Source organism: Nonomuraea sp. NPDC004186, assembly GCF_053603495.1.
In genome coordinates this window covers 56,964-114,634 of the sequence record NZ_JBSGFQ010000016.1, presented here as the reverse complement: position 1 = coordinate 114,634, position 57,671 = coordinate 56,964, and the positions used below count along the sequence as shown (strand labels likewise).

46 protein-coding genes (2 of these 46 cut by a window edge) are annotated in these 57,671 nt (G+C 72.6%); 21 read left to right on the top strand and 25 right to left on the bottom strand.

The annotated features are described in order from the left end of the window. Both ACWEPL_RS16005 and ACWEPL_RS16000 read left to right on the top strand, forming a co-directional pair. Positions 1-1,326, top strand: partial view of a hypothetical protein gene (locus ACWEPL_RS16005; protein WP_452436569.1) — the 3' portion only. The gene continues 726 nt to the left of window position 1, outside the view; the window shows 1,326 of its 2,052 coding nt (coding positions 727-2,052); its start codon lies off the left edge, out of view; its stop codon occupies positions 1,324-1,326. Further along, a complete protein-coding gene (locus tag ACWEPL_RS16000; RefSeq protein WP_363966757.1) occupies positions 1,323-2,636 on the top strand; it encodes a glycoside hydrolase family 28 protein in 1,314 nt (437 codons plus the stop codon). Before ACWEPL_RS16005 ends, ACWEPL_RS16000 begins: the two co-directional genes overlap by 4 nt. Before the next feature lie 72 nt (positions 2,637-2,708). Here the strand turns inward: ACWEPL_RS16000 and ACWEPL_RS15995 are convergent, their stop codons facing one another. Next, positions 2,709-4,580, bottom strand: a complete 1,872-nt coding sequence (locus ACWEPL_RS15995; protein ID WP_452436568.1) for a glycoside hydrolase family 127 protein — start codon at positions 4,578-4,580, stop codon at positions 2,709-2,711. A 358-nt stretch (positions 4,581-4,938) separates the two neighbouring features. Between ACWEPL_RS15995 and ACWEPL_RS15990 the strand changes: the two genes are divergently transcribed. The 3 genes from ACWEPL_RS15990 to ACWEPL_RS15980 are packed head-to-tail and all read left to right on the top strand — an operon-like array spanning position 4,939 to position 10,551. Continuing rightward, positions 4,939-6,645, top strand: a complete 1,707-nt coding sequence (locus tag ACWEPL_RS15990; RefSeq protein ID WP_452436567.1) for a hypothetical protein — start codon at positions 4,939-4,941, stop codon at positions 6,643-6,645. Then, positions 6,639-9,317, top strand: coding sequence for a family 78 glycoside hydrolase catalytic domain (locus tag ACWEPL_RS15985; protein ID WP_452436566.1), 2,679 nt, complete (start codon positions 6,639-6,641; stop codon positions 9,315-9,317). Before ACWEPL_RS15990 ends, ACWEPL_RS15985 begins: the two co-directional genes overlap by 7 nt. Positions 9,318-9,339: 22 nt before the next feature. Next, positions 9,340-10,551 (top strand): GDSL-type esterase/lipase family protein, encoded by a 1,212-nt coding sequence (locus tag ACWEPL_RS15980; protein ID WP_452436565.1) that lies wholly within the window; start codon positions 9,340-9,342, stop codon positions 10,549-10,551. Here ACWEPL_RS15980 and ACWEPL_RS15975 read toward each other — a convergent pair. After that, positions 10,488-12,110 carry an acyltransferase gene (locus tag ACWEPL_RS15975; RefSeq protein ID WP_452436564.1) on the bottom strand — a complete coding sequence of 541 codons (1,623 nt, stop codon included), beginning with the start codon at positions 12,108-12,110 and terminating at the stop codon, positions 10,488-10,490. The genes ACWEPL_RS15980 and ACWEPL_RS15975 overlap by 64 nt on opposite strands. A 15-nt stretch (positions 12,111-12,125) precedes the next feature. Next, entirely contained in the window at positions 12,126-15,083 is a 2,958-nt protein-coding gene (locus ACWEPL_RS15970) for a glycoside hydrolase family 2 TIM barrel-domain containing protein (RefSeq protein ID WP_452436563.1), read from the bottom strand. 132 nt (positions 15,084-15,215) lie between these two features. On the opposite strand from ACWEPL_RS15970, the gene ACWEPL_RS15965 reads away from it, so the two are divergent. From ACWEPL_RS15965 to ACWEPL_RS15950, 4 genes are read left to right on the top strand one after another with little or no spacing between them, the layout of a single operon-like run. Beyond that, positions 15,216-16,712, top strand: coding sequence for an alpha-L-fucosidase (locus ACWEPL_RS15965; protein WP_452436562.1), 1,497 nt, complete (start codon positions 15,216-15,218; stop codon positions 16,710-16,712). A 15-nt stretch (positions 16,713-16,727) separates the two neighbouring features. Next, a complete protein-coding gene (locus ACWEPL_RS15960) occupies positions 16,728-19,220 on the top strand; it encodes a family 78 glycoside hydrolase catalytic domain (RefSeq protein WP_452436561.1) in 2,493 nt (830 codons plus the stop codon). Then, positions 19,217-20,212 (top strand): hypothetical protein, encoded by a 996-nt coding sequence (locus ACWEPL_RS15955; RefSeq protein ID WP_452436560.1) that lies wholly within the window; start codon positions 19,217-19,219, stop codon positions 20,210-20,212. Before ACWEPL_RS15960 ends, ACWEPL_RS15955 begins: the two co-directional genes overlap by 4 nt. Positions 20,213-20,221: 9 nt before the next feature. Continuing rightward, positions 20,222-21,613: a glycoside hydrolase family 28 protein gene (locus ACWEPL_RS15950; RefSeq protein ID WP_452436559.1), complete on the top strand. Its 1,392-nt coding sequence runs from the start codon at positions 20,222-20,224 to the stop codon at positions 21,611-21,613. Positions 21,614-21,630: 17 nt separating this feature from the next. Here ACWEPL_RS15950 and ACWEPL_RS15945 read toward each other — a convergent pair whose 3' ends face one another. Then, on the bottom strand, positions 21,631-22,287 hold the full coding sequence (locus ACWEPL_RS15945) for a response regulator (RefSeq protein WP_185072310.1): 657 nt from the start codon (positions 22,285-22,287) through the stop codon (positions 21,631-21,633). Continuing rightward, a complete protein-coding gene (locus tag ACWEPL_RS15940) occupies positions 22,284-23,276 on the bottom strand; it encodes a HAMP domain-containing sensor histidine kinase (RefSeq protein ID WP_452436558.1) in 993 nt (330 codons plus the stop codon). Before ACWEPL_RS15940 ends, ACWEPL_RS15945 begins: the two co-directional genes overlap by 4 nt. Positions 23,277-23,598: 322 nt before the next feature. Here ACWEPL_RS15940 and ACWEPL_RS15935 point away from each other — a divergent pair, with 322 nt between their 5' ends. The 3 genes from ACWEPL_RS15935 to ACWEPL_RS15925 all read left to right on the top strand — a co-directional run bounded on the left by ACWEPL_RS15935 (position 23,599) and on the right by ACWEPL_RS15925 (position 26,133). Further along, entirely contained in the window at positions 23,599-24,885 is a 1,287-nt protein-coding gene (locus tag ACWEPL_RS15935) for an SLC13 family permease (RefSeq protein WP_452436557.1), read from the top strand. A gap of 73 nt (positions 24,886-24,958) precedes the next feature. Continuing rightward, on the top strand, positions 24,959-25,519 hold the full coding sequence (locus ACWEPL_RS15930) for a hypothetical protein (protein WP_363966779.1): 561 nt from the start codon (positions 24,959-24,961) through the stop codon (positions 25,517-25,519). A 74-nt stretch (positions 25,520-25,593) separates the two neighbouring features. Continuing rightward, positions 25,594-26,133 (top strand): hypothetical protein, encoded by a 540-nt coding sequence (locus ACWEPL_RS15925; RefSeq protein WP_452436556.1) that lies wholly within the window; start codon positions 25,594-25,596, stop codon positions 26,131-26,133. Between the two features lie 18 nt (positions 26,134-26,151). Here the strand turns inward: ACWEPL_RS15925 and ACWEPL_RS15920 are convergent, their stop codons facing one another. From ACWEPL_RS15920 to ACWEPL_RS15905, 4 genes are all read right to left on the bottom strand, one after another. Beyond that, entirely contained in the window at positions 26,152-26,832 is a 681-nt protein-coding gene (locus ACWEPL_RS15920; protein WP_452436555.1) for a TetR/AcrR family transcriptional regulator, read from the bottom strand. Between the two features lie 47 nt (positions 26,833-26,879). Beyond that, positions 26,880-28,598 carry an ABC transporter ATP-binding protein gene (locus ACWEPL_RS15915; RefSeq protein WP_452436554.1) on the bottom strand — a complete coding sequence of 573 codons (1,719 nt, stop codon included), beginning with the start codon at positions 28,596-28,598 and terminating at the stop codon, positions 26,880-26,882. Continuing rightward, positions 28,595-30,397: an ABC transporter ATP-binding protein gene (locus ACWEPL_RS15910; RefSeq protein WP_452436552.1), complete on the bottom strand. Its 1,803-nt coding sequence runs from the start codon at positions 30,395-30,397 to the stop codon at positions 28,595-28,597. The genes ACWEPL_RS15915 and ACWEPL_RS15910 overlap by 4 nt, the downstream gene beginning before the upstream one ends. Before the next feature lie 81 nt (positions 30,398-30,478). Then, positions 30,479-31,378 (bottom strand): MurR/RpiR family transcriptional regulator, encoded by a 900-nt coding sequence (locus tag ACWEPL_RS15905; protein WP_363966789.1) that lies wholly within the window; start codon positions 31,376-31,378, stop codon positions 30,479-30,481. Between the two features lie 113 nt (positions 31,379-31,491). Here ACWEPL_RS15905 and ACWEPL_RS15900 point away from each other — a divergent pair, with 113 nt between their 5' ends. The 6 genes from ACWEPL_RS15900 to ACWEPL_RS15875 all read left to right on the top strand — a co-directional run bounded on the left by ACWEPL_RS15900 (position 31,492) and on the right by ACWEPL_RS15875 (position 38,334). Beyond that, entirely contained in the window at positions 31,492-32,877 is a 1,386-nt protein-coding gene (locus ACWEPL_RS15900; protein WP_452436551.1) for an MFS transporter, read from the top strand. After that, on the top strand, positions 32,874-33,302 hold the full coding sequence (locus tag ACWEPL_RS15895; protein ID WP_192791433.1) for a GAF domain-containing protein: 429 nt from the start codon (positions 32,874-32,876) through the stop codon (positions 33,300-33,302). The genes ACWEPL_RS15900 and ACWEPL_RS15895 overlap by 4 nt, the downstream gene beginning before the upstream one ends. Then, a complete protein-coding gene (locus ACWEPL_RS15890; RefSeq protein ID WP_363966795.1) occupies positions 33,299-34,510 on the top strand; it encodes a metal-dependent hydrolase family protein in 1,212 nt (403 codons plus the stop codon). The genes ACWEPL_RS15895 and ACWEPL_RS15890 overlap by 4 nt, the downstream gene beginning before the upstream one ends. 42 nt (positions 34,511-34,552) lie before the next feature. Then, positions 34,553-35,350 (top strand): alpha/beta hydrolase, encoded by a 798-nt coding sequence (locus ACWEPL_RS15885; RefSeq protein ID WP_452436550.1) that lies wholly within the window; start codon positions 34,553-34,555, stop codon positions 35,348-35,350. A gap of 67 nt (positions 35,351-35,417) precedes the next feature. After that, on the top strand, positions 35,418-36,950 hold the full coding sequence (locus ACWEPL_RS15880; RefSeq protein ID WP_363966799.1) for a carboxylesterase/lipase family protein: 1,533 nt from the start codon (positions 35,418-35,420) through the stop codon (positions 36,948-36,950). 52 nt (positions 36,951-37,002) lie between these two features. Next, on the top strand, positions 37,003-38,334 hold the full coding sequence (locus tag ACWEPL_RS15875) for a hypothetical protein (RefSeq protein ID WP_452436549.1): 1,332 nt from the start codon (positions 37,003-37,005) through the stop codon (positions 38,332-38,334). A gap of 18 nt (positions 38,335-38,352) precedes the next feature. On the opposite strand, the gene ACWEPL_RS15870 is transcribed toward ACWEPL_RS15875, so the two are convergent. The 3 genes from ACWEPL_RS15870 to ACWEPL_RS15860 all read right to left on the bottom strand — a co-directional run bounded on the left by ACWEPL_RS15870 (position 38,353) and on the right by ACWEPL_RS15860 (position 41,643). Further along, positions 38,353-39,021: a GntR family transcriptional regulator gene (locus tag ACWEPL_RS15870; RefSeq protein WP_452436548.1), complete on the bottom strand. Its 669-nt coding sequence runs from the start codon at positions 39,019-39,021 to the stop codon at positions 38,353-38,355. Continuing rightward, entirely contained in the window at positions 39,018-40,142 is a 1,125-nt protein-coding gene (locus ACWEPL_RS15865; RefSeq protein ID WP_452436547.1) for a CaiB/BaiF CoA transferase family protein, read from the bottom strand. Before ACWEPL_RS15865 ends, ACWEPL_RS15870 begins: the two co-directional genes overlap by 4 nt. 67 nt (positions 40,143-40,209) lie before the next feature. Then, complete coding sequence (locus ACWEPL_RS15860; RefSeq protein WP_452436546.1) at positions 40,210-41,643, bottom strand: aldehyde dehydrogenase family protein; 1,434 nt, start codon at positions 41,641-41,643, stop codon at positions 40,210-40,212. A gap of 67 nt (positions 41,644-41,710) precedes the next feature. Here ACWEPL_RS15860 and ACWEPL_RS15855 point away from each other — a divergent pair, with 67 nt between their 5' ends. Then, complete coding sequence (locus tag ACWEPL_RS15855) at positions 41,711-42,874, top strand: acyl-CoA dehydrogenase family protein (RefSeq protein WP_355201148.1); 1,164 nt, start codon at positions 41,711-41,713, stop codon at positions 42,872-42,874. On the opposite strand, the gene ACWEPL_RS15850 is transcribed toward ACWEPL_RS15855, so the two are convergent. The 9 genes from ACWEPL_RS15850 to ACWEPL_RS15810 are packed head-to-tail and all read right to left on the bottom strand — an operon-like array spanning position 42,875 to position 52,513. Next, positions 42,875-43,942, bottom strand: a complete 1,068-nt coding sequence (locus tag ACWEPL_RS15850) for a C45 family autoproteolytic acyltransferase/hydolase (protein WP_452436545.1) — start codon at positions 43,940-43,942, stop codon at positions 42,875-42,877. Next, a complete protein-coding gene (locus tag ACWEPL_RS15845; RefSeq protein WP_355201152.1) occupies positions 43,939-44,535 on the bottom strand; it encodes an FMN-binding negative transcriptional regulator in 597 nt (198 codons plus the stop codon). Before ACWEPL_RS15845 ends, ACWEPL_RS15850 begins: the two co-directional genes overlap by 4 nt. Before the next feature lie 4 nt (positions 44,536-44,539). Continuing rightward, positions 44,540-45,526, bottom strand: coding sequence for a P1 family peptidase (locus tag ACWEPL_RS15840; protein ID WP_452436544.1), 987 nt, complete (start codon positions 45,524-45,526; stop codon positions 44,540-44,542). Beyond that, on the bottom strand, positions 45,523-46,260 hold the full coding sequence (locus ACWEPL_RS15835; protein ID WP_452436543.1) for an ABC transporter ATP-binding protein: 738 nt from the start codon (positions 46,258-46,260) through the stop codon (positions 45,523-45,525). Before ACWEPL_RS15835 ends, ACWEPL_RS15840 begins: the two co-directional genes overlap by 4 nt. Further along, positions 46,257-47,183, bottom strand: a complete 927-nt coding sequence (locus ACWEPL_RS15830; protein ID WP_452436542.1) for an ABC transporter ATP-binding protein — start codon at positions 47,181-47,183, stop codon at positions 46,257-46,259. Before ACWEPL_RS15830 ends, ACWEPL_RS15835 begins: the two co-directional genes overlap by 4 nt. Next, positions 47,180-47,998, bottom strand: a complete 819-nt coding sequence (locus tag ACWEPL_RS15825; RefSeq protein WP_185072287.1) for an ABC transporter permease — start codon at positions 47,996-47,998, stop codon at positions 47,180-47,182. The genes ACWEPL_RS15830 and ACWEPL_RS15825 overlap by 4 nt, the downstream gene beginning before the upstream one ends. Then, positions 47,995-48,975 carry an ABC transporter permease gene (locus ACWEPL_RS15820; protein ID WP_452436541.1) on the bottom strand — a complete coding sequence of 327 codons (981 nt, stop codon included), beginning with the start codon at positions 48,973-48,975 and terminating at the stop codon, positions 47,995-47,997. The genes ACWEPL_RS15825 and ACWEPL_RS15820 overlap by 4 nt, the downstream gene beginning before the upstream one ends. A 2-nt stretch (positions 48,976-48,977) precedes the next feature. Next, a complete protein-coding gene (locus tag ACWEPL_RS15815; protein WP_452436540.1) occupies positions 48,978-50,600 on the bottom strand; it encodes an ABC transporter substrate-binding protein in 1,623 nt (540 codons plus the stop codon). 14 nt (positions 50,601-50,614) lie between these two features. Next, positions 50,615-52,513, bottom strand: coding sequence for a primary-amine oxidase (locus ACWEPL_RS15810; protein ID WP_452436539.1), 1,899 nt, complete (start codon positions 52,511-52,513; stop codon positions 50,615-50,617). A 498-nt stretch (positions 52,514-53,011) separates the two neighbouring features. On the opposite strand from ACWEPL_RS15810, the gene ACWEPL_RS15805 reads away from it, so the two are divergent. Next, entirely contained in the window at positions 53,012-54,283 is a 1,272-nt protein-coding gene (locus ACWEPL_RS15805) for a substrate-binding domain-containing protein (protein ID WP_452436538.1), read from the top strand. 7 nt (positions 54,284-54,290) lie between these two features. Here the strand turns inward: ACWEPL_RS15805 and ACWEPL_RS15800 are convergent, their stop codons facing one another. Beyond that, entirely contained in the window at positions 54,291-54,959 is a 669-nt protein-coding gene (locus tag ACWEPL_RS15800; RefSeq protein ID WP_363966827.1) for a lytic polysaccharide monooxygenase auxiliary activity family 9 protein, read from the bottom strand. A 320-nt stretch (positions 54,960-55,279) separates the two neighbouring features. Here ACWEPL_RS15800 and ACWEPL_RS15795 point away from each other — a divergent pair, with 320 nt between their 5' ends. Next, positions 55,280-55,870 carry a Uma2 family endonuclease gene (locus tag ACWEPL_RS15795; RefSeq protein WP_363966829.1) on the top strand — a complete coding sequence of 197 codons (591 nt, stop codon included), beginning with the start codon at positions 55,280-55,282 and terminating at the stop codon, positions 55,868-55,870. 9 nt (positions 55,871-55,879) lie between these two features. Here the strand turns inward: ACWEPL_RS15795 and ACWEPL_RS15790 are convergent, their stop codons facing one another. The 3 genes from ACWEPL_RS15790 to ACWEPL_RS15780 all read right to left on the bottom strand — a co-directional run. Next, on the bottom strand, positions 55,880-56,878 hold the full coding sequence (locus ACWEPL_RS15790; protein WP_452436537.1) for a TauD/TfdA family dioxygenase: 999 nt from the start codon (positions 56,876-56,878) through the stop codon (positions 55,880-55,882). 97 nt (positions 56,879-56,975) lie between these two features. Continuing rightward, a complete protein-coding gene (locus tag ACWEPL_RS15785) occupies positions 56,976-57,662 on the bottom strand; it encodes a response regulator (RefSeq protein WP_452436536.1) in 687 nt (228 codons plus the stop codon). Further along, a protein-coding gene (locus ACWEPL_RS15780) for a hypothetical protein (protein ID WP_452436535.1) crosses the window boundary here: on the bottom strand, positions 57,659-57,671 show its final stretch. The gene runs 1,127 nt beyond the window's last position; only the last 13 of its 1,140 coding nucleotides appear in the window; the start codon falls outside the window, past its right edge; the stop codon is at positions 57,659-57,661. Before ACWEPL_RS15780 ends, ACWEPL_RS15785 begins: the two co-directional genes overlap by 4 nt.

Sequence of the window (57,671 nt, the reverse complement as noted above, 5' to 3'; positions counted from 1 at the left end):
AGCAAGGCGGAGGTCGCGGACGACCCGATCGGCTACCGGACCCTGGCCCCGGGCGAGACGATCACCACCAGGCACACGCTCGACTGGGGCGCGGTCGAGCCGCGCGGCCACGGCTTCAGGAAGCTCGTCCATACGCGGATCCACCCAGAGGAAGACGGCGCCCGCCCGCTCGGCCGGGAGGACATCGTCCGGCTCAAGGCCAACGCCATGGACGCGCGCTGGACCGGCCACGGCTACCTCGCCTACGAGGGCACCCGCCACGGGCGGCCCCGGTCGTACCTGTACGGCTGGACCGGCCAGTGCCTCAAGCTCGCGCTGTGCGACGCCCTGCTCGGCCGCCCGGAGCGGACCCGCCGGGCGGCGGACTTCTACGTCGAGGGCAGCCGGACGCCGGCCCCAGGGCTGCGGCACGGCCGGTACCTGCTCGACGACGGCCGATGGGAGACGTTCCGCAAGGACGGCGCGGACTTCGTCTCCAGCCGCGCCCACGGCGAGACGGTAGCCGACCTGGCCGGGATCGCGCTGCACTTCAGGGAGGCGGGGCTGCCGGTCCCGCCCGCGTGGGAGGAGGCCGTGGAGAAGGCCGCCGCCTTCTTCTGGCGGACCAGGCTCCAGGAGGGCATCGTCCCGATCGGCTGGACGCCGGACGGGCGGCCGTTCTCGGCGATGGTCAGCGCGGCCGGCATCGCCTGCGTCCAGGCCATGCTGGGCGCGTACCGGCTGAGCGGCGAACGGGTGTGGCTGCGGCGGGCCGAGGAGGTGCTGGGGCACTATCACCGGCTGCACGCGGCCACGTTCGAGCGGCCGTTCGCGCACGCCACGCTGGACGCCTCCGGCGAGGACAAGGAGGCCGGGATGTACTACTTCCTGGCCGCCTTCGAGCTCTACCGGCTCACCGGCCGCGACCTGTACGCGCGGTGGGCGGAGGCGGCGGCGGACTGGCTGCTGACGTTCGTCTACGTGTGGTCGCCGGAGTTCGACGCGGGCAGCACGTTCGAGCGGCGCGGGTTCAAGGCGTGCGGCTGGCCGTCGGTCAGCGTGCAGAACCACCACCTCGACGTGTTCTTCCCGACCTCCGAGCTGATGGAGTTCGGCCTGCTGACCGGCCGGCCCCGGTACGCGGCCAGGGCCGAGACGATCCTGCACGCCATGGGCCAGAGCATCTGCCGCGAGCCCGGCGACTGGGGCTTCGAGACGCCCGGCGAGCAGGGTGAGGGGTTCTTCCAGACCAACTGGCAGCGCAAGGGCGAGGCGAACACGTGGAACCCGTCCTGGGTGATCGCGCTGCCCCTCTACCACGCGCTGCGCATGAGGAAGGTTCCATGAACGAGGAAGAGGCGTGGCGGTACGCCGACGAGTTGCGCGAGCGCGTGCGACCGCCGGAGTTCCCCGACCGGTGGTTCGACCTCACGGAGTTCGGCGGCTCGGGGGGCACGTGGACGGGGGCGTTCCACGCCGCGATCGAGGCGTGCCACCAGGCGGGCGGCGGCCACGTGCGGGTGCCTCCGGGCACGTACCCCACCGGCGCCGTCCACCTGCTCAGCAACGTGGACCTGCACGTGGAGGCGGGCGCGACGATCCTGTTCAGCACCGACCCCGCCGACTACCTCCCCGCCGTCTACACCCGCTTCTCGGCCATCGAGTGCTACAACTACTCCCCCTTCGTCTACGCCTACGGCCAGGAGAACATCGCGATCACCGGCGCCGGGACGCTCGACGGCGGGGCGGGGCCCGAGCACTGGTGGCCGTGGGTGGGCACGCCGGAGTTCGGCTGGCGGCCGGGCACGCCGCACGAGGCCGACGACTGGGCCGCGCTGCAGCGGATGGCCGCGCGGAACGTGCCCGTCGAGGAGCGCGTGTTCGGCGCGGGCCACTACCTGCGGCCCAACCTGATCCAGCCGTACCTGTGCCGCAACGTGCTGGTCGAGGGCGTGCGGATCGTCCGCTCCCCCATGTGGGAGATCCATCCCGTACGCTGCGAGAACGTCCTGGTCAGGAACGTGACGATCCACTCGCGCGGCCCCAACAACGACGGCTGCGACCCCGAGTCGTGCCGCTCGGTGGTGATCTCGGGATGCGTGTTCGACGTGGGCGACGACTGCATCGCGATCAAGGCGGGGCGCGGCCCCGACGGGCGGCGGGTCGGGGTGCCGTGCGAGGACGTGCTGATCGAGGACTGCGACATGCGTTACCGGTACGGCTCGGTCGCGATCGGCACGGACACGACCGGCGGGATCCGCAACGTCTTCGTCCGCCGCTGCCGCTGGGGCGGGCCCGGCCTGTACTTCGGGCTCTACATCAAGACGAACTCGGTGCGTGGCGGCTTCGTGGAGAACGTCTTCGTCAAGGACATCGAGATCAGCGGGCTGACCAAGGAGGCGGTCTCGATCGACCTCTACCACGGCGACGGTCACAACGGCGACGAGGCGCCGCTCATCCGCAACATCAACGTCGCGGGGCTGCGCAGCGACCGGACGCGCAGCGCGTACCTGCTGCGGGGGTATCCCGAGCAGCCGCTGAGGGAGATCACGATCAGGGACAGCTCGTTCACCGGGGTGCTCCGGGCCGACGTGGCACAGCACGTCGAAGACCTGTCGGTCACCGGCGTCACGGTGACCGCCGCGTCTCAGGAGTAGGTCCCTGGGAGGTATGGCCGGGCGCGCGCGGCGACGGCCGTGGTCAGGCCACGCGCGCCCGGAGATCATGTGTCAGCCGTGCATCGGCGCCCAGACCGTCATCGGGCCCGTCCCCCGGTTCGCCCACGCGTAGTACGGCACGAACGTGAGGTCGGCCGGGCCCGCGTGCTCCGGTTCGCGGGGGGCGGCGGCGGTGCGGTAGGGGAAGCCGCCGTCCTCCTCCCGGTGCACGTGGGCCCGGCCGCGCGCGATGACCGGCACCACCTCGTCGGGCAGGCCGGTGACGGCGGTCCCGTCGCGGAGGTCCGCGCCCGCCACGCACAGGTCGTCCACGATGACGCCGGCGTGGTCGGCCTGCTCCAGGCAGTAGACCAGCGGGCCGCGCTCGACGGCCACCTGCCCGCGGGCCACGTCCAGGCGGGGTACGGCCACCGTCAGCCGGGGCCGGATCCCGAGGTCGAGCACGATCCGGTCGCCGGGCCGCCAGGTCCTGCGGACACGGTGGTAGGTGCCGGGCTCGGCCGGCCGGTCGTCCACGCCGGCGGCGTCGGCCCAGGCGGGGATGCGGGCCGAGAGCGTCCACGGCCGGTCGGGGGTCTCCCTGACCGTGATCTCGATCCGGCCGCTCCACGGGTAGCCGGTCGCCACCTCCAGCACCACGGAACCCGCCCGCACGGTGCCGGGCGCGTACAGGTGGAGCTGGACGCCGTCGCCGTCCCTGGTGGCGAGGTAGTGGTCGAGGGAGGAGAGCAGGCGCATCACGTTGGGCGGGCAGCAGGCGGTGCCGTACCAGTCCTGGCGGCCGCGCGCCGGCGAGCGCAGGTCGTCGGGGTCCGCGCCGGCGCGCACGCGCAGCGCGTTGACGTAGAAGAAGCGGTCGCCGCCGAGCGAGACGCCGGGCAGGACGGCGTTGTAGAGCGTGCGCTCGATCAGGTCCGCGAACCCGGGCGCGCCGGTGGCCAGCAGCATCCGCCACGACCACTGGATGCTGCCGATGGCCGCGCAGGTCTCGCAGTAGGCGGTGTCCGGGGCCAGCTCGTGGTGGCCGCCGAACGCCTCGCCGTACCAGTTCGAGCCGAGGCCGCCGGTCAGGTACGTCTTGGTCGCCACCATGTCGTGCCACTGCCGCTCCAGGGCGGCGAGCAGCTCGAGATCGGAGGTCTCCACGGCGACGTCGGCCGCTCCCGCGGCCAGGTACATGGCGCGTACGGCGTGCCCCTCGACCGTGGCGGCCTCGCGCACCGGCACCCGGTCCTGCCGGTAGCCGGGCCCGTGATGGCCCTTGAGCGGGATGAGCGCGTGGCCGCGGGTGGTGACCTGGCGTGCGGCGAGGTCGAGGTACGCGCGCGTGCCGGTCTCCCGGTGCAGCTCGGCCAGGCCCATCTCGACCTCGGGGTGGCCGTCGAGCGCGTCCGGGGGCAGCGCCGCCGCCAGGTGGTCGGCGAACCGGGTGGCGACCCCCAGCAGCGTACGGTCGCCGACCGCCCGGCTGCCCGCCACCGCCGCCTGCATGAGGTGGCCCGCGCAGTAGAGCTCGTGGCTGGAGGCCAGGTCGGAGTAGCGCTCGGCGCCGGTGAGCCGGGTGTGGGTGTGCAGGTAGCCGTCGTCGCACTGGGCGGCCGCGACCAGCTCGGACGCCTCCTTGTACGGCCGCGCGAGGTCGTCGTCGTCCGCCCGGCCGCGCTCCCAGGCGAGCGCCTCCAGCCACTTGTAGACGTCGGAGTCGGCGAACACCTTGCCGCGATGCGGGCCCGCCTGCCTGAGGTTGTCGAACGCGCCGGACTCGCGTACCCGCTCGCCGCCCAGCGGGATCGTGACCTCGCGGTTGACCCGCTGCCGTGCCCCCCAGAACCCGCCCTCGACCCGCCCGCCCGCCACGGGACGCAGGGCCACCGCCGCGTCGGGGCCGGGCCGTACGACCGAAGACATCCGATCATCGCTCATACTGCTCATCCTGCCTCAGGGCCAAATATCCAACAAGGGTCGAATATTTATGCTCCACGATGCCGCATCCGGGACCCGCCGACCGGAGTTGCCGTCCCTTGGGGAGGGCATCCACCGGTCACCCGCCGGTCGGGGTGGCGGCGCGCACCACCGACCGCCCGTCGCGCGTCGCCGCTTGGACCGGGGCGTGGCGCCACCGAGCGCGCCGTGGGGCCGGAACGGCGCGCACCCTCGGCCACCCCTTCCCCCCAGAAGGACCTCGGCCGAAGTACGGGGTGCGCCTTGACGAGGCGGGAGGGACGACGCACGCTTGATGGGACGTCTATGCATGTATGAATATTTATGCGAAGGGACGCCCATGCCCGAAATCCCCGACACGGTGCTGCTGGAAGAACGGGCCGAGCTGGCCATGAACGCGGTGGCCGGACTGCCCGACCAGGACATGGACGGCATCCCGTACTTCAGCGCCGACCTCCTGGCCCGCCCCGCGGCGCTGCGGCACGGCGACTGGGACTACGGCTCCAGCCACGGACGGCTCCTGGACGCCTGCGTGCTCGCCCGGCAGATGACCGGCAAGGACACCTGGCGAGAGGTGGAGGAGGGATTCAGGCGGCGGCTGATCGGCTTCTTCGGCGACGACGGGCTGAGCTACCGCCTGGCGCGCCCCGAGGTGGGCTGGCCTCCGAACGCCAACCTCATCGACCAGCGGGCGGTCCTCCTCTCGCTCACCACCTGGTACGTCTCCGACCGCGACCCCGAGGCCAGAAGGCTGGCCGACCGGCACGTGGCCGCGCTCAAGCGGATCGCGATCAAGGAGCGGGACGTGTGGTTCTACCCCGCCTCCGAGTACACCCCCGGCGGCTGGCCCTCGCCGAACGCGATCGCGCTCCACCTCGCCCCCGACCCGGCCTCGTTCAGCGGCCGGCTCATCATGCCGCTGCTGCGCTACCACCAGGCGACGGGCAACGAGGACGCGCTGGAGCTGTGCGGCTGGTTCGCCCGGCTGATCGTGCACAAGAGCGGGGTCTTCAACGAGGACGGCTCCTTCAACCCCGCCCGCGCGTACCGCAGCGCCCACTTCCACACCCGCCTCGGCACGCTCGAAGGGCTCGCCCGCTACGCCCGCCACGTCGGCGACCACGAGCTGACCGCGTACGTCCGCCGCGCCTACGACTGGGCGCTCGGGCAGGCCACCGCGTTCGGCTGGACGCCCGGCGACCTGGCCGACCAGCGCTACGAGCACGAGAGCTGCTCCCTGGTGGACCTGATCGGCACCGGGACCACGCTGGCCGGGTCGGGCCACACCGCGTACTGGGGCGTGGTGGAGCGGTTCCTGCGCAACCATCTCGTGGAGTCGCAGCTCCTGGACCTGAGCTGGGTGGAGTCCGCGCCCGACACCTCGGGGGACGAACCGGGCTGGGTCACCCACGTGCGGGTGGGCGAGCGGGTACGCGGGGCCTTCGCCGGGTACGGCGCGCCCAACGACTTCGTCTGCGACGTGGAGCTGGGCCGCGGGCACACGGCCGACGTGCAGGCGTGCTGCGTCGGCTCGGGGCTGCGCGGCCTGTTCTGGGGCTGGAACTCGATCGTCACCGCCGATCCCCACGCCGTCCGGGTCAACCTGCTCCTCACCCGGGCCACCCGGCACGTCACCGTGCTCAGCCACCTCCCCCACGAGGGCCGCGTCGACCTGGACGTCCACGAGGACCTGCGCGAGCTGCGGATGCGGGTGCCCGACTGGGCCGGGTACGCCAAGGTGCGCGTCGCCCGCGAGAGCGGGGGCTTCGACGGGACCCAGGCCGGGGCGTGGGCGCCGGACGGCTATCTGTCGATCCCGGCGCCACGGCGAGGGGAGCGCGTCACGGTCACGTTCCCGGTGCCCGAGACGGCGACCACCGAGGTGGCGGCGGGGCGGGAGTACCGCGTGCGCTGGCGGGGGGACGACGTGATCGGCATCAGCCCGGAGGGGACCGCCCGGCCGATGTACAGCGGGCGCAAGGTCCATCCGACCGCGCCCCGGCGCGACTACGAGCTGGCCCGGCCGGTGAAGGAGTGGGCATGGTGAACTGGTCTCTCCCCGAGGTGCCCGCAGGCGGCTCGCTGCGGCCGTACGACCTGCGCTGCGAGCACCGCGGCACCCCGCTCGGCATCGGCACGCCGGTGCCCCGGCTGAGCTGGCGGCTGGCCTCGGACCGGCGCGGCGACGCGCAGGACGCGTACCGGATCCGGGTCCACGCGCGCGGCGCGCTGGTCTGGGACAGCGGCTGGGTCGAGGGCCAGGACGTCAGCGCCGACTACGGCGGCGCGCCGCTGGCGTCGTTCACCCGCTGCACCTGGACGGTCGAGGCCCGGAGCGAGACGGGGCCCGGCGGGGCTGCGGAGTCGTGGTTCGACACCGGGGTGATGCACCAGGACGAGTGGGTGGCGGCGTGGATCGGGCACGATCCCGAGACCGAGCCGCCGTTCGAGCCGCCCACCGACGAGGGCGAGCCGCGTTCCGCCCGCACCGCGGGCCTGCCCGCGCCACGGTACTTCCGGCGCGTGCTCGACCTGCCCCCGGCGACCGCCGTGCGGATCGCGTGCAGCGCCCGTGGGCTGTACGAGCTGCGCGTCAACGGCCACCGGGTCGGCGACGGCGAGCTGACGCCGGGCTGGACCGACTACCGGCAGCGGGTGCCGTACCAGGTGTACGACGTCACGGACCTGGCCGGCGACGGCCCCGTCTGCGTGGGGGCGATCCTCGCGGACGGCTGGTGGTCCGGCAGCCTCGGCTGGGACATGCGGCAGCAGGCGCAGCGGTACGGCCGGCGCCCGCAGCTGCTGGTCCAGATCGTCGCCGAGCACGAGAACGGCTCCCGTACGGTCGTCGGCACCGACGGGCGCTGGCGGGAGAGCACCGGGCCGCTGCGCCACGCCGACCTGCTCATGGGCGAGTGGTACGACGCGCGCCTCGAACAGCCCGGCTGGGACCTGCCCGGATTCGACGACGCCTCCTGGGCCCCCGCCGGAGTCGTGGACACCGCGCACGACGTCCTCGTCCCGTCCGCCGCCGAGCCCGTCCGCGTCACCCAGGACCTCGTGCCGGTGGACGTCCGCCGAGGCGACGGCCGTACCATCGTCGACCTGGGCCAGAACATCGCGGGCCGGGTCCGCCTGGTGGTGCGCGGCGCCCCCGAGGGCGCCCGGGTCACGCTGCGCCACGGCGAGGCGCTCGACGACGACGGCGGCCTCTACACCGCCAACCTGCGCTCGGCCGAGGCCACCGACCACTATGTGGCGGCCGGGGCGGCGGTGGAGACGTTCGAGCCGCGCTTCACCGTGCACGGCTTCCGGTACGTCGAGGTCAGCGGGCACGCGGACGTCGAGGTCGTGGGGCGGGTGCTGCACTCCGACACGCCGGTCGCGGGCGAGTTCTCGTGCTCGGACGACATGGTGCGGCGGCTGATGAGCAACATCCGGTGGAGCCAGCGCGGCAACTTCGTCTCCGTGCCGACCGACTGCCCGCAACGCGACGAACGCCTCGGATGGACCGCCGACGCGCAGGTGTTCCTGCCGACCGCCTGCTACAACGCGGACGTGGCCGCGTTCTTCACCGGCTGGCTGGCGGACCTGCGGTACGCGCAGACCGGCGAGGGCGCGGTGCCGGACGTGATCCCGCACGTGATGACCGAGCGGCACGGCACGCCCGGCTGGGGCGACGCCGCCACCGTCGTCCCGTGGCACCTGTACCGGGTGTACGGGGACGAGCGGGTGCTGCGCGACAGCCTGTCCAGCATGCGGCGCTGGGTGGACCACGTCGAACGCCACAACCCCGACCTGATCTGGCGCAACCGGACCGGCAGCCACTACGGCGACTGGCTGCAGGCGGGCGTGCGGACCTCGCGCGAGGTGATGGCCACCGCGTACTTCGCGCTGAGCGCGGAGCTGACCTCGAAGGCCGCCTCCGTGGTGGGCGACGTGGCCGCTTCCGCCCACTATGCCGAGCTGCGTTCGAGGATCGGGGACGCCTTCGTCCGGGCGTTCGTGTCGGCGGACGGCCGCGTCACGGGCGACACGCAGACGGGCTACCTGCTGGCCCTCGCGCACGGCCTGATCCCCTCGCCCCTCGTCCCTTCGGCCGTCGGGCATCTGGTGGCCGACCTGGAACGGCGTGGGCGACGCCTGACCACCGGCTTCGCCGGGGTGGGGCTGCTCGGTCCCGTCCTGTCCGCGCACGGCCACCACGACCTGGCCTACTCCCTGCTGCACGACGACCGCTACCCGTCGTGGGGGTACTCGATCAAGCGGGGCGCGACCACGATCTGGGAGCGGTGGGACGGGTGGACGGAGGAGAGCGGCTTCGGGCCCGTCGCCATGAACTCCTTCAACCACTACGCGCTGGGCTCCGTCGGGGCGTGGCTGTACGGCGGGGTCGCGGGGATCGGGCAGGAGGAGGGGTCCGTCGGGTTCCGCCGCCCGCTCATCCGGCCGCTGCCCGGCGGGCAGCTCCAGTGGGCCGCGGCCTCGTACGACAGCCCGCTGGGCCGGCTGGGCAGCCGGTGGGAGGTGGACGGGAACACGCTCCGGCTGGAGGTCCGCATCCCGCCGGGGGCCGAGGCCACGGTGCACGTGCCGACCACCGATCCGGCGTCGGTCCGCGAGTCCGGCGCGCCCGTGCCCGGTGAGGTCGCCGGCGGGGCGCTGGTGTGCCGGGTCGCGTCCGGCCGCTACGAGTTCACCGCGGCGTGGGAGCGATGACGGAAGGCCGCCCGGTGACAACGTGGCAGCCACCGCCGAGCGGGCCGGGAGCAGCCTGATGACGGGAGACCGTCCGGTGACCACGTGGGCGGCCGCCGCCGAGCGGGCGGGGGCCGGGCTGCGGGATCTCACCGTACGCAATCTGGTGCGGACCGGCGCGGGCGGGACCGGCCTGCGGGTCCGGCTGACCAACGCGCTCGGGGACCGGCCGGTGACCTTCGGGCACGTCCGCGTGGGTGTCCCGCGCTCCGGGGCGGCGCTGGTGCCAGGGTCGAACCGGACGGTGACGTTCGGCGGGCGGCCGGAGGTGACGCTGGCCCCGGGCGCGACCGTGCTCGGGGACCCGCTGCCCGGCCGGGTGGCGCCCCGGCAGCGCCTGGCCGTCAGCCTGCACCTGCGGGGCGACGGCGGCGTCCTGACCGGCCGCAACCGGGCCACGGCCCCGCCGGACGACGCGGCCTACCGGTCGCTCCCCGGCGACCACGCCGCCGACGAGGACGGGGCCGCCTACGTCGAGGGGGTGGCGGTCTGGCACTGGCTGGACGCGTTGATCGTCACCGCGCCCGAGCCGGTGTCGGCCGTGGCGGTGCTCGGGGACTCGATCACGACCGGGGTCGGCTCCGAGACCGGCCACGGCTGGCCGGACCTCCTCGCCGACCGGGCCCTGCTGGAGTCGTGGCCGCTCGCCGTGGTGAACGAGGGCGTGTCCGGCGGCCGGGTGCTGGCCGCCGGGACGGGACGCGACGCCGAGGCGCGGCTGGCCGCCGAGGTGCTGGCCAAGCCGGGGATCGGCGCCGTGATCCTGCTGGCGGGCGTCAACGACCTCGGGGCGGGCGCGCGGGCGGAGCCGCTCGTCGCCGCCTACCGGCGCATCGTGGAGCGGGCGCACGCCGCCGGGGTACGCGTGATCGGCGGCACGCTCCCGCCGTTCGCGGGCGCGGAGTACCACACGGCCGAGGGCGAGCGGGCCCGGGAGGCGGTGAACGCGTTCGTACGGGACGGCGGCGTGTTCGACGGGCCGGCCGACTTCGACGCGGTGCTTCGCGACCCCGCCGACCCCCGCCGCCTGCTGCCCCGCTACGACTGCGGCGACCACCTGCACCCGAGCGCGGCGGGCCACCGGGCGATGGCCGCCGCGCTCGAACCGCGCGTGTTGCTCGACGCCGCCGGTCAGCGGCCGGGTCTGGGCAGGCGCGCCGCCGGCTCCGGGCGGTGGATGCCCCGGGGGCGGTAGCCGAGCGCGTCGGAGACGCCGAGGTAGTCGGCGAGCAGCCAGATGATGGCCAGCCACATCTCGGTGCCCTGCAGCCCCGGCGTGCGGGCCGCGCCGCTCCCCCTGGTCAGGGCGAAGCTGAGGCCCGCCCCGTCGTGCCAGCCGCCGACCGCCCGTATGAGGTGCTCCTTCGCCCACGCCGTGCCCTCCTCGCGGCGGTGCCGGGTCTGCCTGCCCAGCAGCCACAGCGGGTGGATGACGTCGAGCACGTTGCAGGCGTTGCCGGTGTCCGGGCCGAAGTAGCGCGGGTCGCGGGCCTGCGCGAGCACGGTGTCGACGGCCCGCTCCGGGTACGGCACCGGCAGCCCGAACTGCGCGAACGTCCCCCGCGTGAGCCGGTAGAACCCGTTGACCACCTGCAGCCAGCCCGCGTCCGGGTCCGGCTCGCCCCACATCCCGTGGGCCTGGCTGCAGCGGGTGAGCAGCCAGCCGTACAGGGTCTCGGTCTCGCCGCGCACGCCGAAGTCGGCGAGGTTGCGGTGCAGGCCGGTGCCGAACGCGTCCACCCACGAGCCCGCCGTCCAGGCGTTGCGCTCCCAGTCGAGGGCGTCGAGCGAGGCGATCAGGTCCTGGGAGGTGACGTCCGCGACGGCGTGGACCGGGTGCCGGAACCGGGTGCCGAGCAGGTCGAGGGCGTAGCCGACGCAGAGCACGTGATAGGCGGTGACCCCGTCCAGCTCCGGCGGCCCGGAGGCGCCGAGCTCCGGGACCAGGCCCGTGGCCGGGTCCTGGCGGTCCCGCAGGAACGCGACGATCTCCTCCCGCGCCGGGGTCGGGGGCGGGCCGTCCAGGAGGAGGTCGGCGATCTCCACCGCGTCGCACCAGGCGCGGACGGTCGGCGGGGCGTCCGGGCGGTCCACGTACCGCTCCCCCGTCCAGCAGCGCCCCAGCACGTCCTCCGCCTGCTCCCTGGCACGGGCGGCGAACCCGGCGAGCAGCCCCTCCAGGTCGTCCCCCGAGCCGGTGGCGCGGCGGTCGCGGATGCGGCGGGCCGGGTTGCCCGCGACCATGGCCCAGGCGGGCACGTCCTTGGTGACCACCGCGCCCGCGCCGACGACGGCGTGGTCGCCGATCGTCACCCCGTCGAGCACGACCACGTTCGAGCCGATCCACACGTCGTCGCCGATCCGGATGCCCTTCGACGTGGTCGGCTGGCGGAAGACCGGGCGGTCGGGGGCGGTGCCGTGGTTGAAGCCGAGCAGGGACGTGTGCGCGCCGATCCGCACGGCGTCGCCGAGGACGATGTTCCCACGCACCACGGCGTACGGGTTGACGGTGCAGTCGTCGCCCATGACGACGTCATGGGTGACGTACGCGTGGGCCGCGATGTAGCAGTGGTCGCCCATGCGCAGGCGGTCGGCGTACACGGCGGCCAGCGGCGAGACGAACACCTTGCCCGCCTTGAGGTCGAACCTGGCCCGCAGCTCCTCCAGGTGGCTCTCCTGGGCGCGGCGGTCCTCCTCGGTCGCGTGGTCCCAGAACAGCCACGGGCAGAAGTCGAACTTGGTCGGTTCCGTCATGTGATCAGCATCCTCTCAGGCGGTCAACGTCATCGACCAGGAGTGGCGGCGGACCGGCAGCCGGTACCGCTCGGGCAGGGCGGGGCCGCAGGAGGCGCTGCCGAGGCCCTGCTGCCCGTGGTCCAGGTTCAGCCAGACGCGCCCGGAGTCGCGCAGGTCGTGCGGCCTGCCCGCCGCCTGCAGCGCCTCGCTGGTCCAGCGGCGGGCGGTGAAGTCCAGGTGCGGCTCGCCGTCCACGCGCAGGGTCGGCAGCCCCGCGCCGGACAGCTCCAGCCAGCGGGTCTCGACGTGGTTGCCGTTCTCCTGCGGCACCACGTACGGGGTCTGGAGCGCGTCGATCGCCAGCGCGAACCGGCCCACCCGCGCGGCGTCCCGGCTGTCCGCGTACGACTCGCCCGGGCCCCGCCCGAACCACGTGACGTCGGTGTAGCCGCCGGGCAGGGCGAACCTGGCGCCCATGCGCGGCGGGCTCACGTTCAGGTGGCCGTAGGCGGTGTCGTGCCAGTCGCCGACGGGCTCGGCCTCGATTCGCAGGTGCAGCGCGCCGTCGCGCCACTGCCAGGTGTACGTGGTGAGGAAGCCGAGGGTCCGGGTGGCCGGGCCGCTCCGGCCGCGGACGACCAGCGTGCGGTCGTCCGGGCTTTCGAGGGCGACGGTCCGGTGCAGGAAGCGGTCTAGCCCCACGGCCTCCCAGTCGGCGGCGAGCGCGTTCCTGGGGCCCTGGCCGCGGTCGTTCTCGGTCGGGGCCCGCCACACGTCCAGCACCGGTCCGTCCAGCTCGACCCCGTGCAGCCGGACCAACCGCCCTGTCCTGGGCTCGAACACCGCCCCACCCAACCGCAACCCGCCACCCGGCGCACTGCCCGACGTCCTCGTCGCATCGCCGCCCACCAGGCCATCCGCCGTTCCGCCCGCCAACTGGGGGGCGGTGGGGCCGAGGCGGGACTGGGTGAAGGCGACCACGTGCCCCGCCGGCGCCCAGCGGGTCGCGGCGGCGAGCGCGGCTTCGATCGTGATCCACGTCTCGCCTTCCCCCGCGACCGCCACCTCCGGCAACGGCACCCGCACCGTCTCCCGCGGCCCGCACCCCGGGACCCGCAGCACCCCGCCCTTCGACGCAGGGACGCCGTCCACCTCAACCCACCACCGGAAGTCCAGGTGTCCGAGGTCGATCAGGTCGTGCTTGTTGGCGACCACCACCTCCCCCGCCCCCACGTCCACCGCGATCCCGACCGGCTCGATCGCCTTGCGCAGCTCCGCCAGCCCCGGGGACGGCGTGCGGTCGGGGAACAGCAGCCCGTCCAGGCAGTACCGGCCGCCGTTCGGCTGGTGGTCGATGTCCCCGCCGTGCCGGAAGTACGGGCGGCCCAGCGCGTCGTGCCCCGTCAGCCCGTGGTCGATCCACTCCCACACGAACGCCCCGCAGAACCGCTCGTACGACTCCAGGATCGCCTGGTAGTCGGCCAGGGAGCCGGGCCCGTTCCCCATGGCGTGGGCGTACTCGCACAGCAGGAACGGCAGCCCGCGACGGCGCACGTCGTCGGCCGACCCCGGCACGACCCCGTCCGGCGGGTCCTCCTCGCGCCGCCCGATGCGCTCCAGGTCGTCCAGCGACGGGTACATAAGGCTGTGGAAGTCGGAGTGCCGGTAGCTCGGGTCGCGCTCGTAGTGCAGCGGCCGGCCGGGGTCGCGGGCCCGGATCCACCGCTCGATGTCGCCGAACGCCGGCCCGCTCCCGCTCTCGTTGCCCAGCGACCAGATGACGACGCTGGGGTGGTTCTTGTCGCGTTCGACCATGCGCCGGGCCCGGTCGAGCAGGGCGTCGCGCCACATCGGCTCGGCCGGCGGGTTGCCCTCCCAACCGGCGTAGATGAACCCGTGGGTCTCGATGTCGCACTCGTCCACCACCCACAGCCCGTACTCGTCGCACAGCCGCAGGAACTCCGGGTGCGGCGGGTAGTGGGCGGTGCGGACGGCGTTGACGTTGTTCCGCTTCATCAGCACGATGTCGCGGATCATGGTGTCGCGGTCGAGGGCCCGGCCGCGTTCCGGGTGGTGTTCGTGCCGGTTGACGCCGCGGAAGAGGACCGGCGCCCCGTTGATCAGCAGCCGCCCGCCGGCGATCTCGACGGTCCTGAACCCGATCGGGAGGTCGATCGTCTCCCCGGCCGCCGTGAGGGTGCCGCGGTAGAGGCGCGGGCACTCCGCGCTCCACGGTTCGACGCCGGGGACGGTGATCTCCTCCCCGGTCGCGACCGCGAGGCCCAGCTCGGGGATCTCGACCAGGCCGGGGGCGTCGGCGGTGACGAGGAGGGTGCCGGAGCCGCCGGAGGCGTCGTAGGAGGCGCGGACGGTGAGGTCGTCGATGCCGCCGGAGGGGCGGGCCAGCAGCTCCACGTCGCGGAAGATGCCCGGCAGCCACCACATGTCCTGGTCCTCGAGGTAGCTGCCGGACGACCAGCGGTGCACGCGTACGGCGAGCAGGTTGCCGCGCGGCCGGACGAGCCCCGTGACCTCGAACTCGAACGGCAGCCTGCTCCCCTTCGAGTGGCCGAGCAACGAGCCGTTCAGCCACACCGTGCCGCAGGAGTCCACCCCCTGGAAGCGCAGCACGGCCCTGCCGCCGGGCCGGCCGTCGGGCCAGTCTTCGGGCAGGTCGAAGTGGAGGCGGTAGTCGCCTGTGGGGTTGCCGTCGGGCAGGTGCGGCGGGTCGATGGGGAACGGGTAGGCGGTGTTGGTGTAGAGCGGGCGGTCGTACCCCTCCAGCACCCAGTGCGACGGCACCCGGATCGTCTCCCAGCCGGTGTCGTCGAGCGCCGGGTCGGGCAGCGAGGGGCCGGTGCCCTCGGCCGTGCCGGAGAGCCGGAAGCGCCACTGACCGTTGAGCGACAGGCGCGGCGCGTCGGAGAGGAAGTCCGCGCGTGCCGCCCGCCGCCCGGAGCCCGGCCCGGGATCTTCGTGGAAGTCAACCATCCGCACGCCCTTCCGCGACAAAACGTTTTAACCCTATACGCGAAGATTCCCGCCTGCCAGCTCCTCATGCATTGACATCCGACATTGAATAAATATATCCTAGGTAAATCGTTTCAATAAGATAGGTGGGTCATGCGCGGGTTTCTGCCGGACTGGGAGTCGCTTCGCCGTCACCCCATCCCCGAGTGGTTCGGGGAGGTCAAGTTCGGCATCTGGTCGCACTGGGGCCCGCAGTCCGTGGCGAGCTCGGGCGACTGGTACGCCCGCCACCTCTACGGCATGCAACCCGCCTCCGAGGCCTGGGAGCGCCGCCGCGCCGACCGCCAGCACGCCCACCACCGCGCCCGCTTCGGCGCGGGCGGCGCGAAGGACCTCTTCCACCGCTGGCGCGCCGAGCGCTTCGACCCCGGCGAGCTGATCGACCTGTACGTCTCCAGCGGCGCCCGCTACTTCGTCGCCCTGGCCGCCCACTGCGACAACTTCGACCTGTGGGACTCCGGGCAGCATGCCTGGAACGCCACCCGCATCGGCCCGCGCCGCGACATCGTCGGCGCCTGGGAGCGGGCGGCCCGCGCGGCCGGGCTGCCGTTCGGGCTCAGCTTCCACAACAACTGGACCTGGCGCTGGCTCGACGTCGCGCACGGCGCCGACCCGGCCACCGGCCGGCCGCACGACGGCGGGCTGACCAAGGGCGACGGCGCCGGCACCTGGTGGGAGGGCCTCGACCCGGCCGAGCTCTACCCGGCCAGGCACGCCCCGGGCGCCAAGCCCCCGCCCCAGGTGGCGGACCGCTTCTACGCCCGCGTGCGCGAGGCGATCGACCGCTACCGCCCCGACCTGGTCTATCTCGACGACGGCCGCCTGCCGTTCGACGCGGGCAGCGTGGTCGAGTCGGAGCCGGTCAGCACGCGCGGTCTCGACGTGCTCGCCCACTACTACAACACCTGCCCGACCGGCGGCCTGGTGACCGTCAAGGACGTCCCCGACGCCGACCGCACCGCCGTCGTCCTCGACTGCGAACGCCGCCAGCTCGACGCGGCGCAGCCGTACCCCTGGCAGTTCGACACCAGCGACGGTGAGTGGTTCGACTGCTCGGACGACGACCCGATGTTCCACCCGCGCAAGACGTCCCAGCAGGTCGTGCACACGCTGATCGACGTGGTCAGCAAGAACGGCACCCTGCTGCTCAACGTCCCGCAGCGCGCCGACGGCACCGTGGACGCGCACGCCCGTACCCTGCTGGGCGAGGTGGGCGACTGGCTGCGGGTGTGCGGCGAGGGCGTGTACGGCACGACGCTGTGGAAGCGCGCCGCCGAGGGCGCCACGGGCCTGGGCGAGACGAAGGGGTACGAGGGCTACAACGAGGCCGACCGCGCCTACCGGCCGGGCGACATCCGCTTCACCCGGCGCGGCGACGCGGTGTACGCCACGCTGCTCGCCTGGCCGGAGGAGGGGACGGCCGCGATCACCAGTATGGGCACCGGCGAAGGGCTGCTGGAGCGCCGCCCCGCCAGGGTCGAGCTCCTGGGCCACGGCCCCGTCGCCTGGCGGCTGGCTGAGGAGGCCCTGTATGCCGACCTGCCCCCGACGCCACCCACGAAAGCCGCGTACATGCTCAAAATCACCTGACCTGGAGCCCCTGCCATGGCGACCAACCTGCGAACGTGCGACCTGATCGACCCCCTCGGCATCGAGATCACCCGCCCGACACTCAGCTGGCAGCTGACCGGCGCCACGACGCAGACCGGTTACCACGTACGGGTCGAGCCCGACTTATGGGACACCGGCGAGGTCGAGTCGGCCGACCAGCGCGTGGTGTACGACGGGCGGCCCCTGACCTCCCGGACGGCGGCGCGCTGGCGGGTGCGGATCCGCGACGGCGACGGCCGATGGTCCGGCTGGAGCCCGCCCGCCCGCTTCGAGCTGGGCCTGCTGAGCCCGGACGACTGGACGGCCTCGTGGATCACCCACCCCGACTGGCACGACGAGGGCAACCCGCGCGCGGGCGAGGGCAGGCCGCTGCCGCTGCTGAAGGGCGAGTTCGTCCTGGCCCAGCCGGTCGTCCGCGCCCGGCTGCACGTGGCCGGCCTCGGCGTCTACGTCGCCACGGTGAACGGCGGGCCGGTGACCGACGCCGTGCTGGAGCCGCCGTACACGGACTTCAGCAGGCGCGTCGTGTACGCCACCCACGACGTGACCGAGCTGCTGCGCGAGGGCCGCAACACGCTCGGCGTCGAGCTGGGCCCAGGGATCGCGCACGTCTTCCCGCACCAGGACCGGTACATGAAGTTCTTCGGCTCCAAGGCCGCCCCGCGGGCCATCGCGCAGCTCGAACTGGACTACGCCGACGGCTCGTTCGGCCGGTTCGCCACGGGCCCCGACTGGCGGGCCGCCGAGGGCCCGACCGTGCGCTCCCACTGGTACGGCGGCGAGGACCACGACGCCCGCCGCACCGCCTCCGCCTGGCGACCCGCCACCGTCGTCCCCGGCACGAAGGACGTGCTCAGGTCGCGCGCCTGCCCGCCCATCAGGGTCACCGAACGGCTGCCCGCGACCGCCAGGCTCGCCGCCACCGACGGCACGCCGGTCTTCGACGTCGGCACGGTCGTCGCGGGCTGGGCCGAGCTGAGCCTGGACCTCCCGGCCGGCCGCCACCTGCGGCTCGTGCCCGGCGACCAGCTCGACGACTACGGCCGGGTCATCCAGTCGAAGCCCACCACCGGTGCGCCGATCTTCAACACGTACGTCACCAAGGACGGCCCGCAGACCTGGCACCCGAGCTTCCGCTACGACGGCTTCCGCTACGTCGAGGTCCAGGGCCTGCCCGAACACGTCGGCCCGGAGGCCGTGACCGCGCTCGTGCTCCGCGCGGACAACACTCCCACCGGCTCGTTCGAGACCTCCGACGCCCTGGTCAACGACATCCACACGATCATCGACCGCGCGGTGCGGGGCAACATGTACAGCGTCCTCACCGACTGCCCGCACCGGGAGAAGCTGGGCTGGCTGGAGCAGACCCACCTGCTGTTCGACGTCGTCGCCTACAACTACGACGTGGCCGCCTACTACCGCGAGCTGCTGGTCACCATCGCCGAGGCGCAGACCGGGGACGGGCTGGTGCCGGACATCGCGCCGGAGTTCCTGGTGTTCGACGCGCCCTTCAGGGACGACCCCAACTGGGGCGGCGCGATCGTCCGCATCCCGTGGCAGCTCTACCGCTGGTACGGCGACCCGTCGGCGATGGAGACGCACTACGACGCGATGCGCCGCTACGTCGACTACCTCACGTCGAAGGCCGAGGACGGCGTCCTCGGCCACGGGCTGGGCGACTGGATCGGACTGGACGACTCGACGCCCGTCCCGCTGGTCTCCACCTGGGGCTACTGGCGGGCCGCGGGCACGCTGGCCCGCGCCGCCGGCGTGCTGGGCCGCGACGACGACGCCAAGCGCTACCGGGCCCTGACCGAGCAGATCACCGCGGCGTTCCCCCGTACTTTCGCCGGCTCCCGCAGCCAGGCGTCGGAGATCCTGGCGCTCGACATGGGCGTGATCACCGACGAGCGGGTGCTGGACCGGATCTCCGAGGCGGTGGCGGGCGGCGGCATCACGGTCGGCGAGATCGCGCTGCCCGCCCTGTTCAGGGTGCTCGGCCGCGCGGGACGGCACGACGCCCTGTGGGCGTTCGCCACCTCGACGAGCCACCCCAGTTACGGCTACCAGGTACGGCACGGCGCCACCGCGCTCACCGAGGCGTGGGACGGGCCGACGAGGGGCCTGTCGCAGAACCACTACATGCTGGGCGCCGTCGACGCCTGGTTCTACCGCGGCCTCGGCGGCATCGGCCAGGCCCCCGGCTCGAACGGCTTCCGCAGGCTGCTGATCGAGCCCGCCGCCCCCGGCGACCTGGAGTCGGTGCGGGCGAGCACCGTGACCCCGTACGGCCCGGTCGAGGTGTCCTGGACCCGCGCGGACGGGGAGTTCACGCTCGACGTGGCGGTCCCGCCGGGCTCGTCGGCCGAGGTGCGACTGCCGGATCTCGGGCTCGCCAGGCACGCCGTGCCAGACGCGGCGGTCAAGCTCGGGGCCCGTGCTTACGAGGTGCCGGCCGGGCGCTGGACGTTCGGGGCAGGCAGGTGATCGGCACGTACGACGCCGCCCGCGTCAGGACCCCGCACAAGGCCGGCAGGCTGCTGGTCGAGGGGTCACGGGAGCCGGGCAGGTTCGACAGCCTCTTCGTGGACTGCCCGTTCGTATGCTCCGACGGCGGCGAGTACCTGATGACGTACGTCGGCTTCGACGGGACCGGCTACCAGACCGCGCTGAGCCGATCGGCGGACCTGGTGTCGTGGACGCCGGGGGAGGTGATCCTGCCGCGCGACCCCGCGCACCCGTACCGGGGCTACAACGCGGCGCTCACGTCGATCGTGCGCGACAACCGCCTCGACTCCCCCGGCCAGGTGACCTGGCTGGACGGCCGGGCGGTCGGCACGTACCACGCCTACCCCGAGGCGGGCATGGAGATGGGCGCCGCGGTCATCGGGTTCGTGGCCAGTGACGACCTGCGTACCTGGGCAGACGTGGGGTCGGTGCTGCGCCCGCAGGACGGCGGCGCGTGGGAGCGCGGCGGCCTGTACAAGTCGTGGCTGCTCCGCCACGACGGCCTCTACTACTGCTTCTACAACGCCAAGAACCGCACCTACGACGGCTGGCGCGAGCAGATCGGCTACGCCGTCTCCCCCGACCTCGAACGCTGGGAGCGCCCGGAGCCCGGCCCGGTCGTCCCGCACGGCGGTCCGGGCGAGTTCGACGAGCGCTTCACCTCCGACCCGTGCGTGCTGCGCGACGGCGACTGGTGGGTGATGTTCTACTTCGGGCTCTCGTTCGACGGGCACGCGAGGGAGAGCTTCGCGGTCTCCCGCGACCTGCGCACCTGGCGCAAGAGCGGCGAGATCCTCATCGACGTGGGCCGGCCGGGCTCGGCCGACGACACCTACGCGCACAAGCCCGCGCTCGTCTCCCACGGCGGGCGGCCCCACCACTTCTACACGGCGGTACGGCGGGTCGAGCCGTACCAGGTCGGCGAGCACACGCTGGTCGAGCGGCGCGGCATCTCCCTGGCCCATGGATAGGAGCGCACCATGAAGTCCCGCAGGAGCTTCCTGGCCGTGGCGGCCGGCGCCGTGCTGGCCCCCCAGCTGGCCGGGCGCGCGGAGGCGGCCCCCGACCTGGACGGCTGGGCCAGGGTGCCGCGGATCCGGCGGCGGATCAGGCCGCCCCGCTTCCCCCGCCGCACCTTCCCCGTCACGCGCCACGGGGCGGTCGGCGACGGGACCGCGATGTGCACCGAGGCCTTCAGGCAGGCGATCGCGGCCTGCGCGGCGGCGGGCGGCGGGCGCGTGCTCGTGCCCGCGGGGACGTACCTCACGGGCGCGATCCACCTGGCCGACAACGTCGAACTGCACCTGGAGGCGGGCGCCACGATCCGGTTCAGCCGGAACCCCGCCGACTACCTGCCGGTCGTCCACACCCGCTACGAGGGTGTCGAGCTGATGAACTACTCCCCGTTCGTCTACGCCTACGAGCGCGAGAACGTCGCGATCACCGGCAGCGGCACGATCGACGGCCAGGCCGACGCCACGCACTGGTGGGACTGGTCGGGCGACCCGCCGCCGTCCGAGCGTCCCGACAAGAACCTGCTGGCCGCCATGGCCGAGCAGGGCGTGCCGGTGGCCGAGCGGGTGTTCGGCGAGGGCCACTACCTGCGCCCCAACCTCATCCAGCTCTACCGCTGCCGCAACGTCCTGATCGAGGGCGTGACTGTCAAGGACTCCCCCATGTGGAACATCCACCCGGTCCTGTGCACCAACGTGACGATCCGCGAGGTCACCGTGGACAGCCCGAACGGCCCCAACAACGACGGCTGCGACCCCGAGTCCTGCGTGGACGTGCTGATCGAGCGGTGCGAGTTCAACACCGGCGACGACTGCGTGGCGATCAAGGCGGGCAAGAACGCCGACGGCCGCCGGGTGAACGCGCCCTCCATGAACGTCCTCGTGGACTCCTGCGTGATGCGCGACGGCAACGGCGGCGTGACGATCGGCAGCGAGACCACCGGCGGCGTGCGCTGGGTCTACGCCTGGAACTGCACGATGAGCAGCCCCCGCCTGGAGCGCGCGATCCGCGTCAAGACCAACCCCGACCGTGGCGGCTACGTCAGGGACGTCTACTTCAGGGACATCACGGTGGGGCAGGCCGCCGACGCGGTGATCGAGGTGGCCCTGAACTACGAGAACAAGGACACCGGCCCGTACTTCCCCGACGTGGGCGCCATCGACGTGCGCCGCCTGCGGGCCGGGCGGGCGCCCAGGGCGTTCAACCTGATCGGCAACCCGGGCAACCCGATCAAGGGCGTGCGGGTGACCGGCAGCGTGTTCGAGGAGATGGCCGAGGACGACGTCGTACGCCACGTGACGGGGCTCGTGCTGCGCGACGTCTGGATCAACGGCCGCCGCGTGGACTCCGGGGGATGAGACGGTTCCGCCCCTGATCAGGGCTCGACGAGGCCCGCGCGGATGGCGTAGCGGGTCAGGTCGAGGCGGTCGCGCATGCCGAGCTTCTGCAGGATGTTCGCCCGGTGCCGGTCCACGGTCTTCACGCTGATGACCAGCGTCTCCGCGATCTCCTTGGCCGAGTTGCCCTCCGCGATCAGCTTGACGATCTCCTCCTCCCGGGGCGTCAGGATGCTCTCGGGCATGCGCTCGCCCTCGCGCGAACGCTGCAGGTAGTCGCGGATGAGCGCGGTGACCGCCCCGGGATACAGGAACGGCTCGCCGCGCATCGTCGCCCGGCACGCCTCCAGCAGGTCCTGGTCGGCGACCGACTTGAGCACGTATCCCGAGGCGCCGACCTTGAGGGCCTCGAAGAAGTACTGCTCGTTGTCGTACATGGACAGGATCAGGATGCGGATGCCGGGCGCGCGGCGGGAGATCTCGCGGGCCGCCTGGAGCCCGGTCATGCGCGGCATCGCGATGTCCAGGATGGCCAGGTCCACCGCGTCCTCCGACGCGGCCGCGACGGCCTCCGCGCCGTCGGCGGCCTCGGCGACGACCTCCAGGTCGGGCTCCGCGTCGAGGATCATCTTGAGTCCCCGGCGGACCAGCGCGTGGTCGTCGGCCAGCAGGATCCTGGTCTTGGCAGTGCTCACCGCGTTGGGCTCCGATCGTTCGGGATGGTCAGGTGGACGCGGGTGCCTTCCCCCGGTGGGGAGTCGACGGTCAGGCGGGCGCCGATCAGCAGGGCTCGCTCGCGCATGCCCCGGATCCCGGCCCCGTCCTGGCGCGCGCCGCCCTGTCCGTCGTCGGTGACACGCAGGGTCAGCCGCCCGTCGTGCGTGGCCAGTGACAGCTCGGCACGCGTGGCGCGGGCGTGCCTGGCGATGTTCGTGAGGCTCTCCTGCGCGATCCGGTACAGCACGAGCTCGACGTCCGCGCCCAGCTCGGGCAGGTCGTGCTGGACGGCGCGGGTCACCTGGACCCCGCTCATCTGCGAGACGTCGCTGCACAGGGCGCTCAAGGCGGCGTGCAGCCCGAGGTCCTCCAGCACGCCGGGCCGCAGCCGGCGAGCGACCTGCCGGACCTCGTCGAGGCTGGCGCGTACGGTCTCCTGCACGCCGTGCAGGTCCTCGCGCAGGTCGTCCGGCGCGCGGTCGACCACCCGCTTCAGGCCGAGGAGCACCACGGTCAGGCTCTGGCCGATCTCGTCGTGCAGCTCGCGGGCGATGCGCCGCCGCTCGCCCTCCTGGGCGGCCAGTGCGTGGCCGCTGCTGGCGCTGCGCTCGGCCTCCAGGCGGTCGAGCATCGCGTTGAACGTGGCGATCACGTGGGTGAGGTCGCTGTTGCCGCCGTCGGTCAGCCGCTCGCCGGTACGCAGCAGGTCCACGCGCTGCATGAGCGTGGTCAGCGCGTCCAGCGGGGCCAGGCTGCGGCGCAGGAGCAGCGCGTTGGCGGCCAGCATCAGCGCCAGGCCGACGATCAGCACCGGCACCTCGGCCAGCACGAGGGGCGCGGACACGGTGGCCGGTGAGATCGCGAGGACGAGCGTGGCCACCGCGAACACCAGCCCGTTGATCATGAACAGTCGCCGGAACAGCGCCTGTGCCGGGCTCCCGGCCGTCCTCTTCGCCCTCTCGGTCATTTCACCAGCCTCTTTGTCTCCCGGTCCGGTTGTCGATCCGGCCTGACCCCCATCCTGCGGGACGTCCCTACATGCTCCGTCCCTCCCGGTATGGGTGCTGGACCCGATGGTGCCGGGCCCGCCCGGGCCACGAGACTGGGACGGAGCCGCCGCCCGCGAAGGATGTCCTCGAAGCGGCGCGCGCGACGAGACGATCATCCTGGAGCGGCGGCTCACCAAGCCCGAACCCGTTCCGACCCCGGAGGTCGATAGTCGTGTGCCGCCAATCCCGCCTTGTATCGTCATGCCCCGCCGCCCGGTCCGGGCCGCCGGGGCGTGACGGATGAGCGCATACGTAGCCCTCGCGATCTTCCTGGTCGCGTTCTTCTTCATCGCCACCGAGAAGGCCGACAAGGTCAAGGTGGTGCTCATCGCCGCCGGGCTGATGGCCGTCCTGGGCCTGGTCCCGGGCGCGGAGGTGTTCTTCTCCGAGCACGAAGGCATCGACTGGAACGTCATCTTCCTGCTGTTCGGCATGATGATCATCGTGGGGATCATCAAGCAGACGGGGGTCTTCGACTACCTCGCCATCTGGGCCGCCAAGCGGTCGCAGGGCAGGCCGTACCGGCTGATGGTCATGCTGATGGCGATCACCGCCATCGCCTCGCCCTTCCTCGACAACGTCACCACGATCATGCTGGTCGCGCCGGTCACCGTGATGGTGTGCGACCGGCTGCGCATCCCCGCCCAGCCGTACCTCATCGCGGAGGTGCTGGCCTCCAACATCGGCGGCGCCGCGACCCTCATCGGCGACCCGCCCAACATCATCATCGGCAGCCGGGCGGGGTTGACGTTCAACGACTTCCTCGTCCACATGGCGCCGATCGTGGTGGTCGTCTTCGCCGTGTTCGTGCTGCTCACGCGGGTGCTGTTCCGCGGGTCGTTCCACTATGACGCCGGGCACTCCGCGGCGGTGATGGCGCTGGACGAGCGGCGGGCCATCACCGACCCGCGGCTGCTGACCCGCTGCCTGGTGGTGCTGGGCCTGGTGATCGCCGGGTTCGCGCTGCACGCGGTGGCTCACGTCGACCCGTCGATCGTGGCCCTCGTGGGGGCCGGGGTGATGCTGATGGTCTCGCGCACGGACGTCCACGAGGTGCTGCGCGAGGTCGAGTGGTCCACGCTGGTCTTCTTCATGGGCCTGTTCGTCATGGTCGCGGGCCTGGTCCACACGGGTGTCATCGGGGCGATCGGCACGTGGGCCCTGGGCGCGCTGGGCGACGACTACTTCGTCGCCGCGACGGCGCTGCTGTTCGGCTCGGGCGTGCTGGGCGCGTTCTTCGACAACATCCCGTACGTCGCCACGACCGCCCCGATCGTGGAGGGTGTGGTCGCGCAGATCCCCGACCCGAGCACCGGGCAGGCGCTGTGGTGGGCGTTCGCGCTGGGCGCGGACTTCGGCGGCAACGGCACGGCGGTGGCGGCCAGCGCGAACGTGGTGGCCCTCGGCATCGCCGCGCGTTCCGGACACAAGATCACCTTCTGGCAGTTCACCCGGTACGGCATCGTCGTGACCGTCATCAGCACGCTGATGGCCTGGGCGTACGTCTGGCTGCGCTACTTCGCCTGACCGGGGAGATCAGGGGAAAGTCAGGGGCGATCACCGATGAGCGCCCCTGACCCGAGGAGGCATCGTGGGCCTCATGAACCGCCTCACCCAGTTCTCCTTCACCGCGGCCCCCGCCGCGCTGCTCGCCGGCAGTCTCCTCACGCGCCTCCCCGGCGCCGATGCCGTCGGCGGGCCGTGGTGGGCGGCCGCGCACGCGGTCCTGCTGGCCGGGTTCCTGATGTTCGGCGTCATGCTCCTGGCGCTGCGCCGTATAGCCGGGCCCGTGACGGGCGGGTGGCGGGCGGCGGCGGACGCCGCCACGGCGGTGGCGCTGCTCAGCACGGCCGCCAACGTCGTCGGTCTCGCCGTCGACCTCTACAACAGGTTCGAGAGCCCGCGCGTCGCGGCGTGGGAGCCGTTCGTCTACGGGGCCGCCTTCGCCGCCCTGGTCGCGCTGGCGTCCGTGCTCGCGGCGCTGCGGCGGGTCACGGTGCTGAGCGCGGCCGTCACGGCCACGGGCGTGGCGGTGCTGATCGGGGGGTTGCTCGAACCGGCCCTGACGCCGGTCGGCATGGCGCTCATCTGGCTCGGCACGCTGCTGCTGAGCAGGGGCCCGGCCGAACCGGCGGGGCAGATCGGCTACCGGCTCCACTGAGCGATCGCCCCGGCTTCAAGTGGGTACGTCCATGAAGGTCCCGACTCCCGGCTTTCATGAAGGAGTGGTGCCCCATGCTCTATGTCTTCGGCTTCGAACGCATCGGCGTCGCGGTGAGCGACATCTACTTCGTCGACCCCGACCCGATCAGGGGACAGGAGGGCGCCGAGCGCGGCGTACGCCTGGAGCTGCGGAAGCTGCATCCCGGCGAGCTGAACGGGTCGATCTACTCGGCCCGGCCCATCACCGTCGAACGCCCCCTCTGGCGGGTTGACCTGCTGGAGTCGGTCGACAGCACGCCCGGCAGCTTCGACCGCACCCACCATCACCCCGGCATCGACGGGTGGGAGCCGGGGAGGCGGGTGTTCGACAAGGAGCTCTCCGGCGAGCCGCTGAAGTGGCTGAGCGGACGGCTGGCCGACCTGGAGGGTGTGCTCGACGAGGTCGGGGTGGACCGCGGCGAGGTGAGCCCGGCGGACGTGACCGGCCTGCGCGAGCGTGCCGGGGAGATCGTCGAGACCGTCGCCCGCCTGCTCGACGGCGTCCACTCCGGCGCCCTCGCGACCCCGCCGGACGACGCCTCGGCCGCCGCCGTCCGCGCCAGCTGGTTGTGAGGACGGCAGCGCTTCTGGCTAGGGGGCCAGGCCGGCCGCGATGCCGTCCAGGACGAGGCCGAGCTTGCGGTTGAACCACACGGAGGCCGGCTCCGACAGCGCCCGCCGCATGACGGGCGCCACCTCCGGGCCGACCGCCTCGGCCCAGGCGTCGGCCGAGCTGTCGCGGACCTTGGCCGTGCCGGCGGAGCCGCCCGCGGGCGCGTCCAGCTGCTGGCCCCTGCCGAAGACGTCGATCGCCAGGTCGAAGACGGTGTCGACGGCAAGGAACGCGTCCTCCACCGCGAAGCCGTAGCCGATCAGGCGCTGGACGGCCGCGCCGAAGCGGTGCATCACCTCGTCGGGGAAGCGCTTGAGCTTGAGGAATTCCTTGATCAGGCCGGGATGCGCCTCCAGCAGCGCCCACAGCGCCCCGGCCTGCGCCTCCAGGTCCGAGCGCCACTCGCCGGTCGGCTCCGGCCAGTCCGCCTTGCCGATCGCGCGGTTGATGGCCACGATGACCAGCTCCTCGCGGTCGGCCACGTGGCGGTAGAGGGCCGAGTGGGCGACCCGGAGGCGGTCGGCCACGGTGGCCAGGGTCAGGTTGTCGAACCCGACGGCCAGCGCGGCGTCGGCGATGTCAGGCCGGGTGATGCGCGGCGGGCGGCCCCGCGGGCGGCCCAGCACGCGCCACTCCCGCGCCGTCGTCTCTTCACCCATCGAGCCCCCTACCGCCGTCGATCGCGTCGCGCCGGGCCGTCCACCGGTCAGGCGCGTACGAGGCGCCAGCCGCGGGCCCGCGCGCGTTCTTCCCAGAACGCAGCGTACCGGCCACCCGCGTCCAGCAACTCCTGGTGGGTGCCGCGCTCGGCGATCACACCGCCCTCCAGCATGACGATCTGGTCGGCGGCGGCGATCGTGGTCAGCCGGTGCGCGATCACCAGCAGCGTCCGGTCGCGGGCGAGCGTGGCCAGCGCGTCCATCAGAGCGGACTCGTTCTCCGGGTCCAGCGCGGCGGTGGCCTCGTCCAGCAGCACGATCGGCGCATCCTTGAGGATCGCGCGGGCGATGGACACCCGCTGGCGCTCGCCTCCGGAGAGGGTCGCCCCGGCCTCGCCGACCCTCGCCTGCCAGCCGCCGGGCAGCCGCGCGGCGATCTCCTCGACGCGCGCCAGCCGGCCCGCCTCGCGGACCTCCTCGTCCGTGGCGTCCGGCCGCCCCAGCCGGATGTTGTCCTCCAGCGTGCCCTCGAACAGGTACACGTCCTGGAACACGATCGACAGCTGGGCCATCAGGTCCTCGGGCGGGTAGTCGCGCACGTCGTTCCCGCAGACCCGGACCGACCCGGCGGAGGCGTCCCAGAAGCGGGCGATGAGACGGGTGAGCGTGGTCTTGCCGGACCCGGAGGGCCCGACCAGCGCGGTCACCGTGCGGGGCGCGACGGTGAAGCTCACGTCCCGCAGCAGCGGCCGCTCGTCGTAGGCGAAGCTCACCCCGTCCAGCTCGATCGACGGCTCACCGGCCCGCGCCGTGCCGCCGGACGGCAGCGGCGGCGTGGTCAGGACGTCGCGGATGCGCCGCAGCGCGCCCCGTGCCATGCGCAGCTCGCCGCCCACGTCGGCGGCGGCGAGCAGCGGTTCGGTGAACCGCACGGCCAGGACCAGCACCCCGACCAGCTCCGGCACGTCCACCGCGCCGCCGAGCGCCAGCGAGCAGCCCACCAGCAGGATCGCGGTGAAGGCGAGCTGCACGGTCAGCGCGACCGTTCCGAGGCCGGGCAGCGTGGTCCGCAGGAGGCGCCGCAGCGCCGACCGCTGCCGCACCAGCGCGTCGTCGAGCAGGTCGTAGCCGTCCGCCGTGCGCCCGAACGCCCGCAGGGACGCCTGCTGCCGGGCGAACTCCACCACGCGGTCGGCCCCCTCGGCCCCCGCGTCGTCCATCGCGGTGTCGCTGCGCTGCACCAGGCTCTGCGTCCAGCGGAACGCCAGCCACAGGAACGGCGCCGTGACCAGGGCCGCCAGCCCCAGCCGCCAGTCGAACACGAACATGCACACCAGCACGGTCGCCGGCGCGGTCACCGAGGTCACCACGACCTGGAGCAGGTGGGCGGGCACGCTCATCACGTCCATGACGCCCTTGCCCGCGAGCTGCCCGAGCCGGCCCACCCGATCGGCGCTGAACCAGCCGACCGGCAGCCCGGCCACGTGGTCGCCCATCCGGTGGTAGAGCGTGCGCAGGGCGGCCAGGCCGACCGCGTAGCCGTACTGCGACTGCTGGTAGGAGGCGACGGCGGTGGCCGCGACCACGGCGGCGAAGGCCGCGAGCCACGGTCCGGCCGCCTCGCCGGACAGCAGCGCGCGCAGCACCGGCACGAGCATCGCGAACGACGCGCCCTGCAGCACGCCGTACACGATCATCGCGAGCAGGCTGCGGCGCAGGCGCGCCCCGTGCTCGGGGCCGAGTACGGCGCCCAGTTCTCCGATCATGCCCGGGTCCAATCCCGATCGTCGTCGCGTACGTGGGCCGCCCACAGCCGGGTGTAGAGCCCGCCGGCCGCGCGGAGCTCGTCATGGGTGCCGCGCTCGACGATCCGGCCGCCGTCGAGCACCGCGATCTGGTCGGCGCCGGTGATCGTGCCCAGCCGGTGGGCGATGACCAGCAGCGTGCGCCCGGCCACCAGCGTGGACAGCGCGTCCTGGATGGCCGACTCCGACTCCGGGTCGGCGAACGCGGTGGCCTCGTCCAGCACCAGGATCGGCGCGTCGGCCAGTAGCGCGCGGGCGATCGACACGCGCTGCGCCTCGCCGCCCGACAGGTGGGCGTCCTCCCCGATCACCGAGTCGTAGCCGCGCGGCAGCTCCGTGATCCGGTCGTGGATCTGGGCCGCGCGGGCCATCCGCTCGACCTCCTCGCGCCCCGCATCGGGGCGGCCGAGCGCGATGTTGTCCGCGACGGACGCGCGCAGGAGCTGCACGTCCTGGAGGACGAAGCCGACGTGGTGGTACAGCTCGGCGGAGCCGATGTCGCGCACGTCCACGCCGCCCACCGTCACCTGGCCCGAGCCGGGGTCGTAGAAGCGGGGCAGCAGCTTGGCCAGCGTGGACTTGCCCGAGCCCGACGGCCCGACCAGCGCGGTCACGGTGCCGGGCCTCAGGGTCAGGTCCACCCCGCGCAGCACCGGCGTGCTCCCGTCGTACGAGAACGACACGTCGTGGAACTCCACCCGGCGGCCCTGCGGACGGGTCGGCTCGGCGGGCTCGGGCAGCGGCGGCGTCGCCAGCAGCGCGGCCACCCGCCCGGCCGACTCGGCCGCGCGCCGCAGCCGCATCGAGCCCATGTCCAGGGTGAGGAACGGCGCCGTCAGCGCCACCCCGACCAGCACGAACGGCAGCACGTCCACCGGCGCCAGCCAGCCGTTCGCGGCGAACACGACGCCTCCCGCGGTGGCCACGAGCAGCATGGTCGGGGGCGAGATGAGCGCGTTCGAGACGCCGCTGAGCCTGAGCATGGGCCGCACCCAGGCGCCGAAGAACTCGGCGAAGTCGTCGGCGGCCTCGGCGAAGCGCCGGTAGGAGCGTCTGGCCTGCCCGAACGTCTTGATCACCGCGATCCCCTGCACGAACTCGACCACGGCGGCGCTGATCCTGGTGTTCGCCTCGCTCCAGCGCCGCATCTGCTCGTCGTAGCCGCGCATCATGACCGCGAACGCGACGGCGAACAGCGGCACCGGAATGAGCACGACGAGCGTGAGCCGCCAGTCGACGTACAGCAGGTAGGCGAGCGCGGCCAGCGGGGTCACCACGGCGGCGAGCAGGTCGAGCAGGGCATGCGCGACGAGGTGGTGCATCTCGCGCACGTCGTCCTGAAGGACCTTCTTGACCTGGCCCGAGTTGCGCTCGCCGAACCAGCCCAGCGGCACCCGCGACAGGTGCGCGGCCATCCGGCGGCGCAGGTGGAGCTGCAGGTCGGCGTCCGCGAAGTGGGTGATCGCCCCGGCCAGGCCGAACGACGTGAACCTGACCAGCAGCCCGGCCACCGCGATCCCGGCGATCAGCCAGACCCGGCCGGCCTCGGGGGCCGGGCTCAGCAGCACCCGGGCCAGCTCGGCCACGCACACGAACGGCACGAGCGCCGAGACGGCGTACACCACCTGGAGCACGGCGGCGGCGACCAGCCTCGGGCGGATGGGGGCGAGCAGCGCCAGTAACGCGGCGCGGTCGGGAGCGGGCCCGCCGTCCTCGGGCGGGGACGCCACGGGGGCCGCCGGTTCGGCGGTGATCGTCATGTGTGAGCCTCCGCGCTTCGAGGGTTTCCGCCTGGAACCGATTTTGTTACAGGCATTCTCGAATAGGCAAGGCTCACATAACTAAGGCCTCGGCGGACTGGGGGGTGTAGGGGTGGCCGGGCGGCGGTGCAGCAGGCCGAAGCGCGTCCACATGGCCTCCGCCGCCTCGATCGAGGCGCCCGTACGGGCCGGGTCCACGGCGGCGAGCTGGGTGACCAGGGCCTGGGCGACCGCCATGCCCGCCGTCAGCGACGGGAAGAACGCCTCCCCCTCCGCCGGCACCATGACCACCTCCTCGGCCGCCTCGGCCAGCGCGGGACTGGCCGCGTCCGTGAGGGCGAACACCCGCACCCCGCGCGAGCGGGCGACGTTCGCGGCCAGGACCGTGCTCTCGTACAGGCGCCAGAAGCTGATCGCCACCAGCACGTCACCGGCGCCGAGCGCGGCCACCGCGTTGGCCAGCTCCGCGTCGCCGTTGGTCACGGCCGTGACGGGATAGCCCGCCAGGCGGGCGTTGTGGGCCAGGGCCAGCCCGACGGCCGCGTAGCTGCCGTCGGCGACGATCACGGTACGGCCCGCCGCGGCCACGGCCTCGGCGATCGTGAGCAGGACGCCCTCGTCGAGGCGGCGGTTCAGCAGCGCGAGGCTGTCCAGGTCGCGCCGGAGCGAGCGGGAGCTGGGCGAGCCGGTGCCACGGTGCTCGGCGGCCACCTGGCCGGCGCTCAGCGAGGACAGGTAGCGCGCCCGCAGCTCCTGCTGGAGCGCCGGCCACCCGGCGAACCCGAGCGCCTGCGCCGTACGCGTCACGGTCGCCACGTTCACCCCCGCGACCTGCGCCAGGTCAGCCGCGGACTCGAACGACGCCCGACGCGGCTGGGAGAGCAGGATCTCCAGCACCGCGGCCGCCTTGCCGCGCAGCCCGCGCGGGGGCACCCGGGTCCGCAACCACTCCTCGAAGCTGTCCGCGGCCTGCTCTGTCACCGTGTCCCTTTCCGCTGCCATCCTGCAAAGACCATTGCATTTCGGATATTTCGCACTATATGTTGCTTCGCAATCAACCTGAAGGGGCCATGACCTCGGGAAGGTGTTGTTCAATGACCCTGTTGGCCCGTCTGGACCGGCTCCCTCTGAGCCGCCCTCACTACCTGCTCCTCCTCATCGGCGGCCTCGGCTACACCTTCGACGGCATGGACTCGGCCGTCGTGGCATTCTTGCTCCCCAGCGCGCAGGACGCCTGGGGCCTGTCCAACGGCCAGCTCGGCCTCATCGGGTCCGCGACGCCGTTCGGGTTCCTGTTCGGCGCGACCGTCGCGGGCCTGCTCGGCGACCGTATCGGCCGCAAGAAGGTCATGATGTACGCGCTCGCCTTCTACGCCGCCTTCTCGGTGGTCGCCGCGTTCGCCCCGAATTATGAGATCTTCCTGGGCTCCCGGGTGCTGGCCGGGGCCGGCGCGGGCGCGGAGAGCGCGATCATCGCGCCGTTCCTGTCCGAGTTCGTGCCGGCGAAGCGGCGCGGATGGTTCATCGGCGCGCTGGCCGGGTTCTTCTCGTTCGGGTTCGTGATGGCGGCGCTGATCGGCCGCTTCGTGGTGCCGACGATGGACGACGGCTGGCGGATCGCGCAGGTGATCACCGCGCTGCCGATCGTCATGCTGCTGTGGTGGCGCCGCTCGCTTCCGGAGTCGCCGCGCTTCCTGCTGCAGAACGGCCGCGTGGACGAGGCCGAGGCGGTGGTCGCCGACCTCGAACGCCGCGTCGAGCGGGCCACCGGACAGCCGCTCCCGCCGGTGCCCGAGCCGGCCGCCCAGCCAGCCAGCGACCCCGCCACCAAGGCGGCCGGGGTCAACCTGATCAGCGCGCTCCGGTTCCTGTGGAGCCCGGTCATGGCCAGGCGGACGGCTGTGACGTGGCTGATCTGGTTCGTGATCACGTTCTCGTACTACGGGTTCTTCTCGTGGATCCCCACCCTGCTCGTGCAGCGCGGCATCACGGTGACCAAGAGCTTCGAGTTCTCGATCATCATCTATCTGGCGCAGGTCCCCGGCTACTTCTCCGCGGCCTGGCTGTCGGAGCGACTCGACCGCAAGAACACCATCGCGATCTACCTGTCCGGCTCGGCGGTCAGCGCGTTCTGGCTGTCGCAGATGGACACGCCCGCCACGATCACGCTCGCGGGAGCGGTGCTGTCGTTCTTCCTGAACGGCACGTACGCGGGCGTCTACTCGTACACGCCCGAGGTCTTCCCCACCTGGATCCGCGCCACCGGAACGGGCCTGTCGAGCGCGTTCGGGCGAGTCGGCAGCATCCTGGCCCCGACGATCATCGGGCTGTCGGCGGCGAGCCTCGGCTTCGGCGGCGTGTTCGGCCTGACGACGGCGGTGCTGGTGGTCGGGGTGGTGTGCGTGGTCGTGTTCGGCCTGGCCACGGCCGGGAGATCACTTGAGGAGCTGACGGAACCCGCCAAGGAGGCGAGCAAATGACCGGATTGAGTGAGCTTGAAGAGACCGTGCGGCGGGAGGTGGGAGTGCGGCTGTTCACGGTCCTGGCCTGGGTGCCGGAACGGCGGGCGCTGCGCCGCGTCCACACCAGCCATCCCGAGCAGTATCCGGTGGGCGGGGAGAAGACCGTGGAGGTCGCCCAGGGCTGGCTGGCGCGGTGCATCGAGGGCCGGGAGCCGTACTTCGGCAAGGACCGGGCCGCGGTACGGGAGATCTTCGCCGACCACGAGCTGATCGAGAGCCTGGGCTGCGGGACGATCATCAACGTCCCGGTGGTCGACCAGGGGGAGGTGCTCGGCGTGCTGAACATCCTCGACGCCGAGGGAAGCTACGACGAGGAGTCGGTGGCCGTGGCGCGCTCGCTCGCGCCGCTCGCCGTCCCGGCGCTTCGTGGAGGTGCGGCATGAGCTTGTTGCTGCGTAATGCCCGGGTCCTGGACGTGACGAGCGGCGAGTACGCCGAGGGCGACCTGCGCTGCGCGGACGGCCGGGTCGCCGAGACGGGACCCCGGCTGAGCGCGCCGGACGGCACGCGGGTGATCGACCTCGCCGGTGCGCACGTGGTGCCGGGGCTGATCGACGCGCACGTGCACGTCACCGCCTCCACCGCGAACCTCGGCACGCTCGGCTCCATGTCCCCCTCCTACGTCGCCGCGCACAGCGCCCAGATCATGGGCGGGATGCTCGACCGGGGCTTCACCACGGTGCGCGACGCGTCCGGCGCCGACTTCGGGCTGGCCGACGCGCAGGCCGAGGGGCTGATCCGGGGGCCACGGCTGCTGTTCTGCGGCAAGGGGCTGAGCCAGACCGGCGGCCACGCCGACTTCCGCGGCCGGGGCGAGCACCAGCAGGACGATCACCCCTGCTGCGCCGGCGTCGGCCGCGTGGCCGACGGGGTCGACGCCGTCCGCGTCGCCGCCCGCGACGAGCTGCGCAAGGGCGCGCACCACATCAAGGTCATGGCCTCCGGCGGCGTGGCCTCCCCGACCGACCGCATCGACTCGACCCAGTACTCCATGGACGAGCTGCGCGCGGTCGTCGAGGAGGCCGAGGCGGCCAACCGGTACGTCGCCGCGCACGCCTACACCGCCCGGGCCGTCAACCGGGCGCTCGAGGCCGGAGTGCGCTCGATCGAGCACGGGAACCTGATCGACGACACGAGCGTGGAGCTGTTCCGGCGGCACGACGCGTTCCTGGTGCCGACGCTGGTGACGTACTGGGCGCTCAAGGAGGAAGGGCTCACGTTCGGGCTGCCCGAGCGGAGCTGGCGCAAGGTGGACGAGGTGCTCGAGGCCGGGCTGGTCGCGCTGGAGCGGGCCGCGCGGGGCGGGGTGCGGCTGGCGTACGGGACCGACCTGCTCGGCGGCATGCACCGGCACCAGAACCACGAGTTCCGGCTGCGGCGGGAGGTGCAGCAGCCGATCGACGTGCTGCGGGCCGCGACGACCGGGGCGGCGGAGCTGGTCGGGATGGCGGGCGAGGTCGGCACGCTGGCCGTGGGGGCGCACGCGGACCTGCTCGTGCTCGACGGCGATCCGCTGGCCGACATCGGCGTCCTCGCGGACCCCGCCCACTTCAGGCACGTCGTCCAGGCGGGCCGCGTCGTCTCCGGCTGAGCCGGAGCCGCTTCGGGGCGGGCGGCGTTGCATAGTGGCAGGGTGACCACGCTGACGCGCGCCGCTCCCGTGGTGGTCGCGGTGCTGCTCCTGCTGCTCGCCCTGCTGTGGGTGTTCCAGCGGCGGCTGATCTACCTGCCCGACGGCGCGCCCGTGCCGCCCGCCGCCGAGGTCGTCCCGGGCGCGCGGGACGTCACGTTCACGACCGGCGACGGGCTCCGGCTCGCGGCCTGGTACGTCCCCGGCACCCGCGGCGTGACCGTCCTGATCGCGGGCGGGAACGGGGGCAACCGGCGCGACCGCGCCCCCTTGGCCCGCGCGCTGTCGGAGCACGGGTTCGCGGTGCTCCTCATGGACTACCGCGGCTACGGCGGCAACCCCGGCAGCCCGACGGAGGAGGGGCTGCGCCAGGACGCCCTGGCCGCCCGCGACCACCTCGGCGACACCCGCATCATCTACTTCGGCGAGAGCCTGGGCGCGGCCGTGGTCACCCGGCTCGCCCTGGAGCGCCCGCCCGACGGCCTGGTGCTGCGTTCGCCGTTCACCGACCTGGCCGCCGCCGGGCGGGCCAACTACCCGTTCCTGCCGGTCAGGACGCTGCTGCGGGACCGCTTCCCGGTCGCGGAGAGCATCCGGCGGGTGCGGGCGCCGGTCGTCGTCGTGTACGGCACCCGCGACACGATCGTGCCCCCGCGGCTCAGCAGGGCGGTCGCCGAGGCGGCGGGCGAGCGGGCCACGACCGTCGAGGTCGCCGGGGCGGGCCACAACGACCTGGTCATGCTGGCCGGCGACGAGGTCGTGGGCGCCGTGGCCGACCTGGCCGGGCGCATAAATCAGTAGTTCCACACCCCCTCATCGTGTACGTTCGGGAACGGAAGGATTACGTACGGTAACTATAGGGGGCCCAGTGAGACTCGTTCGCGCCGCAGCGGCGGCACTCTCCCTGGTCATGACCACCACTCCCGTCGCCGCCGAGTCGGCCCCGTCCGCGCTGGTGCGCACCGACAAGGGCATGGTCAAAGGCGAGGTGCGCAAGGACCACCGGGCCTTCCGCGGCATCCCGTACGCCCAGCCGCCCACGGGCCCGCTCCGATGGCGGCCGCCGCAGCCGGCCAAGCCGTGGACGGACGTCCGCGACGCGACGGCCTTCGGCAGCCAGTGCGCGCAGCTCGCCGAGCCCTACGGCGGCAAGACGTCGTACGGCGAGGACTGCCTCTACCTCAACGTCACCGCGCCGCGCAGGGGCCGCGACCGGCCGGTCATGGTGTGGCTGCACGGCGGCGGCAACGCCGGCGGCAACCCCGCCTTCTACGACCTGACCAGGATGGCGACCCGGGGCGGCGTCGTGGTCGTGAGCGTCAACTACCGGCTGGGTGCGCTCGGCTGGCTGGCGCACCCCGCGCTGGAGACGGGCGAGCGCTACCAGAGCGGCAACTACGGGCTGCTCGACCAGCAGGCGGCGCTGCGCTGGGTGCGGCGGAACATCGCGGCGTTCGGCGGCGACCCCCGCAACGTGACGGTGTTCGGGGAGTCCGCCGGAGCCGCCGACATCTGCGCCGACCTGGCCTCGCCCACCGCCGCCGGGCTGTTCGACAAGGCGATCGTGCAGAGCTTCAGCTGCTCCTCCCCCACCCGCACCGAGGAGCAGGCCGAGGCCGAGGGGGCCAGGTTCGCCGCGGCCGTGGGCTGTGCCGCCGGGGCCGCCGCCTGCCTGCGGGCGCTGCCCGTCAAGACGCTGCTGGAGGCGTTCCGGGGCCACAACCCGTACCCGGTCGCGGGCGGCGACCACGTGCTGCCGCTCCAGCCCCGCGCGGCGATCGAGAGCGGCCGGATCAACCGCGTGCCCGTCATGCACGGCAACACGCTCGACGAGATGCGCCTGTACGCCGGCCTGACCTACCCGAAGCCGATCACGCAGGCGCAATACGAGCAGTTCGTGCGCGCCACGTACGGGGCCAACGCCGGCCAGGTCCTGGCCCGCTATCCCGCCACGGGCCCCGACCTGCGGATCGGGCTGGCCACCATGCTGACCCACGGCACCGGCCCGCTCGCCACCTGCACGCACCAGGACGCCTTCGGCCTGCTCTCCCGGGCCGGGGTCGAGGTCTACGCCTACCAGTTCGCCGACCGCGCCGCGCCGCCGCTGATGGACGTGCCCGGCTTCGAGGAGGGCGCCGAGCACGCGACGGAGCTGGTCTACCTGTTCCCCGGCCTGCTCGGCCGGCTCAACGCCGAGCAGGAGAAGCTGTCGAACGCCATGATCGGCTACTGGACGTCGTTCGCCCGCGACGGCCACCCGAACGCCCCCTGGGTCCCGCGCTGGCCGCGCTTCAGCGGCTCCGGCGACGTGCTCAGCCTGGCGCCGGGCCGCGGCGGCATCCACCTGACCGACACCGCCGGCGCCAGCAATTGCGCCTTCTGGGGCTCTTTGCAGTCATGATGGCTCATAATGCGGGTTGTCCCTGAAGATCCGCGAGCCCCCGAGGTGAGCCATGAAACCGCTCCGCGTCGTCGTGGCCGCCGTGGGGGCGGGGGCGCTTCTGGCCGGCGGCTTCCTGTTACTGCGCGGCGGCGGCGACAACCCGCCGCCGCGTGAGCGCCTGGCGGTCGCGCCCGTGGTCGTGCGTCCCAACGTGCTGGTGGACGCCCGGGGCGCGGTCCTGGAGGAGCTCACCGGCGACTGCGCGGCCAGCCGCTACCCGTACGTCTGCATTCAGGCGAAGGAGGAGCTCGACGAGGACCTGCTCCGCCGCAGCGGCCTGACCATCGTGACGGCGATCGACCAGCGCGTGCAGCGCGCCGCCCAGCAGGGCATCGACCGGTACGTGCGCCGCGAGGACGCGCCGGTCGCCGCCCAGGCCATGATCGTGCCGGGCACCGGCGAGATCAGGGCCCTGGCCGCCAGCCGGGCGCCCGGACCCGGCGCCGAACCGCCCACCGACCGGTTCGGCTTCCAGCAGGGCACCACGGCGATGGTGTACACGCTGACGGCCGCGCTGGGGAGCGGCATGCGTTATGACGACGGCTTCCCTTACCTCAGCCAGTATCGGGCGGCGAACTACCACGCGATCAAGAACTGCAAAGGCCAGAACGTCGCCGAGCCGTCGTTCTCGATCGTCAACAGGCAGCGCGACCACGGCGCGTTCACGACCCTGCGCTCGGGCACCCGGACCGCCGAGAACACGTTCTTCATGAAGCTGACGGAGAAGGTCGGTCTGTGCGAAAGCGTGCAGGCGGCCAAGCGCCTCGGGCTCAAGCGGGCCGACGGCCTGCCGTTCCAGGAATTCGAGACGTTCTCGTTGGGGATCAACGAGGTGGACCCGGTCTCGCTCGCCGGCTCGTACGCCACCCTCGCGGCGCACGGCAGGCAGTGCGAGCCGCGGCTGGTCACGGAGGTGCGCGGCGACACGGGCGTCATGCGTTCCTTCCCGGCGCGGTGTCAGGAGGCGCTGGAGCCCGCGGTCGCCGACGCGGTGACCGGCGTGCTGGCGGAGGCGCTGGCCAAGGGCCCGCTCAAGGGGCTCGGCCGGGACGCGGCGGGCATGGAGGGCACCGCTGACGAGTTCTCCACCGCCTGGTACGCCGGTTACACCCCCGACCTGGCCTCCGCCGTCGCGCTCGGCGACCCGCGCGGCACGGTCAAGCACAAGCTGTCGGACATCACCATCGGCGGTCGTCGCTACCGGCACGTCGAGGGCACGTCGATCCCCGGCCCGATCTGGAAGTCCTCGATGACGGAGGCGCTGGCCGGCAGCGCGGGGACGGCGTTCGCGAAACCGGACCTGGCGCGCTTCGGCGGCTGCCGCGACCACTGCGCCCCGTAACCGCTCCGGCTCCCCCGATCAGGCGGGGTGGTCGAGGAGCGACTCCAGCTCGGCGACCGCGTGGGCGCGGTGGATGTCGAGGGTCCTCACCGCCTCGTCGGCGGCGAGGCGGCGCAGGGCGTCGAGGGTGGCGCGGTGCTCCTTGACGACCCGCTCCCGGTTGCCCGCGTCGCCGTAGTACATCGACCGGTAGGCGTCCGTGGTGTCCCACAGGGTCCTGATCAGGCGGACCAGCCGGGGCATGCCCGCGCAGTCGAACAGCGTCATGTGGAACAGCCGGTTGGCCGTCGCCATGGCCAGCACGTCGCCCGCCGCGGCGGCCCGCTCGACCTCCTCCTGGGCCGACTCCAGCCGGGAGAGGTCGTCGTCCGTGAGCCGCTCGACGGCCCGCCGGACGGCCTCCTCCTCCAGCAGCTCACGGATGCGGTAGACCTCGCGCAGGTCGTCGAGGGAGAGCATGGCGACGCAGTAGCCCTTGTGCGCCTTGTAGGTGACCAGGCCCTCGCCTTCGAGCGTCTTGAGCGCCTCGCGCAGGGGGACGCGGCTGACCTGCAGCTCCTCGGCCAGCGCGTCCTGCCGGATGGGGGCGCCGGGACGCAGGCGCCCGGTGGTGATGGCAAGGCGGAGCTCGCCCAGCACGAACTGCTGGGCCGTCGGCGGCCTGCGTCGTGCCTCGTCCGAACTCATCGCCCCAATATCTCACGAACCCATTCCTCGTCCTCCCCCAGCCGGGGCGGCCGGTGGCGGTAGGAGGGCGGGGTGGCGCTGAGCCGCAGCGGGTTGGCGACCTGGCCGACGCCGTCGAGCCGTACGGAGGGCTCCAGGCCGAGGTCGTCGGCCAGGGCGAAGGCGGCGGCCAGGTCGTTGATCGGGCCGCAGGGCACCCCGGCGGCGGTGAGCGTCTCGAACCACTCGTCGGCCGTACGGGCGGCCAGCGCCGCGTTGAGCTCGGCGACGAGCCCGATGCGGCCGGCGACCCGGTCCGCGTTGGTGGCGTAGCGGGGGTCCCCGGCGAGGTCCGGGCGGTCCAGCGCCCCGCAGAGGGCCTGGAACTGGCGGTCGTTGCCGGCCGCGATCACGATCGGGCGGTCGGCGGCCTCGAAGACCTCGTACGGGACGATGCTGGGATGCCGGTTGCCCATCGCCTGGGGGACCACTCCGGCGGCGGCGTAGGCGGAGGCGTGGTTGGTGAGCGCCGACAGGAGGGACGACAGCAGCGAGACCTCGACGTGCTGCCCCTCGCCGGTGCTGTCGCGGTGGCGGAGCGCGGCCAGGATGCCCAGCCCGGCGTGCAGCCCGGTGATCACGTCCACCAGCGCCACGCCGGCCTTCGTCCCGGGCCCGCCGGGCTCGCCCGTGACGCTCATCAGCCCGCCCACCGCCTGCGCGATCAGGTCGTAGCCGGGCAGCCCGGCACCGGGTCCCGACCCGAACCCGGTGATCGAGCAGTACACCAGCCCGGGGTTGAGCTCGCGCAGCGAGGGGTAGCCGAGCCCGAGCCGGTCCATCGTGCCGGGCCGGAAGTTCTCGACCACCACGTCCGCCCGGGCGGCCAGCGCCCGGGCGACCTCGATGTCCGCGCGCAGGTCGAGGGCGATCGAGCGCTTGTTGCGGTTGACGCCGAGGAAGTACGTGGCCTCGCCGTCGGGCGCGTACGGCGGCCCCCAGGCGCGGGTGTCGTCCCCCGCGCCCGGCCGCTCCACCTTGACCACCTCGGCGCCCAGATCGGCCAGCAGCATCGTGGCGTACGGCCCCGCCAGCACCCGGCTGAAGTCCGCCACCAGCAACCCCGACAGCGCACCGGTCACGCGCCCTCCTTCGTCGGTCGCGCGACCGGACCGGTGCTGTGTCCAATTGTTCGCTCGCTACGCTCGCTCACGCCGGCGCCCCGAGGTAGACGGTCATCGTGTGGGTGAAGAACTCGCGGGCCGCCCGCCCCTGCTCCTTGGGCCCGAACCCGCTCTGCTTGACCCCGCCGAACGGCACGTACGGGAAGGTCCCGGCCGACTCGGAGTTGATGTGCAGCACGCCGACGTCCAGGCGATCGACCGCCCGCAGGGCCACCCCCAGGTCCCTGGTGAAGATGGCCGCCGACAGGCCGTGGTCGCTGAGGTTGGCCAGCCCCAGGGCCTCCTCGGTCCCCGACGCCCGCACCACGCCCACCACGGGCCCGAACAGCTCGGTACGCCAGAAGTCCACCCCGGTCCCCGGCAGGTCGAGCACGGTCGGCGGCACGAACCAGCCCTCACCGTCGTACGGGGAGGAGCCCGCCAGCGGCTTGGCCCCCTCGTCCACGGCCCGCGCCACCCCGGACGTCACCCGGTCCCGGGCGGCCGAGCTGACCAGCGGGCCCATCTCGACGCCGGGCGACAGGGGGTCGCCGACCACGAGGCGCGCGGCCCGTTCGGCCACCCGCTCCAGCAGCTCGTCCGCGACCGGGGAGGCCACGATGAGCCGCGAGGTGGCCGTGCACTTCTGGCCCGTGGAGCGGAACGCGCCCAGGCAGACCTGCTCGGCCGCGTGATCGAGGTCGGCGTCGGCGAGCACGACGGAGGCGTTCTTGCCGCCCATCTCCGTCTGCACCGGCTTGCCCAGCTCGCCGCAGCGCGCGATCACGGCCCGCCCGACCGCCGTGGAGCCGGTGAACGAGATCGCGTCCACGCCGGGGTGGTCCACGATGGCCGAGCCGGCCTCGGCCTCGCCGTACACGAGGTTGAGCACGCCGTCCGGCAGCCCCGCCGAGGTCAGCGCCTGCGCCAGCCGGTAGGCCAGCAGCGGCACCAGCGACGACGGCTTCCACACGACGGTGTTGCCGTAGCTGAGCGCGGGCGCGATCTTCCAGGCGGGGATGACGATCGGGAAGTTGAACGGCGTGATCAGCCCGGCCACGCCGATCGGCTTGCGGACCACGAGGACGTTCTCGCCGGGCCGCGGGGAGGCGAAGATCTCGCCGCTCTCCCGGTCGGCCTCGCCCGCGTAGTAGCGCAGGATCCGGGCCGAGCCCCGTACCTCGGCGACCGCCTCGGGCAGCGTCTTGCCCTCCTCGCGGGCCAGCTCGGCGCCCCACTCCTCGGCGGCGGCGTCCACCAGGTCGGCGGCGGCCACGAGCACCGCCGCGCGGGCGTGGTGCGGCATCGCCGCCCACTCCGGCGCCGCCGCACGGGCCGCGGCGACGGCCCGCTCCACCTCGGCTGCGGAGGCGAAACGCCCCCGCGCGACCACTTCACTGGGCCGGGCCGGGTTGGTGTCGGCGAACTCCTCGCCGTCGCCCTCGACCCAGCGGCCGCCGATGAGATTCAGAAGGTCCATGGTCAACGAACCCTAACTGTGCAATATTGGATTTTCAATATTGGATCCAAAATACGGAGGCCATCCGATGATCACCCCGACCGCGCTCTTCGCCATCGACACGCTGCTCACCGAGGAGGAGCGCGAGATCAGGAACACGGTCAGGCGCGTCTGCGACCGGGAGATCCGCCCGAACGTCGCGGAGTGGTTCGAGACCGGCGAACTGCCGGCCCGCGAGCTGGCCCGCACGCTCGGCTCGCTGGGCGTGCTCGGCATGCACCTGGAGGGGTACGGCTGCGCGGGCATGGGCGCGGTCTCGTACGGGCTGGCCTGCCTGGAGCTGGAGGCGGCCGACTCGGGGCTGCGCAGCCTGGTGTCGGTGCAGGGCTCCCTCGCGATGTACGCCATCTGGAAGTACGGCAGCGAGGAGCAGAAGCAGGAGTGGCTGCCCGCGATGGCGGCCGGCGAGCGCATCGGCTGCTTCGGCCTGACCGAGCCCGACTTCGGCTCCGACCCGGCGGGCATGCGGACCACGGCCAAGCGCGAGGGCGGCGACTGGGTGCTGAACGGCACCAAGATGTGGATCACCAATGGCTCGGTCTCGGACGTGGCGGTGGTGTGGGCGCGTACGGACGAGGGTGTCAGGGGCTTCCTGGTCCCAGCGGGCACCCCGGGCTTCACCGTGAACGACGTCAAGCACAAGATCTCGCTGCGCGCGAGCGTGACGAGCGAGCTGGTGCTCGACGGGGTGCGCCTGCCGGACGCGGCCATGCTGCCCGGCGCGCGGGGCCTGTCGGGGCCGCTCGGCTGCCTGAACGAGGCGCGGTTCGGGATCGTGTTCGGGGCGATGGGGGCGGCGCTCGACTGCCTGGAGACGGCCATCGCGTACGCGGGCGACCGCGAGGTGTTCGCCAGACCGCTGGCCTCGTTCCAGCTCACCCAGGAGAAGCTCGCCGACATGGCGCTGGAGCTGGGCAAGGGCCTGCTGCTCGCCGTGCACCTGGGCCGGCTGAAGGAGGCCGGGACGATCACCCCCGAGCAGGTGAGCGCCGGCAAGCTGAACAACGTGCGCGAGGCCCTGGAGATCGCCAGGAAGTGCCGCACGCTGCTCGGAGCGAGCGGCATCACCCTCGAATACCCGGTGATCAGGCACTCCGTGAACCTCGAGTCGGTGCTGACCTACGAGGGCACGTCCGAGATCCACTCCCTGGTCCTGGGCAAGGCGCTCACCGGGATCGCCGCGTTCCACTGATCAGAACGTCTGCCAGGTCGCCTCGGTGACCTGGCACGGCCCGCCCTGGTGCACCCGCAGCCGCGCGGCGGAGAGGTCCAGCGCGATCGTCGCGACGGTCTCCCACCGCTGGTTGATCGGCATCGTCTGGTCCGGGTGGGCGCAGACGGGCGCGTCCTCGGGGCCGTGGCTGAGCATGGCCAGCGCCCGCTTGGTGTGGTCGTCGCTGCTCAGGCCCTCGGTGTTGGCCCGCAGGTGCTGGAACCTGGCGTACGTGCTGGGCCGGTCGGTGGAATGCCGCTCGTCCTTGGCCAGCGCGGGGTCGAGGAAGTGGTTGCAGTGCTGCAGCACGCCGTCGGGCTCCGGCGGTATGACCGCGACGCCGGCCGGGGAGATCTCGATCGAGGCCGCGTCCGACGAGGTCACGGCCGTGATGACGGTCGAGGCGGAGACGGTGGCCGAGCGCGCGATGTCGGCGGCCTCCTCCACCGTGGTGGCCTCGTCCAGGATCCTGCGGGCGATCAGGTGGACGGGCACGCCGAGGTCGGCCGTGTCGGAGTCGTGGCGCAGGATGTTGAAGTGGATGCCGAGCCCGGCCGTGTTCACCCCGATCTTGGCCAGCGCCCCGGCCTCGGTGAACGTTCGCACGACGTGCCCCGGACGCGGTTCCAGCTCCCAGAGCATGGGCGCGTCGCGCAGGTGGTCGTGCCAGTCCCACGTCTGCACCGTGCGCGGCGCCTCCCCCGCCCCGGGCAGCACGACGGAGGTGGAGCACTCCCCCTCGCCGGTCGCGTCGATGGCGGCCAGGATCTCCGTGCGCGCGTTGACGACGGCGACCTGCCAGGGCTCCAGGCCGGCGCCGCGCGCGATCCCCGCGATCTCCTCCGCCAGGTGCGGCGCCCAGTCGGCGGTGCGCTCCATGGCCAGCTCGCCCCACGTACGGACCTGCGTCGCGGTGGCGCCCGCGACGGTGAACAGGTCGGTGTAGCCGGAGAGGTTGGCACGGATCGCCTTGCTCCGGTGCGTGCCGAGTTCTTTGCCGCGGGCTCGGGGGTCAATCTGCGTGGACGTGAAGGTGGGGAAAGTCATGAACCATCCATCAGGTCGGCGAGCCTGGGGTTCTCGGCCGCGAACGAGGCGCGGACGCGCGCGTACCGCTCGGCGTCGATGTCCTGGCTCAGTTTGAACATGCTCTTCTCGGTATGCACATGCACCCGAAAAGCCACTACCCCCGGCAAGAGCGCCGCGAACCTCTCCCTGGACGCCGGGGTCGGCTCCCAGGAGGGCGAGCGGAGCGACTCCAGCGCCGTGACGGTGCGCTCCACCACGTCGAGCGCGTCGTCGAGCAGTTCCACCCGTCCCGTCACGTGCACGGCCGCGTAGTCCCAGGTCGGGACGGCCGGGTCGGTCGCGTACACGGTGGGCGAGACGTACCCGTGCGCGCTGGAGAAGACCACGAGCACCTCGGGCGAGGACTCGAAGGAGCGCCAGTGGGGGTTGGCGCGGGCCATGTGGCCGAGCAGCGCGCCGCCTTCGAGCACGCCTTCCTCGAGGATGACGGGGACGTGCGTGGCGACCGGCACGCCGTCCACCGTGCTGACGACCAGGGCGAACGGGTTCCGCCTGACCAGCTCGACCGCCTGGGCCGGGTCCTTGGCGGCGTAACGGGGGAAGACATGCATCGGGCTACTCCACCGCGCTCAGGATCGCGTCCCAGGCGAGCTCCGACGCGAGCGTCCCGAAGCCGGTGGGCTTGACGCTCACCAGGTCCACCTCGTCCGTGGTCATCGCGAACAGCACGTCGCCGTCGTTCATGGTGTGGAACGGCTGGATGCCGCGGTGCATGGAGCTGTGCACCTGGCGGCCCACCTGGAGCAGCTCGATGTCGGTCAGCTTCACGTTCGTCACCATGACGGTCAGCGTGGTGTTGCCCATGACGGCCGGGGCCGGGTCGCCGACCATCGCGGCGTAGTCGGCGCCGGGGTGGCGGCGGGCGCCGTCCTCGGCGTGGTAGTTGCCGCGCACGATCCCGCCCTGCCGGTCGACGACCGCGCCGACGGCGTTGACCACGGTCGCCACCAGCACCTTCGCCTCGCCGAACGTGCCGAACGCGGCCCCCTGACCGGCGAACTCCGCCCGGCCGAAGTCCACCTTCCCTGCGCTCGCCGTGCGGCCCGCGCCGCACCGGCCCACCGGGAACTCGCCTTCGACGGCGTTGCGGAGCGCGGCCCGGCCCAGCTCGCCGTCCGGGTAGACGGCGGTCTCCCTGGCCGAGAAGTCGTAGATCACCGCGCCGGACACGAGCTGGAGGTCGTCCCAGCGGGTCCGGTTATCCCTGCGGGCCAGCAGCTCGTCGCTCACGCCCGCGGCGGCGGCCAGACCGTACACCGAGCCGCCGGCGAAGCAGATGGCGTGGTTGTAGTCGTACCCGCCGCTCATGCCGACCGCGCCGCCGCGCGCGTCCACGGCCGTGCGCGCACCCGCCGGCACGTGGATCACGGTGCACCCGGTGGGGCCCTCCGCGTACTCGGCCGTGCCGACGAGCACGCCGGGCAGGTCGAACGCGATCGACCCGCGACCGGGGCTGGCCTGCGGGGTCAAAGGCAGGTCCGCGTTGCGCGGGACCCCGGGCGCGAACGCGGACGGAGTTGCAAGCCGGGGCTCATTCGTCACAATGCCTCCAAAAGCTGTTTCGAATACTCGTGAGCGGGCGCCGAGTAGAACGTGGCCGTGTCGGCGGTCTCGACGATCTCGCCCTTGCGCATGACCGCGATCCGGTCGGCGACGTAGCGGACCGCGCCGAGGTCGTGGGAGATGAACAGGGCGCTGAAGCCGTACTCGGCCTGCAGGTCCTTGATGAGATTGAGGGTCTGCACCTGCACGGAGACGTCGAGCGCGCTGACGGCCTCGTCGAAGACGATGAACCTGGGCCGGGTGACCAGCGCGCGGGCGATGGAGACGCGCTGCCGCTGGCCGCCGGACAGCTCATGGGGGTAGCGCGAGGCGAACGACGCCTCCAGCCCCACGTGCTCCAGCATCTCGGTGACCGCGTCGCCGGCCGGGCGGCCGAGCACGTCCAGCGGCTCGGCGACGCTCTGGCCGACGCGCATGCGCGGGTTGAGCGACCAGTGGGGGTGCTGCAGCACGGCCTGCATCCGGCCCGCCAGCTCGCGCCGCCGCTTGGGGAAGGGGCGGCCGTCGAACCTGACCGTGCCGGACGTGGGCCGCTGCAGGCCGAGCGCGACCCGGCTGCTGGTCGTCTTGCCCGAGCCGGACTCGCCGACCAGGCCGAGCGTCTCCCCCTCCGCGACGGACAGGGACACGTGCCGCATGGCGTCCAGGTGGATGCGCCGCAGCGGCGGACCCGCGGCGAAGGTGACGGTGACATCGTCGAGCTCGAGTATCACGCCGCCACCTCCCCCGCGCGGTGGCAGAGCACGTCCTGGTCGCCCACCCGGACCGATTGCGGGCGCTCGTGCTCGCAGCGCTCCTCCGCGAACGGGCAGCGCGGCGCGAAGGCGCAGCCCGGCGACGGCCCGGTGAGCACGGGCGGGCGGCCGGGCACGGGCTCCAGACGGACGCCGTGGGCCGCGGCGGCGGGCGCCGACCCGGCCAGCGCCGCCGTGTAGGGGTGGGCGGGATGGCCCAGCACCTCGCGGGCGGGCCCGGTCTCGACGACCCGGCCGCCGTACATGACCGCGACCCGGTCGCACCTGCGGGCGACGGCGGGCAGGTCGTGGCTGAGCCACAGGATGCTCGTCCCGGCCGCGGCGGCCAGGGAGAAGACCACGTTCAGCACCTCCTCGCGCACCTGGCTGTCCAGCGCGGCGGTCGGCTCGTCCGCGACGAGCAACTCGGGCTCGGTGGCCATGGCCATCGCGATGGCCACCCGCTGCGCCATGCCGCCGGAGAGCTGGTGCGGGTACGAGCGCACGACGCGGGGGTCGTCGAGCTTGACCCGCCCCAGGTGGAAGCCCACGTCGGCGCCACGCCCGAGCACCAGGCGGAGCTGGTCGCCGACGCGCATGGTCGGGTTGAGCGAGGCGATCGGGTCCTGGAAGACGAACCCGAGATGCTGTTTCCGCAGTTGGCGCAGGCGCTTGGGCGGCAGGTCGAACACCGGCTCCCCGGACACCACGACCTCCCCCTCGCTGCGCCGGGCCGTCCCGGGCAACAGCCGGCCGACGGCCGAGCCGAGCGTGGACTTGCCGGACCCGCTCTCGCCGACCAGGCCGACGGTCTCCCCCTGCGCCACCTCCAGGTCGGCGCCGTCCAGCGCCCTGGTCTCGGCGTAGTCGATCACCAGGTTCCGCACCGTGAGCAGGCTCATGTCAAGGACCTCGTCTCCCGGGGTTCGAGCCGGTCGCGCAGCCCGTCGCCCACCACGTTGATCGCCAGGATCGCCGCCACGAGCACAACCCCCGGGCCGAGGATCAGCCAGGGCGCGGCGATCATGTAGGTGCCGCCCTGCTGGATCAGCACGCCGAGCGAGGCCTGCGGCGGCTGCACGCCGAACCCGAGGAAGCTCAGCCCGCCCTCGACCGCGATCCCTACCGACAGCGCGTACGTGCCCTGCACCGCGATCGTGCCCGCCACGTTGGGCAGCACGTGCCGTCCGAGCACGCGTGGCAGCCCGGCCCCGCTGATGACGGCCGAGGTGACGTAGTCGCGCTGCGACACGGCCACGGCGGCGGCCCGCACCAGCCGGGTCATCAGCGGGATCGTCACCAGCACGATGCTGGCCAGCGCCGCCGTCTGCCCGGGGCCGAGCACCGCGGCGACCAGGATCGCGAGCACGATGGCGGGGAAGGAGTAGAGCACCTCCACCAGGCGCATCACCAGCTCGTTCAGGTAGCCGCCGCGGTATCCGGCGATGATGCCGAACGTCGCGCTCAGCGCCGCCGTCACCAGCACGGCGACGGACGACAGCAGCAGCGTCGTGCCCACGCCCTCCATGACGCGCGGCAGCACCGAGCGGCCCAGGTTGTCGGTGCCCAGCCACCAGCCGGGCCCCGGCGGCTGCAGGCGCGGGCCGACGATCGCGTCCGGGTCTCCCCCGGCCCCGACCAGCGAGCCCAGCGCGAACACCACCAGGACCGCCAGGCAGACGAGCCCGCCGATGGACAGCCGGTCCAGCTTCCTCATGAACGCCTCCCCGCCAGCACGCCCAGCCTCGGGTCCAGGACTCCGACGAGCAAGTCGATCAGCACGTTCATCACGATGAACACCGCCGCCGCCAGCAGCACGCCCGCCTGCACGACGGCGTAGTCGCGGCGGCCGACGGCCTGCACGATGTAGGAGCCGACGCCCGGCAGGTTGAACACGTGCTCCACGATGAGCGCCCCGCCCAACAGGTACGCGGTGATGGTGCCGAGCAGCGTCACCACCGGGGTGGCGGCGTTGCGCAGGATGTGGTGCCGGACGATGAACCACGGCGACTCGCCGCGCCCGACGGCGGCCGTGACGTACGGCTCGACCAGCACCCCGAGCACGGCGTCCCGGGTGGTCCTGGCGGTGACGGAGATGGCGAACACCGACAGGACGGCGGCCGGCAGCACCATCGTGGCCAGGTTCGCGGCCGGGTCCCGGGTGAAGGGCACCCACGTGCCGACCTCCAGGCCGAGCGCGTACCGGGAGAAGACGAACACGACCAGGCTGCCCAGCACGAACTCCGGCACGCTGACGCCGAGCCCGCTGAGCAGCCGCCCCGCCGCGCCGCCGCCGCCCGGCGAGCGGCCTGACTGGGAGCGCACGGCGGTGAGCACGCCCAGGGGCACCCCGGCCAGCGCGCTGGCGACCACGGCCAGCACGGTCAGCTCGCCGGTCACCGGCAGCCGGGCCAGGAGCTCCGCGCCGACCGGCTGGCGGCTGATCATCGAGATGCCGAAGTCGCCGCCCGCGACGGCGGCCAGCCAGTGCCCGTACTGCATGAACACCGGCTGGTCGAGCCCGTAGCGGGCGGCCAGCTCCGCCTTCTGCTCGGCCGTGGCGAACGGGCCCAGCACGGTCTCCGCGAAACCGCCGGGCATCAGGCGCACGGCCGTGAAGATCAGCACGGAGACGCCCAGGAGCGTGGCGGCCGAGCTGAGCGCCCGGCCGGACCACCACATCAGCAGGCGCATGGTTACTGGGTCTTCTTCACGCGGGCGTCGGCGATCAGGCGCAGCACGTTGCCGTACCCCTCGGTGGCGTACAGGCTGGGGCTGAGCGCGTCGGTCCGGAACGCGATCGTGGCCGGGCGGGTGACCAGCGGGATCATCTGCGCGTCGGTGTCGGCCTTGGCGCAGACGGCCGCCAGCGCCTCGTCGCGGGCGGCTCCCGCGGGCTCCTTGCCGGCCGCGTCGATGAGGGTGTTCAGCTCCTTGTCCGGCTTCATGAAGCCGACGTTGAAGCCGGCCGTCTCCGGGTTCCACCACTTGGTGACCATGCCGGGGTCGGCGTAACCGGCGAACCAGGACATCGCGGCGTCGAACTCGGCGGGCGCCTTGCCGTACACCTTGCCCGACCAGCTCGCCTCGTCCAGCTGCTCGATCTTCATGGTGATGCCGGCCTGCTGGAGGTTCTGCTGGATCACCTGGGCGACCGCCGGGGCGGGCTCGGTGGAGAAGATGCTGAGCGTGAACGTCAGGTTCTGGGCGCCCGCGTCGGCCAGCAGCTTCTTCGCCTCGTCCACGCTCTTGGACGCCGACGGCAGCGCGGCCGGGTCGCACGCGCCCGGCAGGCCCGCCGGGGTGATGGCCGTCGGCTTGCCCTTGCCGCCGAGCGCCACGTCGGCGATCTGCTTCGGGTCGAGCGCGATGGCGACGGCCTGGCGCACCCTCGGGTCGGCGAACTTGGAGCCGGCCGCCTGGGTGTTGAGCATGAGGTAGTAGAAGTCCGTGGTGGCCTGGGTGACGACCTGGACGTTCTTCGCCCCGGCCAGCATGGTCGCCGAGTCGACGTTGCCCAGCGTGGCCAGGGCGGCGCTGCCGTTCTGCAGGGCGGCGATGCGCGCGGCCTCCTCGGGGGCGATCGTCACGTTGACGGCGTCGGCGGCCGGCTTGCCCTTGGCCCAGTACTTGTCGTTGCGCTTGAAGGTCCACGACACGTCCTGGCGGTGGTTCTCCACCACGTACGGGCCGGTGCCGAGCAGCGTCTTGGCCGGGTCGACCGACTTGTCGTCGATCTCCTTCATGGGCAGGACGGCGGCGGGGATATTGGCGAGGGCGGCCAGGAACGGCGTGTACGGCTCGCTCAGGGTGACCTTGACCGCGCGGTCGCCGTCCTTGGCGACCGACTTGACCGGGCCGAGCTGGCCGCGCCAGACCGACTTGGAGGCCAGCAGCCGCTTCAGGCTGCCCACCACGTCGTCGGCCGTCATCTCGCGGCCGTTGGAGAAGGTGACGCCGTCGCGCAGGTGGAAGACGTACGTCTTGGGGTCGGGGGTGTCCCACTTCTCGGCCAGCATGGGCTGCACGCTGAAGTCGGAGCCCACCGTGACCAGCGTCTCGTAGGACAGCGAGAGCAGCTGCCAGGTGGTGGCGACGTCGGCGAGCTGCGGGTCGTACCCGGTGGCGGCGCCGCTGTCGATGTGCACGGCCAGGTTGAGCGTGCCACCGGTGGGGAGCGACGGGTCGGCTGTGGCGAGGTAACCGGTCGGATTGGGCTGGTCGGGGGCTGTGGCGGGGGTGGTGGTCGTTCCGGTGGCGGCGCAGGCCGAGGCCAGCAGGGCTGCCATGACACCGCAGGCCAGGCGTATGGGACGCATGGGCCTCTTCTCCTCTAGTGGCAGGAACGTTCGGCGGCGCTCGGCGGGACGTCGAGCGTGGGGTTGCGGTCGAAGAACCCGACCGGCTTGAGTACGAAGCCGCACGTGTCGACCGGCATGATCGGCCAGTCCTCCGTGCGGGGGAAATGTGTCAGGCCGAACGTGTGCCACAGCACGATGTCCTGCCCGTCGATGTCGCGGTCGGCCCTGGTGTAGGTGGGCAGGCCCGCGCCGCCGGGATGCTGGTTGACCAGGTCACCGGCAGGATAGCGCTCTGCGGGATGGTACCGCGTCACCCACAGATGCCTGGTCGCGAACTCGGCCCGCCTGCTGATCGACGACTCCGGGTGCGCGAGCAGGGCCGGCTTGCCCTCGGGGTGCAGGGCGTAGCCGACCGGGCGGCCGAGGCGGTTGCGTACGTCGGGGTTGACGACATGCCAGGTGCGCTCCCTGGCGAGGTCGGCGTCGCGCCGCCCCTCCTCCTCGGTGCGCAGCCGCTTCACGGCGCGGCCGAAGGCGTTGCCGTACGGGCTCTCGACCGCGACCGCCTCCACCTCGTCGACCGCGTTCGCCACGCCGTCCACCGTCATGTCCAGCCGGGCGCTGAACAGGTGCTGGTGGTACGGCGCCGCCAGCCCCGGCGCGACCTCCGAGCTGTAGGGCGCGGCGCGGTCGTCGTAGGCGCCGGTGAAGACGATGCCGGTGGCCTTGACCTCCAGCTCGATGGTGCCGTCGAGGTAGAGGTACCAGTAGAAGCCGTAGTCGTAGTTGCCCACCGTGACGAAGAACGAGATCACCAGGCGCCGCTGCCTGCGGGTCTCCCTGGAGCCGTTGGCCGGATCGGTGTGCTTCCACAGCACGCCGTAGTCCTCTTCGTGCATGCAGATCGCGTTCGCTATCACCTTGGGCACCCCGGCTCCGTCCGTCACGACGGCGTCGAAGTACGTGATCTCTCCGAGGCAGTCGCAGCCGAGCTCCAGGGAGTTGGCCAGCTTGCCGAGCTGGTACTCGCCGGTGTCGAAGTAGTTCTGCCAGAACCGGATCGGGCTCGGGTCGCCGTACGGGACCAGCATCTCCGCCACCGACGCCCGGTAGACGATCGGCCTGACGCGGCCGTCGTCCTCGAAGCCGATCTGGTGCAGGGTGAGCCCTTCGCGCATGTCGTAGCCGAGGCGCAGGCTCCACTTCTCCCAGGTGATCAGGGGGCCGTCGGCCGTGAAGCTGGGACCGTCCGGCTGGGTGATGTGGATGGGCTTCTGCGTGGTCCGGTGCGGGCCCAGGTGGTAGTCGCCGGGCTCGGCGGGGATCGGCTGGGGGCCGGTGTCCACCATCTCCATGACCTCGCCCTTGAGCAGGTCCACGTACGCGACCAGGCCGTCCACGGGGTGGGCCCATGGGAGGCTCTCGGGCGTGGGCATCAGGTGCGCCAGCACCCTCGCCACCCGCCGGCCCTTCTCCTTGGGGAGGCCGAAGTTGCCCGCGCTCAGCGCGGCCAGGTAGACGCCCGCCGGGTCCTCGATCCCCCGGCGCCGCAGCGCCTCGGCCCAGGCCGGGTCCTCCCGCAGCACCCGCCTGACCAGGGCGTGCTCCTCGTCCAGCATGGGCACCTGGCCGTCGGTGACCGGGTCGATGGGCCTGCGCTCCTCGACCGTGGCCGTGGTGATCGACACGATCACGTCCTCGGCCGTCTCGGTGGCCAGGTCCAGGAGGAACGCGCGGGCCCGGCGTCCGACGGGGGCGCCCGGCTCGTACGCCAGGACCTCGCCCTTCGGCGGCTCCTCGAGGCCGAGGTAGGACACCCGCACCGTGTCGGTCAGCAGGCCCTCCTGCATCAGGATCCGCCTGACCTCGTCGATCTCCTGCGCGGCGAGGGGGTCGAGAGGATGGGGGTGCTTCCCGGTGGTCAGGTGCAACGTTCCGCCCCTTTCTGATGCCGGAACGTTCCGGCAAGGTTTGGGCTAACTTAGTTGCGACCCCCGGACGGAGACAAGACCCAACCGCCACCCGAAACAGACCGTTTACCGAAGCCCCCACCACCCACGCGGACCTCCCCCCGCCCATGGGTCGCGCCACCCGACGAGGGAGAACACCGGACGGCCCCTTGCACCTCGTGAGACGCGCAGACCGCCGGAAGCCCCACCACACTGGGAACGCCGAACCACCGGAGGGCCCCGCTGCGCGCGAGACGCGCAGACCGCCGGACGGCCCCACCACCCGTGAGACGCGCAGACCGCCGGGACGGAGTCGCCACACGGGAAACACCGAGACCACCGAAGAACCCCCGTCACACTGGAAACGCCGAACCACCGGAGGGCCCCGCCGCGCGAGACGCGGAGACCGTCGGGCGGTCCGGTGGGGGCGCGGCGGCTCGCTCGGCGGAAGTGGGCGATCAGGGCCGCTAGCATCGGGGCGTGCGAGCAGACGAGGGGCGCGAGCGGGCAGGCGTGCGCACGGAGGAGCCGGTCACGATCCTCACCGTCGCCAGGGAGGCGGGGGTGTCGAAGACGACGGCCTCCGACGCGCTGCGCGGCTCCGGGCGGGTCTCCGAGCGCACCCGGGAGGCGGTCGCGCAGGTCGCCGAGCGGCTCGGCTACGTGCCCAACGGCTCGGCCAGGCACCTGCGCAAGGCCAGCACCGGCACCATCGGCCTGCACGTTCCCGAGGTCCTGACCCGCTCCTCCTACTACATGTCGTTCGTGTTCGGCGTGGTGGAGCAGGCGGCGCGGCACGACTACGACGTCACGCTGATCACGTCCGGCCAGCGCCGCTCACGGCCGCCGCGCGTGGACGGCCTCGTGCTCGGGGACCCGCTGGGAGGCGACCCCGTGGTGGAGAGCCTGATGGCGACGGGCCTGCCGACGGTCTCGTGCGAACGCTTCCCCGGCTCCCGGCAGGCGGACGGCGTGGTGTGGTCGGAACACGCCTCGATGCTGGGCCGCCTCCTCGACCACCTGCGCGAGTCGGGCGCGTCACGACCGGCACTCATCGTGGCCGGGGACGAGAGCGACTGGGCGGCCAGCGTACACCGGGGCTACCTGGAGTGGTGCACGGCACACGGGGTGGTGCCGCTGGTGCGACGGGTGTCCTTCGACGCCTCGGGCGACGAGGTCCGCGCCGCCGCCCGCGCCCTCCTCGACACCGCCGGGGGCTCCGGCCGAGGCGCCGACCTAGGGGCTGAACAGGACGACGACCGCTCCACCGACCGAAGCGCCGAGCAAGGCGACGGACGCTCCACCGACCGAGGTGCCATGCAGGCTGACGGACGCTCATCCGACCGGGGGGCCGAGCAAGGCGACGGACGCTCCACCGGCCGCGGGGCCGGGCGGGGCGAAGGCTGGTCCGTCAGGCGGGACTACGGTCAGGGGCGGGGCGAGGCAGTCTTGGGGCGGGGCGGGGACGGGCCTTTGGATGCCCTGGTGTGCGCACCGGCCGGGGCGGCGACCGAGGTGGCGCCGCTGCTGCGGGAGGCAGGCGTGAACGTGCTGCTCGCCTCGTGCGTCGACAGCGCCGCCACCCGCCAGTCCGATCCGCCGATCACCGCGATCGACCTGCGACCGAAGGAGGCGGGGGCGAGCTGCGCGGAGTTGCTGTTCGAGCTGCTGTCCGGGGCCGCGCCCCTGGGCACGGAGCGCGTACACCCGATAGAGCTCTCCATCCGCGCCTCGACCCGCCCCCGCCCGTAGCAGCGGCTCAGCCGAAGTTGACGTCGCTGCAGAAGTAGAACGACTGGTCCATGTGCGAGGCCTGCCAGATCGTGTAGATCACGTGACGGCCGGTGCGCGAGCCCTTGCTGATGTTGTTGATCATGTACACGTCACCGGGCGCGTACTTGGGGGTCGTGCGGACCAGCTCCAGGTTGTTCCAGCCCAGGGGCGTGGTGAGGGCATTGTAGCCCTGGCGGGTGATGTAGACCCTGATGTAGTCCGCACCGTGCCTGGCCTGGTCGTTCAGGCGGATGTTGAAGGTGCTGCCGGTGAGGTTCGCCATCGTCCAGGCTCCCGGCTTGTCCATGGAGCGGTAGCGGCCGCCTTCGGTCAGGCCGGCGCTGCACAGCTGGCCGTTGGGGATGACCGCCTCATGGTTGCCGGCGACCCCGTTGCGGTAGAGGCCGTTCCAGTTCCACATGGCGTTGGTGTTGTCCTGCCACGCCTGCCAGCACATGGGGTCCTGCTGCTGCATGGCGGGGTTCTGGAAGTCGTTGCCCCAGCGCAGCCAGCAGCCGTAGTTGCGGGAGGCGGGGTCGACGACCGAGCCGTGTGCCGAGGCGGACTCGGCCAGGGGGACGGCGAAGATCATCGCCGTTGTCAGCAGCACCGCGAGGGCGCGCCGCGCCCAGCGGTGGGGTCCGGCTTGGGGCATAGTGCGATCTCCGTGTTCCGGTCGGGGGATTCCGGGAAGGGGAGCGCTCCGCGAGGCGACCGTATCTGACCCCACAAGTCCACACAAATGACGGGCTATGTCAGCTCATGGTCATCGCTCCGCACACCCAGGCCGGCGTGCCGGATGAGCAGCGGAAAGGGCTTTCCCGCAAAGCCGCCAGATTGACTGAAACTTTCAGCTTTTGTCCGGTCCGGAGGTGATGTATCAATACGTGACTGCGTCAAAACTTAAAGTGATGAGATTTGGGGAAGTAGCATGTGGGCGAGGGCAAGGTTCCCGATACTTGGTGGGTGACCGCAATGGCGACGATCGAACCGGCGGGACGCACGGCATTTCCCAGTGCGCCGTTCACTGTCGACGACCTGCTCGAGTTCCCCGACGACGGGAACCGCTACGAGCTCTTCAACGGGAGCCTACTGGTGAGCCCTTCCCCCACATCTCCCCACCAGCGCGCCATCTATCGGCTGCAGCGCATCCTCGACGATGCTACGCCGCCCGAGCTGGAGCCCCTGGCAACCGTCAATCTCCGCGTCTCCGACAAGGACTACTACATACCTGACCTTGTCATCGTGCCTGCAGGCACCGATCAGCTCATGTACTCGCCGGAAGAACTCCTGCTTGCGGTGGAGGTTGTCAGCCCGAGCACCAAGAGTAGGGACAGGGGCCTCAAGACCGATGCATACGCAGCGGCGGGCATCCCCAGCTATTGGCGAATCGAGTTGGATGAAGGGCCGACGCTCTACGCCTACGAACTCAACGGCGCCAGCTACGACCCGCCGACCGCCTACAAAGCAGGTGCCGTTGCGAACGTGACGAGACCTTTCCCCGTCAATTTCGATCCTGCCGATCTCGTGTTCGATCCTGCCGATCTGGAGCGCCCACGACGCTGACCCCTTATCTCATCCCGTCGTGAGCCAGAGGCGGAGTAGGTGGCGGCGGCGGGAGGGGTCCGGGTGGTCCTCGTAGGCGGTGCGGCTGTGCAAGGTCACGTGGTTGTTGAGGAACTGCAGGTCGCCCGGCCGGAAATCCATGGTGAGCGTGAAGCGGGGGTCGTTGGTCAGGTCGTCGAGGAGGGACATGGCCTCCTCCTGCGCCCGGGTGAAGGGCGGCACGGTGGCGCCGCGCTGGGCGGAGCGTAGGTAGTCGGGGCCGTACGCGATGGACACCCCGCCCTCGGGGCGAGCCGCGCAGATCGGCTTGGTGTAGAAGCTGTCGGGGCCGTCGCCGGTGCGGCGGTCGTGCCACCATGGCTCGTAGAGGACCTCGGCCAGGTCAGGCCGGGTGCGCACGACCTCGTTGTGCACCGCCACGGAGCTGACGACGGCGCTGAGGCCGCCGGATTTCGCCGGGCGGACGCAGAGGAGGGCCACGACGTCGGTCGGGTCGCTGTGGTAGCCGAGCCGGCCGCTGTGCTGGTAGCTCTTGGTCCGCGCATGGGACGGGTCGGCGCCGGTGTCGCGTACGTGCATCAGCGGCGCTCCCTCCGGGGGCTGCGGGACGATGCCGCCCACGTGGGAGGCGAGGCCGAGGGCGGCCGTCTCGCACTGGCGCTCGCTCAGCCCTTCGACGGGCACCCCCTGGATCAGCGCGAAGCCGCGGCCGTGCGTGAGCTCGTCGCGCACCCGGCGCAGGACGGGGCCGAGCGTCGGCAGCCGGAAGCTCTCTCGCGACACCTCGCTCCCCGCCGCGAGCACCACCTGCCGGCGCGCCTCCGTGACCTCACTCCCCGCCGCGTGCACTTCCTGCCGGTGCGCCTCCGTGACCTCGCTCTCCGCCGCGTGCACGGCGGCGAGCACCTCCTGCCGGTGCGCCTCCGTGAGCCGGATCCGCCAGCTGTCGTCGCCGCTCAGCTCCGACCCCAGCCACTCCCCCGGGCCCAGCACTTCCGCCACCGCCATGGCGTGACACCACCTCTCGATCGGCAGACCGTTCGAGAATCACCTTGCCCTTCCGGATCGGCCCAGGAAGCCCCGCATCGCCCACGGCATAACGTCTTCACCCAGGGCGGAACTCCTCGGACGGCGTCGCCGCCCGGGCTGCCAGTGAGGTGTAGACGGTCACCTCGTCCGGCTGGACCAGCCCGTCCTGGATGGCGCAGATGAGGAGTTTCTCCTTGGTCGGCGCGGGGCGGCCGGCGGCGGCGTACTTGACCCTGGCGCGGTCGATGTACTGGCGCACGGTGCGCTCCTTGATGCCCATCCTGGCCGCCACCGACGCCTTCGACATCGACTGGAACCAGAAAAGCAGCGCCGCCCGCTCCTTGTCGGACAGCTGCGGCCGGTGCGGGCTCTCGTCCGTGGCGATCGCCTGGGCCATGGGCGGCGTGACGGACGGCCGGTCGGCCGCCACCTCCAGGATGGTCTCCAGGCAGGACTCCCGGGTGGCCCGGCCCTTGCCGATGAACGCCGACGCCCCCGCGTCCAGCACCGCGCGCACCGTCTCCGGCTCCTCGTGCTCGGAGAAGACGATGACCCGCTGGCCGCCCGCGCACAGCTCGGCGACCCGGTCCACGACCATGGTGCCGTTGAGGTTGAGATCCAGCAGGAGCACGTCGGCCTGCACGCCCCGTACGGACTCGATGGTCGGCCCCTGCGCGACCAGCTCCACCGGGCTCGGCGGCCCGAACCACGACCTCACGCCGTCCACCACCACCTGATGGTCCTCCACCAGGGCGACCGTCACGCGTCCCGC

Coding starts and splice junctions, on each gene's coding strand:
- ACWEPL_RS16000 (WP_363966757.1), top strand. CDS start 1,323: ATGAACGAGGAAGAGGCGTGGCGGTACGCCGACGAGTTGCGCGAGCGC.
- ACWEPL_RS15995 (WP_452436568.1), bottom strand. CDS start 4,580: ATGAGCGATGATCGGATGTCTTCGGTCGTACGGCCCGGCCCCGACGCG.
- ACWEPL_RS15990 (WP_452436567.1), top strand. CDS start 4,939: ATGCCCGAAATCCCCGACACGGTGCTGCTGGAAGAACGGGCCGAGCTG.
- ACWEPL_RS15985 (WP_452436566.1), top strand. CDS start 6,639: ATGGTGAACTGGTCTCTCCCCGAGGTGCCCGCAGGCGGCTCGCTGCGG.
- ACWEPL_RS15975 (WP_452436564.1), bottom strand. CDS start 12,110: ATGACGGAACCGACCAAGTTCGACTTCTGCCCGTGGCTGTTCTGGGAC.
- ACWEPL_RS15970 (WP_452436563.1), bottom strand. CDS start 15,083: ATGGTTGACTTCCACGAAGATCCCGGGCCGGGCTCCGGGCGGCGGGCG.
- ACWEPL_RS15965 (WP_452436562.1), top strand. CDS start 15,216: ATGCGCGGGTTTCTGCCGGACTGGGAGTCGCTTCGCCGTCACCCCATC.
- ACWEPL_RS15960 (WP_452436561.1), top strand. CDS start 16,728: ATGGCGACCAACCTGCGAACGTGCGACCTGATCGACCCCCTCGGCATC.
- ACWEPL_RS15950 (WP_452436559.1), top strand. CDS start 20,222: ATGAAGTCCCGCAGGAGCTTCCTGGCCGTGGCGGCCGGCGCCGTGCTG.
- ACWEPL_RS15940 (WP_452436558.1), bottom strand. CDS start 23,276: ATGACCGAGAGGGCGAAGAGGACGGCCGGGAGCCCGGCACAGGCGCTG.
- ACWEPL_RS15935 (WP_452436557.1), top strand. CDS start 23,599: ATGAGCGCATACGTAGCCCTCGCGATCTTCCTGGTCGCGTTCTTCTTC.
- ACWEPL_RS15930 (WP_363966779.1), top strand. CDS start 24,959: ATGAACCGCCTCACCCAGTTCTCCTTCACCGCGGCCCCCGCCGCGCTG.
- ACWEPL_RS15925 (WP_452436556.1), top strand. CDS start 25,594: ATGCTCTATGTCTTCGGCTTCGAACGCATCGGCGTCGCGGTGAGCGAC.
- ACWEPL_RS15920 (WP_452436555.1), bottom strand. CDS start 26,832: ATGGGTGAAGAGACGACGGCGCGGGAGTGGCGCGTGCTGGGCCGCCCG.
- ACWEPL_RS15915 (WP_452436554.1), bottom strand. CDS start 28,598: ATGATCGGAGAACTGGGCGCCGTACTCGGCCCCGAGCACGGGGCGCGC.
- ACWEPL_RS15910 (WP_452436552.1), bottom strand. CDS start 30,397: ATGACGATCACCGCCGAACCGGCGGCCCCCGTGGCGTCCCCGCCCGAG.
- ACWEPL_RS15900 (WP_452436551.1), top strand. CDS start 31,492: ATGACCCTGTTGGCCCGTCTGGACCGGCTCCCTCTGAGCCGCCCTCAC.
- ACWEPL_RS15895 (WP_192791433.1), top strand. CDS start 32,874: ATGACCGGATTGAGTGAGCTTGAAGAGACCGTGCGGCGGGAGGTGGGA.
- ACWEPL_RS15890 (WP_363966795.1), top strand. CDS start 33,299: ATGAGCTTGTTGCTGCGTAATGCCCGGGTCCTGGACGTGACGAGCGGC.
- ACWEPL_RS15875 (WP_452436549.1), top strand. CDS start 37,003: ATGAAACCGCTCCGCGTCGTCGTGGCCGCCGTGGGGGCGGGGGCGCTT.
- ACWEPL_RS15870 (WP_452436548.1), bottom strand. CDS start 39,021: ATGAGTTCGGACGAGGCACGACGCAGGCCGCCGACGGCCCAGCAGTTC.
- ACWEPL_RS15860 (WP_452436546.1), bottom strand. CDS start 41,643: ATGGACCTTCTGAATCTCATCGGCGGCCGCTGGGTCGAGGGCGACGGC.
- ACWEPL_RS15855 (WP_355201148.1), top strand. CDS start 41,711: ATGATCACCCCGACCGCGCTCTTCGCCATCGACACGCTGCTCACCGAG.
- ACWEPL_RS15850 (WP_452436545.1), bottom strand. CDS start 43,942: ATGACTTTCCCCACCTTCACGTCCACGCAGATTGACCCCCGAGCCCGC.
- ACWEPL_RS15845 (WP_355201152.1), bottom strand. CDS start 44,535: ATGCATGTCTTCCCCCGTTACGCCGCCAAGGACCCGGCCCAGGCGGTC.
- ACWEPL_RS15830 (WP_452436542.1), bottom strand. CDS start 47,183: ATGAGCCTGCTCACGGTGCGGAACCTGGTGATCGACTACGCCGAGACC.
- ACWEPL_RS15825 (WP_185072287.1), bottom strand. CDS start 47,998: ATGAGGAAGCTGGACCGGCTGTCCATCGGCGGGCTCGTCTGCCTGGCG.
- ACWEPL_RS15820 (WP_452436541.1), bottom strand. CDS start 48,975: ATGCGCCTGCTGATGTGGTGGTCCGGCCGGGCGCTCAGCTCGGCCGCC.
- ACWEPL_RS15815 (WP_452436540.1), bottom strand. CDS start 50,600: ATGCGTCCCATACGCCTGGCCTGCGGTGTCATGGCAGCCCTGCTGGCC.
- ACWEPL_RS15800 (WP_363966827.1), bottom strand. CDS start 54,959: ATGCCCCAAGCCGGACCCCACCGCTGGGCGCGGCGCGCCCTCGCGGTG.
- ACWEPL_RS15795 (WP_363966829.1), top strand. CDS start 55,280: ATGGCGACGATCGAACCGGCGGGACGCACGGCATTTCCCAGTGCGCCG.
- ACWEPL_RS15790 (WP_452436537.1), bottom strand. CDS start 56,878: ATGGCGGTGGCGGAAGTGCTGGGCCCGGGGGAGTGGCTGGGGTCGGAG.